A 57,671-nucleotide genomic window follows, 5' to 3' on the forward strand; every position below is an offset into this window, starting at 1 on the left:
TGGCTCTGGCTCTGGCTCTGGCTCTGGCTCTGGCTCTGGCTCTGGCTCTGGCTCTGGCTCTGGCTCTGGCTCTGGCTTAACACTAGCTTGTTTCACTTCTTCTTGCTGATCAAGCTTAGGCTCAAAACTCACACCGTCGACGGTGGGCGTCGATATCTCTTCTGCTGTCTCAGGAGTGATATCTTTCATCTCACTCTCAGGTACATCTTGAGTCGCTTCAGCGCGCTTAGCTGCCTGCTCTTTCTCTGCTTGCGCCGCCTTTTGAGTGCGTCTATAAAGATAAACACCTAATACAATCAGCAATATAATGACGATTTCTTTCATTGTCTTCCACCATGGGTTAGCCACGAACACATTAAATACATGCAATCACACTGCTAAAATGTGCAAAATTTAAACATTATTATTAATGCATTCACTCTCTTAAAATCAACTATTTATATCTCTTTTTTTATCGGGTATCAAAAATAATCGTTTTTTTGAGTGTTATAAAGCATAAATAAACTAAGATATTAATCTTGCAGCGTCATTTTCATTGGACAGCCTCTCGAGCGGTAAAGGCCTTGCCAAATAAAAACCTTGAACCAAATCAACACCACAATTTTCAATAAATTCATATTCCAGCTGTGTTTCAACGCCCTCAGCAACGATTTTGCAATTAGCAATCTCACCTAATTTAGCCACCAATTTATAGATCTCTTTACCCTTGACCGATTGCGCATCTAACAGCAACGATCTGTCTATTTTCACTTTGTTAAATGGATACTGCAGTAGGTGCGGAAATGATGCATAACCCGAGCCAAAATCATCCATTGCAATCGTGATATCCCTCGCCTGTAGTTCTTTCATCACACTGGTTAAGTGAACCTTATCGCTAAGCATCGTTTCTTCGGTGATCTCTATTTCCACCTTTGACGGAGAGATAGAATAGTGTTCGAGTCGCGTAAGCAGATGCTGAACAAAATCAGCGTGCTCGATGGAAGCCACCGACACATTAATAGATACACGCCCTTCGGAAGGTAAATCCATTTTCTGCATATCACTTAATACTAGCTCAATGACCAACTTATCTAGCATAGGCATAGCTTCTAACAGCTGGAAATCTAGAATAAACTCCGGCGAACATAACCTGCCCTTATCATCAACATAGCGAAGTAGCGCTTCATAGTTGTATTGTTCTTTATTCTGGATTGACTGAATCTTTTGATAAAACATGACTAGATTGCCGCGCCTTAGAATCTGCGCCATGCGCTTCTGAGCCGAGGATTGGGTAAAATTATCATTCGTCGAATTTCTCACACTTCGCAGTACATGATTGAAAATTGAACTTTCCGCAGCGGCGTAGCGAGTATTTGGGTCTAGTGATACCAAGTGCTTTCCAACATAAGCAAGATAGAAAGGACGATACATAAACATGCCGACAATAATGACGAGGATTTGCAGAAGCGCGCCATCTAACTGCTCTCCCATTGCGAAGTAACCGCTAAAAATCGGCGGCGTCATCCAGTTCACGATACTCACAACCGGCGATACAAGCCCTAATGCGATGCAGGCATAAACAATCACGAAGCTAGCCAGTGGCACTAAGATAAACGGGATAATCATAATCGGATTAAACAGTATCGGAAGGCCAAACAATAACACCTCATTGATATTGAATATGACCATAGGTATTGCGACGATAGCCAGCGTTCTATGGTTATCATTTCGGCTAAAGATAAGCACGCAGAGCAACAAGCTTATGCAATTCCCTGAGCCACCCATAGACAGAAATGCGTCATAGAAGCCTTGGCTAATAATATTGATAGAAGCTTCTCCGGCGCGCCAAGCTTCAATATTGGTTAGAGTATCGGCATAAATTTGCTGCTTGATTGCAAAAAGCAGGTTGTGACCATTGATACCAACGGCGCCTAAAATCCCAAGCAGCGTCTGATAAATCAGCCCCCCCGAGAAGGTCATAGGATCCAGCCCGACTGTTGAAACCAGAGTTTCCAGATAAGTGCCGGTAAAAATAACAAGCTGTGAAAGTAACAATGCAAAGATTGAAAAGCTGAAGATATGGAAAATATACTTTATTAACCTAGAGGCAAAATCATACGAATTAGGATCTAAAAGGCGAACAGGAAAATACAGATAATATAAGTAGGTCACAATTGCGCTTAATAAGGCCAGCAGTGGATTATTTGGCAATGTATGACTCGTCGAGAAGTCTTGACTTCCAATAGAGAGAATATAAAAAAGCACTAATGCATAGATGATAAAAATGGCACTAGATGCATTAGTTTTTTGTGAAAGATAATAGCTCGCCACAACACAGAATGTCGTTGGGTAGAGGTTAATCAATATATCAGAGACATAAAAGAGTAGCTCTGAAACATGATTTATCTCGATCACTCTAAATGCATGCCCTAGCAACATAGCTAACGAGCTTGCCAATGTTATCGGCAGCAGCAATAGCGCTATCGCAGCAAGGTCTGATAAGTAAAGCTTGGACTCTTTACTCCAATTTAACACTCTCGAAGAGACATAGCGTAATGTCATGATTTAAAACCTTAGAGGCTCCAAAAAAGTTGCGTAGGGTATTTCATTTGAAAGTTATGGAATCATGTTCATAAGTATTGAGCCGAAAATGAAAATAACGGCTTGTTCAACCTCAAAGTTAGCAACAAAAAACCACACCAACACAACTAAAAAAATCTTAAAAAAATCTTAAAAAACAGTATGTAATTTAAATGCTCGTTGCTTTTCCATCAACTGAAATTAAGGGTAAAATATACATAAAACATCGTTGGATATTAAAATCTGACTGTAATACCTAATTTATAGCGCGCCTCTCCCTCTGCGCTGAATACAGGGTAGTTATTCTGCAGCTCAGGCTTCACTTCTGCCGAATCGGCTGCAACCCCCAGCTGTATACTGTCTTCAGCCAATAAATTCACCACCTCGAAAGTAATGGCGAGATGTTCAGTGAAGTTATAGCGACTGCTGAAATCGATTGTTCCGTAGGCTTGATGCTCTCGATTACCATAGTAGCCGGGCAATTCGCGGATCATATATTCGCTGCGCCAGTTGTAAGCAACGCGAGCCGAGAATGCATCCATTTCATAGTAACCCACTAAGTTCACCGTATGTTTAGATGAGTCTGAAAATACGCTAACTTGATCTGGATAATGGCCTGCTGGGGCACTCGAATCGGCAAAGGTATAATTGACAGCGTAACCCAGGCCATTTTCAAAGCCGTTCTGTAGCTGTAGCTCAACACCTTGGATCTGACCACCCGAACCATTTTTCTTGGCAGACACAGTCCAGCTATCCTCACCAGAGTCTGGATCGATAATACCTATACTTTGACCCAATAATTGCTCAGAGGTGATGAATGAGCTGATATCCTTAATAAAATAGGTCGCAGCGAGCAAGCCTTCTGCAGCGAAATACCACTCAATGCCAAGGTCTGCTTGGGTTGCCTTAAACGGAGTCAGTGCGACATTTCCCCTATCAACCACTTCATTGTCTGGCACGCCATCGGCGTAACCTGACAGTGCCGAGGCCGAAAACATATCATCATAATTTGGACGAGAAATAACCTTAGATGCTGAAGCGCGAATAATCACATCCTCAGATAAGTCATATGCAACGTTGATACTGGGTAATAAGTCACGATAACTTGAGCTTTCCGTACTTAGATCATCGGCGTAAGTCCCATCTGAGTTAAGCTGGTAGTAATCAGAAGCAGCATCTGTTGAAATATAGCGCAATCCAACATTACCTCTAATACCTTCAGACGCGAAGTTAGCCATAAGATACAGGGCTAAGTTTTGTTCGTTAATCGTACCGTAACCAGACTTATAGACTTGGCCATCGCTATCAAAGTGAGTAACCGCGGCCTTAGCATCGTTTAACATGGCATCGAGAATAGGCCTTGGCAGCGTAAACCCACCGCCTGAAGAAACCGTCCCAGAGTAATAGGCTGATGCATTCTTAGCGATGATATCGGGGCTCGCAATCCCCTCGAAGGATTCCTGCTTCACATCATGATTTGCCCAGCTAACACCTGTTTTTATCGCCGTAATTAAGCCGTAATCAACTGGAAAAGTGATATCCAACTTAACATATGTCTCTTCATCAGAATTGGGTTGCTTACGCAGCGACCAAGCTTCAGGTGCGAGAGATCCATTAAAGTCCTCAGCTCCAAACACTTTATTAGCAATGTCGATGTTTATCACCTCGCCGCTAGCATCGTATGTACCTGCAAAGTCGCTCGGCTGACCTAACCAGAAACCATAATTAGCGGTCATATTGGTTCCACCTTCAGACTTAGTGTTACCTACAAGGCCCTCTAAGGTGTAGCTATCTGTTTCATATGTAAAATCAAAATCATAGGTATTCGAATCCATACTGGCTTCACGTACCCATGTTTGCGCCCACCCAGGATTAGCATCATTAGCCTCACGGCGGTAAAAAATACAGGTACCAGCCTCATTCCTTTGTTCACAGGCTGCTTCCTTATCATCCGGAAACATAAGAAAAAGCGAAGTATTGGCATTGTTTGCTTGCATATCGAGATGCATCACATTAAAGCCAAACTCTAAATTATCTGTTGGACGATACTGCAAAACGGCGTTAATAGCCGTGCGCTCCCGCTGTTGCTCGAACGTTGTCGGTACGATGTCTCCCCAACCTATGTTTGATTCAATACCATTACGCTGGTAGTGAGTCTTAGCATCGGCGACCGCAAGCAGGACACCGACACTTTCTTCGCTATTTTTCCAGCTGTATAGCCCGGAAAACTCAGGATCGATTTCCTCAGAGACGGTGCCATAATCTTGCTTATGACTGAAAAAGAGTGAGTTTGCATCCAGATCAAAAGGTTTACGGGTATTGATAATCACGGTTCCGCCCACCCCTCCTTCGCTCATATCTGCTTGTGAAGATTTATAGACCTCAATGTCCCCCACCATTTCGGGTGGCAGTAATGAATAGTTAAAGCTACGGTCGGTTGTTTGCTGATCGAACCAACCGGTAGAAGCGACCGAGTGCCCATTTAACAAGGTACTGGTTAACTGATTTGATGCCCCTCGAATGGAAACCTGTTGACCCTGACCAAATTGACGGTTAACCGCAACCCCAGGAATGCGTCCGAGTGACTCACCCACATCACTATCAGGGAACTTACCGATATCTTCAGCCGTAACTGCGTCCACTAACGAATCTGAGAATCGTTTAGTATTAATAGAATCCTTCATCGAGGCACGGATACCACGAACTTCAATTCTTTCAATTGATTGTTCGCTAACCGAGTCATCATTTAGCTGAGCCGTAGCAAAAGCAGATCCCGTCAGACTCAACAGCAAGATATGGGTGGTCAGTAAGCATTTGTTTAAAATAGCTCGGCTTATTCCCATTATCTTCAAAAAGGAGTGCTTATTAATATCCATCATCATTTTACAAGTGGTATCACGTATCTATCTGCTAAAAAGCCTAATAAAGCCCAGCAGTAACCTATGGTATGACCCGCATTATTCCCTGAGTTCAGTGAATTTTTGTGTGTCTTTTGGCTTACAAGCGACTTATGGAAGGTGCATTGGAAGTTAATTTATTATTCGTTAAATAATCGCTGACACTCATTTGTGGGCATGTAGGAGGGGGCAAACACGCTTCCATAGAGCACATATCTAGGCTATACAATTAAGGTATATCGACAGGAAAGTTCTGCCTCGATAATCTTTCAGCATAAAAATCAGCGGCGAATTTTAAGCCAGTTAGAATCAATCTGACAAGTATAATTTTATCTGTTAGCAGTTAATTTCACGTAAAAAAAATACAAATTTCAATCACGTCTGCCGACACTAGGCACCTTAGACTTAAAGCGCTATTTTGTGCACACCTTCAAAGTTTCACGCTTATATTTTGTCAGCCAAAGCCAAGCCTCTTATTATATAAATAACCCAGTAGCTTACTAAGGTATCCCATGGCATTTGAACAACTACTCAGTGGCAAGCTTCTCAGAGAGTTTGAAACAATTTCCGCTATGGTGAAGATCTACTGCAAGGCACATCACAAAGACTTAGAAGCCCACCCATGCGAAGAGTGTGAAAGCTTTATTGAATACGCTCACACACGCTTAGACCGATGCCCCTACGGCCAAGAAAAACCGACTTGTAATAAATGCCCAGTGCATTGCTATAAGCCCCACATGAAAGCCAAGGCACGTGAGATCATGATTTACGCCGGCCCGAGAATGCTACTGCCTCACCCGATTATGGCTATTAGGCACTTGATGTCTGAACGTGAAGCCGCTCCAGGTAAACCACCAGAAGCAAGCTCCAATCGCCACCAGCGAATAAAGGCTGCCACAAAAGATTAGTTAATTTTGCTCAAGATCTTCTTGTCTAAGCGCACCATGACTTAAGCTATGTTTTAGCAAATATTAATGACTTAAATACGATCTCATGAAACAAGAAAACGGCTAAGCCATAGCAAAGTATAGCGTCGCGACTTCTCAGGTTTAGTTCCCCTCCCCATATAGCTGCCCCTTGTCGTATTTAAAATTCACTACTAGACTTTTGAAAAGTAAAAGGACTTATCCCAATCTGAACATATCAATTTGCTCAGTAACAAATACAGCAGGAGGCTGATGGCTTGGGCAGAGAAATCCTACTCGTTGAAGACAACAGAGTCATGCAACTACTGATGAGGAAAAAGCTCTCTTCACGAGGCTACCATGTCATCACAGCCATCGATGGTATCGATGCACTAAAGCAGCTCGAAAATACCCCCTCTATTCAATTAGTCCTCAGTGACTGGATGATGCCAAAGTTAAATGGCATCGAACTCTGCTATTACCTAAAATCCCCCGAGTATGGGCGCTACATCTTCTTTGTTTTACTATCTGGGCGCGATGACAAGGAATCTATTGTCGAAGGCATTAATGCCGGTGCCGATGACTTCGTCGCCAAAGATACCAGTATCGATGAACTCGATGCTCGGCTTAAAGCCGGATTTAGGAGCTTAGAGCTACACAATCAACTTGTTGCCAAAAACATTGAGCTAGACCAGGCTTATGCCACCATCCGCCAAGATCTCGATTCCGCCAACCAACTGCTACAGAGAATGTTGCCCAGCCAAAAAATGTTTCAAGGTGTAGAGCTGCATTACACTCACATCCCCAGCGCTCAAATTGGTGGCGATATGTTAGGTTGTATGCAGCTAGACGAAGATCATATCGCCGCTTATCTATTTGACGTCGCAGGTCACGGAGTCACATCGGCATTGATGTCTTTCTCCATCCAGCAAAGTATCAACTCCAATTCGACCTACGAGTCCAATGTGAAGAGTAGAAAGGAGACTGATCCTTTTTATAGCCTAAGGGAACCTAGCGAAGTACTGACTAGACTCAATCTGAGCTATATCAATCAAGGCGATAACAACCTCTATTTCACTATGATTTACCTAGTATTAAACACCAAAACAGGGCGACTAAACTATGCCTTTGCCGGTCACCCACCGATGGTTTGGCAGCAAAAATCACAACAAGTGTGTCGCTTCGTAAAACAAGAGAGCTTTGTCGCCGGCATGTTCGATTTTGCCCACTACCAAACGGAACAAATTCAGCTCGGTCAAGGCGATCGTATATTTCTATACTCTGATGGCATTACCGAGGCTGAATCGGCAGACAAGCAACAATATTCCGAACAGAGTTTAAAGCAGCGAATTCAAGAATTGGCCGAACAACCAATCAATAAGCAGAGCGACACCTTAGTCGCAACACTGAAGAGCTGGTCGGGTACAACAAAATTTGACGATGACATTAGCTTATTGGCACTTGAGTGGAATGGAAACTAGAACAGGAAGCAGCATGCAATTTAACATCTTAGAGAATGAGCAATACACGATTATCCAAATTCAAGAAGCTAGATTTGACGCCAAACTGACCCCATCCTTTCACACGGAGCTCGGGAAGCTAAAGCACAACCTCAGAGAGCACCTGCTTCTCGATATGAGCGGCGTGCGCTTTATGGACAGCAGCGGACTCGGAGCGGTAATGGGCTGCTATAAGATGCTACGCAATACCAAGATAAGTATCATTAATCCACAAAAGCCGATCTTAGACTTACTCAAGTTGACTCGAGTCGACAAGCTAATATTGAGCTATTCAACAATTGAAGACGCTCTAGCAGCAAGCGCATAACAGAAAGTGGGATGAAAGCAACGATACTCATCCCAGAGAATAGTACTGAAGCGACTTCAATACTGAAGCCCCTGACTGCGGTGACAATAGGGAGATTATCGTGAACACAAGGAAGTTTAACCAACAATACACAAGCAGCTTAGAAGCATCCCGTACCGTAGCCTCCGATATCCTTCCTTTTTGGCACTCCCTCGGGCTAGATGGAGCAGTGATTGGACAGATGGAGCTATGTCTTGTGGAGCTGGTTAATAACGTATTTGAACACGCTTACGCTAACCTTGATGGTGCAAAGTTTGAGATTACTTCTTACCTAAGTGACACTCAGCAATTGATTATTGAGGTCGCTGATTATGGCAATTCAATGCCATCGAATCTTCTTAAAGATCTCGCCATGATGGATTTTGTTGAACCATTAGCCTGTGACCCAAGTACTTGGTTACAAAGTCGTAGGGGACTTAAGATTATTGAGCAACTTTCAGACAAAATTGAATACCATTCAAACGAGAATCGTAACACCTTTAAGCTACAGCGAAAGACGGGCTAAAGCTACGTTCCCCCTCGTATACAACGGGCTGCACAGGCAAAACTGGCAATCACTTGTATGGTTACATTAATAATCAAAGGAGAGCTTGATGATAGAAATAGAAAAGTTAATGGCGCTCTGTGATGGCGATGATTCTATGCTAAACATGGTAGTCACTATCTATATTCAAGAGTACGGTCAGAGTGACCGCATCATTTTACACAGGTATCACACCGAGGATGTCGATGGACTATTCCAACTTGCCCATGAGCTGAAAGGTATGTTCAGTAATTTATGCGCACAAGACGCGGTAAGCTTGGCAAAAATAGTAGAGTCTAGCGCCCAAAGCGGTGTCATCCCCGATGAAACGGCAATCAACAAGCTTTGCAGTGAAATCCAGAAGATTAACCAGCAGATCCAAGCGCTATTACAATAATAGCCTTCCTGAGTAACTCCCCTCTCTCTTCCAGTCCATAATCAAAATACAAAACTCACAGCAAGACTTACGAGATTGACATCTGAATTCTCATTATAGACGAGTGGCGAAGTGACAAATTGAGCTCGATTGTCCTCCCCTTGAGAAAGAATTGCCTGGTATTCAAGGTTCAGAGAAATACTTGAGGTCACATCATATCTGACCCCAACAGTCACCCCTTTTGACTTACGCAACTGATGGCTCTCTGCATAAGTAAGATAAGGCGATAGGTCGTCAAAAGCGTAGATCACTGAGGCATACCAGTTAGCTTGCAACCTATCCAACTCGACCTCCGCCATCCATAGCCAAGACTCATAGCTGTACTCCGCCCCTACCGTGTATATATCTAACGTACTTTTCTCGACGGCAGGAAGTTGTGTGTATTCCACTTGCATAAATCCGCTATGGAGCCGGTAATTAAAGCCGACCAAATCGACATAAATACCCGCCATATACTCGGTATCAAACTGCAATACGCTCCCAGCGATCTCAACCTCATTTAGTCTATCGAAGCCATAATAAGGAGAAATAGTTAATAACAGCTCATCAGAAACATCGTAATTCCATGCCAAAGAAAGACCATCATAAAAAGTAAACCCTAAGAGACTGTCATATACCTCCTGAGGAGGTCTTATCCAAGGATAGGCTTGGCCAACATAATAATATTCAGAAACCAAAAATAGCGGTATACGCAAGCGCCCTGCTCTGACTTCAAAATCATCATATTCATATGACAAATAGGCCCATTCAAGCTCAGGATCACTCCAATCATCTTGAGTGCGCTTTACCACTTGTCCCGATGCACTCAAGCTATCAAACACATCGATATCCAGCTGTAAGCCAAATATCGTGTCACAGTCGTAACAGGTCTCATCGGTAATTTCTCGGCTAATAAATAAGGGGGTGCGATTATCACTCTGACTGATCGCTGTAGATCCAAATCCCCCAAGGGCAATCTTGTCGCTAAGCTCAATACTCGCCTGCACTTCAGGCAAAAATATCAGAGGAGGTAACGCTATAAATAATAGACGGCGAAATAACATGGCTACTCTCCCTCTGGCACGGTTATCAAGATATTGACTTCTTTAGGCACAGATTCGATCGGCGCATAAGCTATGCCATTGGGATTGTCGTTGAGCCACTTTAAAATCTGCTTAATATCATCGCTGTCTAACTCTTCAGGCGGCGAGCCTCTGCCAGAGAATGCACGTCCCGCCCAATAGCCGTTCATTTGCGAAACGGACTTACCGAGTAACATTTTATAAAATTCTTCTCTGTGAATTGACGTTTCTGGAAGGTCTACTAGGATGATTTTTAAGCTACCCGATATTTTCTTCGTCTTACCTCGATAAAGCATTCTTGCCTTGCTTTTACTTAACGCTGGCAAGTCATCATTGAGACTAAAAATGGCAAACTCAACATCGCTGTTTTCATCGACGTAGGCCTCTAACGCTAGGGCGGATGGAGAAGTACAATGGAGCGTCAACATGATGAAAGTCTGAAAACAGACAAGCCGAGCTCGTTCGCTTAATCCCTTAAACATTAAAACCCTCAATCCTAGATAGTTTTTGTACTATGCTGAATATAGTCAAGGGGAAGTTAAACTACAAGAACACAGCTAACTTGTTCAATTCATGGAGTAGAAATGAACATATTGAATCACATTTCTATAAAAATACGCATGTTAGCCCTAGTGCTATTACCGCTGATTTTTGCCTCATTCTTATTAATCTTAGAGGTCAAAAAACAGAGTGATAATGTCCAAGCATTAAATACTCTCAACAGTAAAGTTAGCTTTCTCGAATCTTTCTCCCTGCTCAATAGACATATCAACCAAACCAGAGAGCGACTACTCAAACACAATATTCAGGTGATTGCAGACGCCTTCACTTTCGAGCTCAACAAATTAAGGCTGCTACTACCACAAGCTTTTACAAGCCAAAATACCTTAGAGATGGCGTCTTGGTTAGATACCACCAGTAAAGCAGTCGATGAGATGACGAGTGTTGATGCCGAAAGCTTAGGAGACTGGTCGACTTGGTTCTATGAGCTACAGCTGCAAGCCCTCAACACCCTAGAAAAAGACCATTCTGGGATCAATAACGATATCAATCGACAACTTACCATCCTATACCAACTCCAATGGCTGTCATTATGGTCCGCAGAAGAAAAATGGCTTATCAATCAATTACTACTCACCCCTAATGATGCCGAACTTCTCAGCCAGTTAAACGCTATCACTGAGCGCCAACAGCATTACGTTGAACGCTTTATTGATATCAATGCTAATCCTGTACAGGTCTCACTATTGCTCAGTACTTTTTCAGATCCCGTCTTTGAGCAGAGTTACCAATTAAGAAGCCAGATTTTAAGTCAACAGCGACTAACGAATACTGCCAATATCAGTTTAGAAGCATTCAGCCAGCGCCTCGATTTAATCCAGTATGTAGTGGGAGCATTCTCCACTGAGCTCACTAACAATATTCAGAGTGAGATCGCCAATTCTAAAAAATTAATCTGGCTATTTTGCGCAGCACTGTTCGGCTCCTTAGTCCTCATTATCATCATAGGGGCTAACCTCTATAGGCGGCTCATTAGCTACCTCAGCCATGTTATTAACACCATGTCGAAGATTGAGGAGACACATGACTATTCTAAAAAAATCAACGAAGAGGGCCGCGATGAGCTAAGCCTTTTCTCTGTCACCCTCAACAAGCTTATAAATGAACGTCACCTAAACGAACTAAAAATACTGCAGGCAAAACAAGAGGCAGAAAAAGCCAATCAGGCTAAGAGTTCATTTCTGGCCAACATGTCCCATGAAATTAGAACCCCACTCAATGGGATCATCGGCATGTCAGATATCATGGCTAGCACAGAGTTGACAGCTATTCAGAGTGAGCACTTGCAGACAATTGAGACTTCATCACAGGCTCTGTTAATTTTAATCAACGATATACTCGACCTATCTAAGATTGAATCAGGCAAACTTTCTGTCACCAATACCAATACCGATATTGCCGAAGTGGTTTACGACACGATTTCAATGGTGTTGCCTAAGGTGACGGAGAAAAACCTCACATTAGAGCTCGAAATTGATGATGCGACTCCGTACCTAATCTCCCTAGACGATCATCGTCTGAGGCAAGTGCTGATGAACTTGCTCTCTAACGCAGTTAAATTCACCCAAGAGGGGGGGATCAAACTGGTTGTCTCTTGTCAAAAAATCCAGGACGCTAGCCATATACTTATCAGCGTCCACGATACTGGGATTGGAATTGAAAAAGAGAAACAGCAGCAGATCTTCTCTCCATTTACTCAAGAAGATATCACCACCACTCGTCAATTTGGGGGGACCGGGCTAGGACTCACTATTTGCAAACAGTTAATCGAACTGATGGGAGGAGAGATCTCTGTTAACTCAGTTAAAGGTGAAGGCAGCTGCTTCACTATTTCACTGACGCCAAAAATTATTACCCTAGAGAAATCTGTCACGAGCCAATTTGAACCATTAAAGGCAGCAATCATTTCAAAAAACGCCCAGCTAAATGACGTGCTCAACAAGGAATGCAAACGACATGGGTTCTGTATCAACTACCGCTATCAATCTTGTTTCGATCTGCTTCAAGCTAAACAGACATTCGATCTACTGTTTGTCGATAATCAGTCATCGACAAGAGATGGACTCGCTAGCCTAAATGAGCTACTGAGACAGAAAAATATCTTCACCATTGCTATTAACTCTCTGGATGAAAAGCGCCATTTAGACAATATAGATGCAATCGTGACTCTACCGCTGCTGGGTAACCGTTTTCGCAACGCCATACAGAATGGAGTGCAAAGTCGTAAGCTAAGACAGAAACAGATATTAGATAAACAACTTAGCCATAGCAGTAAGCCTATCAAGGCTGAGAGAATGAATCAGGTGATCCTGATTGTCGAAGACAATCTAGTGAATCAAAAGGTGGCCTCTTTACAGCTCACTCAAGCGGGGTTTGATTTTATTATTGCCAGTAATGGCCAAGAAGCTTTAGATTTCATCAGTACAGGCAATGCTATCCACGCCATTCTAATGGACTGCATGATGCCGGTTATGGATGGCTTTACTGCAACCGAAAAAATCAGAGAGTGGGAACACCAGCATTCTCTTTCGAGACTCCCTATCATAGCTTTGACGGCGAGCGTGCTCGATCAAGATATTCAAAGGTGCTATCAATCGGGCATGGATGATTATCTAGCAAAGCCCTTTAAAAAAGAGGCCTTGCTGCATAAGCTAAAATCTATATCCAAACTAGCAAGTTAACTCATACCCGTATCAGTATTGGACAATAGGGCGCCCACCCTCACTTCAAATTTTACAAAATCGTAAGTTTGTCTGAGCTTATCAACCAAAAGCTAGAAGATATGACGACGAGTCAGTAGCGTTCAAAAAATCAACACTTGCATCTTAGGTTTCAATACGTTGAAATGAGTTTGGCATGAATGAATTTAACGAGTTTTTCTCTGAAAGTTATTGGTGGCTCTCATTGCTTGGCGGTATTCACTGTCTAGGCCTAGGCTTTTATATCCGCTATATCTACAGTGAAAAAAATGGTAACCATAAGATCCTTGGAAATATTTTCTGCCTTATGGCGCTGTATTTCTTTACTGGCTTACTGACCAGAAACAATGCTCCCGCCCCCATTCACCTGTTGTTCACCTTGATCATTCCAGTCTATTTTCTTGTGATGCCACTGCTCTATCTATACTGCGACCGCAGCCTCCATGATATAGAGCGTCCCGTAGGGTTTTCTCACCATTTCTATCCTGCGCTAATACTCGCCGTCTTTGTGGTGCTGACCACTAGTTACCAAATTTTGTTTAACAAAAACGGGGTAAATATTGGATTTATCCAGCAGGCTGACATTACGAATTTAAACTTGTTAGTCATGCTCTTACCCGCACTGCTATTTATCCAAACCGGGCTATATTTTTACTATATCATTAAGATGCTAAGCCGCTATCCAGGGCGCGCCTCTCGATTGCATCAAGATAGCCTAAAAGACATCAAATTCCGTTGGTTGCTAGTACTGACCCTAGCCCTAATGAGCAACTGGCTTATCAGGGCTGTACTTGTCATTTTGCCATTTTATCTAGGCGATCAGGCCGTTATGTTCAATCAGGCTGCAACAAGATTAGCCATGCTATTAACCGTGTACATTTTAGCAATCTACGGCCTCAACCAAATCACTCGAGCCGCCTATTTACGGGGCAAGCTTGCTCAACAGCAACCGCAAAGAAATCCTATGCCAGCCAGTCAGCAGCTACTAAATTCAGAAGAGATTGCCTACTTGCAGCAATTGATGCAGGAAGATCTACTGGAAAAGCAGAAAGGGACTACGCCCAAGCCCTAAGTTCTTAGCATCGAGTTCGTTTGTAATCATTAAATTAGTGATGCTTTTAGCTATATCGCGAGCAGATATATGCTAATTACACCCTGCAGCCCTGTAGGAATATTTTGATCGCCTGAGTTGAGTACAACTTAATCTCTTCATCTGATGGAACGCCCAAGCCCAACACCACATCTTGATAATAATCACCGCGTAATAAGCCGATTAACAGACTCGCGGTCAGCTCTGGATTATCTATAGCTAGCCTTTCCTCTTCCGCTTGCTGCTGCAAAAAGTCGCTCAACTTCTGGTAGAACTTATGTGGTCCTCGGGATAAGAAAAACGTCACCAACTCTTTATCACGGCGTGATTCGGTGACAATGATCCGGTACATATCAATAATCTGCTGCGAACATAAGGCCTTCAGGTATTCATAACCAAACTGACTGAGTTGCGTCTGTAGCTCGGCTTTTTCATCGAACTGAAATGCGTTACCCACTTGCTCAGTACAACGAGTGATAACCTCAATAAGTATGCCGCGCTTACAACCAAAATAGCTATACAGAGTCTGTTTCGAGCCACCGCAGATCTCAATGATTTGATCTAGAGTCGTTTCGGCATAGCCTTGTTCAAAAAATAATTTAGTCGCTACGTCGATGATTTTGTCTTGCTTCTTTAGCGTAGATGGACGCATTTAAGTACCTCTCCTGTATGGGCCTAATTAGAACAGGTCTCCGTTATTCATGCAATTTAAGCCTAATGCCAATCACCATGAGATTGATATAAGCAAGCTCAAGATAAATGTTGATCCCAAGCGATCTTTTTAACATTGGTTAAAATTTAACTTGATCTAGTTATACCAAATAACTTATCGTACCGTCCAGTACAGTACGATAAGTTGTAGAGATATTATGAATTCCAAAATTAAAGCCGTCGTCATAAGCCTCGCCTTAACCACAATGCTTGCTATGACAGCTAAAACCTTTATCACCAATCGTGATACAGAAAAAACCAATAACGCCTATGTTCATGGTGAGATCACTCAGATAAGCGCCGAAGCCTCGGGTCGAATTACAGCGATCTTTGTCACCGATAACCAATTAGTCAAAGCGGGAGATGTACTGGCAATTATCGACCCTAGAGACTACATAGCACGACAAGCTCAAGCTAAAGCCGCCCTAGCAATGGCGACTGCATCGCTAAGCAGCAATCAGAGCCGTACCGATTTGCAACACGTCAATATCGATGAAACGGCTGCCCATTTAGAGATCGCACAGGCAAGTCATGACTTCGAGCAAAAGGAGTTAATTCGATATGCAAAGTTGGTTAAGACTGATGCCGTGAGTAAAACCCTGCATGATTCGCAAATTAACAAGACTCGAATCGCGAATGCCAATCTTGAGGCCGCGAAGTTTAAGTTAGCAGCTACCAAACAGCAGCTTATTAATCTACAGACAGAGCGCGCTCAGCTCCTTGCTCAGCAACAACAGGCACAAGCAAGCTTAGAGCTAGCGGAACTGGCGCTACAAGATACCCAAATTCTGGCACCGATCTCAGGCCGTATCGGTAACCGCGCCCTGCAACTGGGTAAGTTTGTCAAAGCAGGCTCAGGTGTATTGGCCATAGTGCCGACCGATAATCTATGGATAGAAGCCAACTTTAAAGAGACACAGCTCACCCACATTCAACCAGGGCAAACCGTAGAAATTGTATTGGATACGTTTCCAGATTCACCACTTACAGGCACAGTAAGCAGCACTTCACCATCAACGGGAGCCCAGTTCAGCCTACTACCGCCTGATAACGCCACTGGCAACTTCGTTAAAGTGGTGCAACGGGTACCGGTAAAGATCGCCCTAGCGATCCCACAACCACTTAAAGGGCGGATCCTACCCGGACTCTCTGCAAAAGTTACGATCAGCACAGACAGTTAATATCGCCAACAGTTAGTACTAGTTAAACGACTTACATAGAGTAAAATATTATGACCCGCCGCCTCGAACTTATACTGCTTGTTACTCTTGCGATGATCCCGTTTGGTATCGTCTCGGCTATTTATAATGCCAGTGTCAGCGACATTGCTGGTGCGCTAGGGCTATCAGCTGACGATACCTCTTGGTTCAATATTGTTTTCATCTTGACGCAATTACTCACCCTTCCTTTAGCCTCGTGGCTCAGCTACCGCGTAGGCGCAAAAGCGCTGTTAATTCTGGGCACGACGCTTGGTTTTTTCAGCAGCTTAGTACTAGGGTTTAGCGACAATGTCGAGATGCACTTTGTTGCCTGGGCTGTTATCGGTATTGCAGCAAGCGCGATGTTAGTCGCGGTGCAGGTTTTAGTGCTGCGTAACTTGTCGTTAAAGGATATTGCGATTGCAGAAGGCTGCATGATGTTGATGACGACACTACTGCCTATGGGGATCTATCCTTGGCTTATCGCCGAACTTGCCGAGAACGGTTTATGGCAATTCAGCTTCGCTGCGCAATCGACTCTTTATCTACTCATTTTGGCTTGGCTATGGTTACGTCCTCTCGATTATATTGACACAACACAAGCGGTGAAATTTAACCCTCTGCAAGCTATCTCAATGAGCGCGGCGATTACTGCTTTCACTCTAGTCTTGATGCGTGGTCAGTACTATAACTGGTTCGATAGCCCCGAATTTACTCAGTTTACTCTGCTCACAGCGGCATTAATTCTTTTGTGCGTATCAGTCATCGCAAAACAAACTGGTTGTGGCGAATTTATTCGTAGCGATGTACTTAGCTCCTTCAAGAATAAAGTCTCTATGTACAACGCAGCCCTCGCAGGTTTTGCGGTACTGGGTACCTCTATGTTGATCAGCGTCTATCTTGGCAGCGTGCTGCACTATAGCCATAGCGAGCAAGGCTGGCTGCAACTACCCGCCTTTGGCAGTATGTTGGTCGGCTTACTTATTAGCATTTGGATCTGCAACCATCCAAGGCTTAAGCCTGATGCGGTAGTGCCTATTGGTGTACTGATGATCTTACTATCGAGTGTCTCACTGTCTGGCAGTAGTGTCAGCAGTGGCGCAAGCGATATGCTGCCGGCATTAATATTACGTGGGCTTGGAGTCGGTCTACTCAACGTTACAGTTTCGATCTCGATTCTATCGAGCTTTAAAAAAGAGCATATTCCTCAGGGCGTGAGTTACTTCTATTTGTTTAGAACCTTAGGGGGCATAGTCGGTATGGCATTGTTTTCGAGGATGATGAGTGTCGAGTCCAGCAGCACCATGAGTGTGCTCGGCGAAAACTTCAATCAAATGAACGACAGCTTCATCCAGTATCAAGTGGCCATGACTCAAGTCTTGAACCAGGGCATGTTAGAAGCCACGCCAGAGCGAGTCGCGAACTTGCTTTCCAGTCAACTGCAACTGCAAACCGCAGCGATAGCTGGGGGCAATAATTTCATGTGGTTTATCGTCTCATTATTTGTGCTCGCCCCTATCTTGATCATCGGCAAAAAGTTAGCAACGAAGTCGGCTAATCAACAGCCTAAAACTTAATTTAGAGCCGCTTTTGATTTATCACAAATAAACACAATTGATTAAACATTTTTCATAGCCAACTGCGTAAAAGTTGCGCTAGTGTATTAACCCTTATTTCAAAACAATATCAAAACAATAACAAAAAACACCAGTTAACTTATTGAAGGTTAGGAACTAATACATGAATAAAGTACACAGGCTATCAGTGCTTGCTGCCGCGCTAGTCAGCAGCAGCTTTTCCGCCATGGCGGCAGATAGAACTCACGACATCACCATAGATGACTTCTTCGATATCGGTAACATGGGCTCAGTGACTCTTAGTCCAAATGGTAAACAAGCCGTTTGGTTGGAATCTCGCTGGGACAAAGAACTCGATAAAAGCCAACGTGATTTATGGTTGCTCGACACTAAATCTCGTCAATCCAAGCGCATGACCTTCACCAACGAGAGTGAATCTAGTCCTCAATGGAGTCCAGATGGTGCGTATGTCTATTACCTTGGTAAAATAAAGCAAGAAGGTGCAAAGGCGCCTTTCAACGGTAAAACCCAGGTATTCCGTTTATCTGTCAATACTGGCGATAGCCAGCCTATGACTAAAGAAGTTGAAGGCGTCAATGGCTTTGAACTTAGCCAAGACGGCAAAAGCTTATATTTTCTTGCCACTAAAACTACAACTGATAAAGATCAGTGGGCAGCTATGCGTGCCAATCACAGTGCCCCCAAGTATGGCCACGGTGAACAAAAAACCAATCCGCTATATCAACTCGACCTTGAGCATTTCAAACAAAAGCTCATCTTAGACGATGACAAAGTCGTGTGGGAATTTAAGGTCAGCCAAGATGGCAGTAAAATTGCCCGCATCACCACCACAGATAATGAACTGGTGTTTTTAGAAGGTTGGTCAGACGTTGAGATTTTTGATACTAAAACCAAACAAAATAGTGTGCTAGCAGACACTCAGTGGCGAGATAATGCGCCCTCAGCTTATGGCTGGCTACTTGGGCTAGCATGGCAAGACAACACTGAGCTTGCCTTTAGAATCGATTTCGATGGTCACCCAGGTCAACTATTTATCGCTAATGCTAAATCAACCGACAAGCCATCACTAGAGATCACCCGTCCTGGCGATGTCACCCTCACATCAAGCGATTTGACTTGGCGCCCCAATAGCGATGAGATCTGCTACCGCGGCGCCGATCATGGACGCGTCAAACTGTTCTGTACTGAAATCGATGATGGTGAGCAGGGCGATACTCGCACCGTGATCCCGGGGGATATGGTTATCGGCAGCTATAGCTTTAGCCAAAATGGCAAGTCCGTTGCCTTTAGCCACAACGGTTTAGATCATTTCTCCGATATGTTTATCGCCGACGCGAACAGCAGCCGTGCAAAGCCTAAGCGTCTCACCAATATCAACCCACAAGTCGATAGCTGGAAGCTGCCACAAGTCTCTATCGTCAAGTGGACGGCGCCCGATGGCGCTGTGGTTGAAGGCATATTAGATCTACCAGCAGGCTATAATAAGGAAGATGGTCCACTGCCATTAATCGTCCAGATTCATGGCGGCCCAACTTCTGCCACCCCTTATGCGCTTCAGCATAGATCCTATGGTCGCTCAACTTTCACCGCTAAGGGCTGGGCATTACTATCACCCAATTACCGTGGCTCTACTAGCTATGGCGATAAGTTCTTAACCGATCTCGTCGGCCGCGAACACGATATCGAAGTCAAAGATATTATGGCGGGTGTCGATCAACTCATCGCTGACGGTATTGTCGATGGCGACAAGATGGCGGTAATGGGATGGAGTAATGGTGGCTACCTCACCAATGCAATTATTAGTACGAATAATCGCTTTAAAGCCGCCAGTTCTGGCGCAGGTGTATTCGATCAACGCCTACAGTGGATGCTAGAAGATACACCTGGTCATGTGGTCAACTTTATGGAAGGCCTTCCTTGGGAAAAGCCTAAAGCCTATGACCATGGTTCATCGCTAACCTATGCCGATCAGATCAAAACACCGACCTTAATCCACATAGGTGAAGGTGATCAGCGCGTCCCCCTAGGGCATGCACAAGGTTTATATCGCGCGCTACACCACTACCTAAATGTACCTGTAGAGTTAGTGGTTTATCCCGGTGAAGGCCACGGACTAAGCAAGTACCAACATCGTAAAGCCAAGATGGAGTGGGATCAGAAGTGGTTCGAACACTACGTTTTAGGCAAGCCTGTCGAGTAAACACTCGAGCTTAAGTTATGTTTAAAGCGCCCTTGTTGGCGCTTTTATTTTGGACATAGCAACGACTTTAAGTGTATTCACTTTCTATTCAGTAACGCTATGCTAAGGTTTAGCCAGATAACTAGATTAGGAGAGATTAATGACAGGTTTTATTAAGAAAATCACCGCTAGCTTATGTCTACTTGCTAGTGTACTGATAGCACCGCAAGCACTAGCCGAAGACGCTTATGCGCAAGCTAAAAGCACTTTTCAACAAGCTAATGAAACCCAAAAATTCTTCGATACAGCCTATGGCTACGCACTGTTTCCGACGGTAGGAAAAGGTGGCATAGGTATTGGTGCCGCTTACGGAAAAGGTCAAGTCTATCGAGGCGGTAGCTATACTGGCAATACCAGCTTAACCCAGCTTTCTTTTGGTTTTCAGCTAGGCGGACAAGCCTACAGCGAGATCATCTTCTTTAAAGATGAAGCCGCCTATAAAGACTTTACCAGTGGTAGTTTCGAGTTTGGCGCACAAGCTTCAGCCGTAGCCATTACTATAGGTGCCAATGCGCAAGCAGGCACAACTGGTAACTCTGCGGGTGCGGGAAAAGGAGCAGCTAAAGCAGCTTATATCAATGGTATGGCAGTGTTTACTGTTGCCAAAGGCGGACTAATGTTTGAAGCCGCACTGGCAGGACAATCTTTTACTTTTGAAGAGAAGTAAGGAACAAGAAGGTTCTAGGTTCTAGGTTCTAGGTTCTAGGTTCTAGGTTCTAGGTTCTAGGTTCTAGGTTCTAGGTTCTAGGTTCTAGCAATTAAAAACTAGAACCTAGACACATCAAAGCTGAGTCCGCTATTTATGACCCCAAGGTACAGGTGGCAAATCGACAGGCTTAGTCAGATCGAAATCCACTCTAAAATCGCGGTTTTCTCGGGTTAAGCGATAGGTAAACTCTTGCGGCTTAACATACATGTGCCACACATTCGTCACCGACACATCTAAGCCATTTTCTCTAAAATTATTAATCGAGTAGGCATCCACAGGGAAGGACTGCTCGGTATCACTGCCCATATCAGCGGTCATACCGCCATACATAGTCACCTTATCCTCGCTACCGTCTTTATGGCGATGATCGTGTGCGAGATGTAAACCGTAAGGCGTCTTAGTGATCACCCAAGTGCGAGAGTGGTCATCGCCAACATGAAATGGCACTTTTAACACGGTATCGCTGCACTCACGCACATGCATCACCAACTTTTTTCCGCTAAACGCAGAGTCTGCACTATTACCCGCCGTCACCGTACCTTCAAAGGCTTTACCGCAGTGGGCTGATAAGTTGTCAAAAAAAGCAGTTTGCTCCGAAGTCACTGCCAACGCAGGTGTTGCAAAGCTTGCTGCTGCGATTAACGCAAAATGTGAGTATTTTATTGTTTTCATTATTATCTCCGATGATTTGTGACTAACACTATCACAAAGAGATAAATTTTAGCTGAAGTGATTTTAGACTTAACCGAGTAGAAAAGTCCCCTCAGCGAAAACAATGCCGAGGGGAAAGATTGCAGGATGATACGAATTGAGTGTGATCAAGGCGATATTCCTGCAAACGCCACACAGGAGCTACCGCCAGCCCTGACAAACACATAAAAATCTATCGAGCTTGTCAGTTACACCTAACGGTAATACCTCAACAACCCCACTATCGCCTTTCAATGTGGACTGCTGTAAGTTTTGGATATATCTTCGCCTCTTTCATAGCGCGTATCTATAAAAAGGAGGCATTGTAAATACGGCTTTCGCCTTCTCTACGCTTTCTCCACGCGGATAGGGATCCCGTGACGGCAGTTAGCCCCCGTCCAGTAATCGTTTAACATGCTCGCAGTTTGCTTACGGGTAGGATCTGAAGGGATCATTTGATTGATCGCCACCCCCCCCGCTCGCTCTTTGAGAGCCGCTAATTTCTCGCCATTGATGATCCTGTCGTCACCGCCAAAGCCTTGTGAGTGACCAAATCCGTGGGATACACATACTGCGCCCGGTGCAACACCAAAGTCAGTTTGCAATAGACCTGTAGCTGGTTTGCCATTAGCAGTCACTAACCTTACGGTATCGCCGTCTTTTAGGTTTTGCTGCTTGGCAGTTTCTTCATTCATAAACACAAAGTTGGTCGGGCTGATCTCTGCGATGCGCTTATAAGCTACCGCATAATTTGAGCGCACCGTGGCCTTGTAACTTGAAAACAGCAGCGGATACTCAGATGCTGGCCAGTGACTATCCCAGCTATCACCATTCCAGAATCTATGTTCGTGATAGGTAATGTTGCCCGGATAGTGTTCACCTGAATACGCATGACGCAACTGCGCTACCGCCTCATGGTAAAGCTGCAGACACTTTGGCCCCGCGCCTTTAATAAAGTCGCCATCGTAGCGCTCATCGGCAACATAGTAGCCACCACGGGATAATAGTGCTTCAACCTCACGAGCTTCAGTCGCAGTCAATCTTGGCGTAAGCGGCTTCATAGCATAATCCAATCCAGCCCACTGTCTGTCTTCTGCTGTCACTGTCGGCAGGTTTTCACACTGAGATGCCACGTTTGCGAGGTATTTTGCGTGCCAATCTTCGAAGCAAAGCAGATCGGCTTTGCTACCATCAGCATGGGCAATCGCGCCCTTACCAAATCCAGGGAGCTGCATATCCAGCGCAATATCAACGAGTAACTGCTCCATACAAACGTGCTGACCCGCGGCATTCTTCACGGTTCTTGGAGTAACAAGTGGGGCAGCAGCCACCACCCCTAGCATATGTGAGCCCCACATACGGTCGGCTGCATACTCTTCAAGCATTGAGCGATCAGGAATGAAATAGTCGGCGTAGCGATTGGTCTCATTCATATGGCAATCGATACCGATAATCAAAGGCAGACGCTTAGGATCGGCAATACTAGCAACCACCTCTTGGCTAATCGATGCAGCGCTGTAAAGGAAGTTATTACGCCAATTGAACAGCACCTTAGCTTGATAGGGATCGTTATTAGCGTGACTCGTCCATTGCTCTGCCGCATTCATTGCGGGCAACACCTCATGCCAAGGTGTACTCGCAGGGTATGGGTTTTCGCCTTTAGCGACCTTCTGCTTATATTCCGTTGATGACTCATAGGCGCCATCTCGGCAGGCATTCACCACACCATCTAGGCTGACACCATTATCGATATTCGCCAGATCGTAACGGCCTTCCATGCCGCCAATTGGGCCATTACCGTAAATAGCGCCACCTTTAGCATCGTGGCTGCCCACCAAGGTATTTAGGGTTGCCCAGATCCAGCCCATCACAAAACCATCCGATGAGTTAGTACCACCATTGCCTGCCACACAGGCTTTACGGCCATATTGACCTAAATCTTTAGCCACTTGACGCATCGCATCAACACTAATCCCCGACTTAGCCGCGTACTCTTGCATGCTGGTGCGCTGCGCTTCTTGTCGTAATAGATAAAGCGATGACGCTAACTTCACCCTACGACCCGACTTATCTTTTATGGTCTTACTGATAAATAACTCTGCCTTGTTGCCAGACTCTGCCGCCACCAAGGTATCACTTCCGGCTTTAACAATAATGGCTTCATCACCACCTAAACCAAAGTCTTTCGCCTTAGCGAAACGGCGGTAATCAGGATGTTTAGGATCGACAACCACCAAGTGACCAGCATTGGTATAATTAAGCTCGCTCGCAGCTTTGGCCGCTTTCTCACTCGCGCCTTCTAGGTGAACCTTGTTAAACCAACCTTCCTCCAGCATGGTGCGGATAACCCCAAAGGCGAATGCCGCATCTTGGCCCGGCTTTACCGCTAACCAAGTAGCATTGGTATCGGCAGCCACCGTGGTGCGCAGTAACGGATCGACACATACATACTTAAACTTTCTATCAACCCGGCTATCGGCCAAGCCACGGCCAACACGGTTAAGGCTGACACCTGAAGAACCCGGGCTCGTTCCCATAAATAGGCCATATTCGACATTTTCCCAGTCAACATCGTTGAGCCACTCTTCAAAGCCTGCTGCCATGCCTAAGCTATAGCCTGTCGCCTGCGCCGCACCGCAATAGGCGTGCTTAGTACCTAAGTTGCTTGTGCCCCAAGACTGCTGCATAAAGCGCGCATAGAAACTGCCACGCAAAGTATCTTCGGCGCAATAAGTCGCAAATAGATGGTTAGCCGCGCTGCCAAATTCAGGAAAGCCAGGCTTAACTTGCTTATCGAGCTGGCGCAGACTACGCAGCCCTTCAACATGGCCTTCACCAAACAGATCACCGCCTTGTAAAATCTCTTGCAGCGCCTGCTCATAACTAATGGTTACCCAGCGACCTTCACCACGCTTGCCGTCACGTTTAAGTACCTGAGTGACTCGGCGCTCATCATCTACTGAATCGGCGCAACTGGCACCTTTGGCGCAAGTCGTTGCACGATTTTTAAGGCCATTCTCACCCGCTAATGCGATATAACTCTGCTTCACACTGGTGTCGATTGGCAATGGTGAACCAGAGTTATTTTCACAATATGGGTTGCCGCCCACCTTGAGTATTTTGTCATTCTTATCATCAATACGTACGCGTAAGCCGCAAATATTGTAGCAACTAAAACAACGTGAATATGCCGTGCGCACACCCGGTGTTAGCTGCCAATCACCATTAGCATCTTGCTGGCATTCCGCTGGGATCGGGTGGCCAAAGCAGCTTACATCTTGGCTGCGTGCAGGGTGTATTGGCTGCGTTTTTTCACCACAGCCCACTGTGGCAGCCGCAACTGAGACAACGCCCGCTTGGGTTAAAAATTTACGTCTATCCATTATTAGCTCCTAGCGTTGCCATTCGAGGAAATTAAGTGACAAGATCTGTTTATCCTGAGGTTGCTCAGGTAAACCTATGTAGAAAATATTCGGCTTAGTGCCAGCGTCGGCCAACATGGCGTACACCTTATTGTCGCGTACCAATTGAGAAACCTTGCTAGTGGAATCATTAAGGTCGCCAAAGTTGCGCGCTTCACCAATACAGGTTTCTACGCATGCAGGCAGTAATCCTGCCGATGTACGGTGAATACAGAAGTTGCACTTTTCTGGTGGAGAGTTAAGGGTTTCATCTTTACGTCTAGCTCCGTAAGGACAGGCATCGACACAAAGCTGACAATGAATACACTCATCATGATTAATCACCACAATGCCATCTTCCTTGCGCTTATAGGTCGCTTCAACGGGACAAACATACACACAAGCTGGGTTATCACACTGGTTACACTGGTTTGGTAGTGCCAATGTGGCTAAGCCCGTTTCGGTTTCAATCGCAGCCTGATTGACTCGGGTACGACAACGCCCCACATCAGTTTGGTTTTCCATCGCACAGGAAACGGTACAAGATAGACAGCCTGTGCAACGGCGAACATCAAACACCATCGCCAACCGTTTACCTGGAGTTTTAGCTTGAAGTTGAGCACTGGGGATCAATGTTAACATTGCACCACCAGCAGCCATTTTTAAAATGGAACGTCTATCCAACATAATTATTCCTTATTATGAATACAGCAAAGATTACTGGCATCACGTATAAAAACTTTATATTTAAAATACACTCAAAAATATAAAGTTATAAACAAAGGCTTAATTTAAAAAACGAATATCAACGAAAGATCACAATAGGAAAATAATTTAAATTTTTATGAAATAAAATCTAGAGATGGTTTTTCATCCATAAAAAACAATAATCCAAATCTAAAAAACAATGCTGAACATCTAAGTACTACGAATTAAAAATAATACACAAATCACATAACGCAACAAGAAAGAAATCAAAAACAAATAGTTACCAAGACACAGCTCTCTAAACAAACTGTACTATCGTTCCACTTAATAAGTGAAAAACCTTTCACAAAACTGTTTACAGATATATCTATAGCAAATATCACAAACTGCAATTTGCTAAAATTAAAATGTAAAACACGAGAGCCATATCAAATATACAAAAATAAGCTTATTAAAAATGTGACTTACAACACTGCATATAAAAACTCATATATAGATTATATTAACCAATATATTTCAGCCGGAATTCACCGTGAACAAAATAGACCAATTAAATTACAACCAATTAAAAGTATTTATTGCTATATATGAACATGGTCAAAGTCATCAGGCTGCAAATGAATTAGGCATGACAGCATCTGGCGTCAGCCGTACATTAAAAATATTAAGAGACACATTTAAAGATTCACTCTTTATAAGACGCTGCTCCGGTTTTATTGCCACAGAAAAAACTCACCAACTCATTCCGATGGCCAAGAGTCTCGTAGAGCAGTACCAAAAAATAGAGATGCAACACTCGGTATTCACCCCAGCTGAATCGGGAGGGCAATTTGTTATCCACGCCTACGATGAGTTTGTCTATGCGGTGCAAAAAGTGGTGCGCAACGATATCTTAACGGAAGCGCCAAATCTCAGGTTCGATGTCCGAGTTCTCACCCATGATTGCACCACAGAGTTGGCCAATGGTGATATGGATTTTATCGTCGTCTATGAGGGATTTAACGGTAAGAACCTCAACTACGAAATGTTTAGTGAAACCGATAGCCTTTATATTCTCGCTAGACGCAATCATCCAGTCTTAAGCCAAGCAATCACTCTCGAAAACCTCTCCCGTTACTCCTGCTTAGAGATCGATAACTACGATGATCTCAGCTGCCCACTGCTGGTCAACCTATGTCGAGAAAAAGATCTGTGTATGGAAGTTGAAGGCTACACCGACAGTTTAGCTTCGGCCATGCGCCTTCTCAGTGAAAGCGATGCCATTACTCTGAGTTGTAATCAGTTCACCCGTCAATTCGTCAATATGCTACCCGATATCGATTACGTCAAATTGCCCGAAGAGTTAGCGCAAAAGTGTCGAATTCGTCGCCGAGAAAACCGCGAAATTGGTAACTATGTATTGTTTGGTAATACCAACCATTCGGCAGCATTTAACTGGGTTAAATCCAAGCTTATTTGCGGCCTTGAGAGAGAGTGGCGTCTAGCCAGTGAAGACTAGTGTTTAGTTTCAATCAATAGGGAAAGTCGAACCCAGAATGATGGGAGTTCTGAGTTTGCAGTTAGAGGAGTTTTAAAAATAAAAATTGTGTGTAACCCAGTGAGTACCCGCTACGCCTGAAGCAGGCCCACTCGCTGAGCAATATTAATGTCGTCTTTGCTACAAAAATAAATAGTGAACTAACACTATCAAGATGGGGAAAACATATGAAAATTAACAGACGCACCTTCCTGCAGGGAGTTGGAGCTAGTTCTGTTGTCGGCTCCTTGTCTGGCTTAATGCCAGGCATTGCCAATGCAACTGAACGCGGTGGTGCACCGGACAAACTACTAAAACGAGAAGGAAAAATCGTTTATCACACTTGTCAGCGAAACTGTGCCGACCGTTGCCTGTTGAAGTTTACTGTACAAAATGGCCGTATGACTTATGTCGAAGGCGCATCCGAGATGAAAAAAATGGGGACATCTCCTTGCGTTAAGGGCCATGCCTACGTGCAGTATACCTATGCAGCCGATCGCATTTTGCACCCGATGGAACGCGCGGGTGAAAAAGGCGAAGGTAAATGGCGCCGCATTAGTTGGGATGAAGCCTATGCAAAAATTGCGAGCCGTTTACAACAGATCATTAAAGAGCATGGCGCTGACTCCATTTTGCCATACAGCTACTCGGGCCATGAAGGCGTTATCGGTAAATACGGCGGACCTAGCCGTTTCTTTAACGCAGTCGGTGCTCGTAAGCTCGATCGTAAAGTGTGTGTTTTCGCCGCTTATGAAGGTCTAAAGTCTGTTACAGGTACTTACCAAGGACCCGATCCATACGACAACATTTACACCAATTGCTATATCTCTTGGGGTCAAAACGAAACTGCCACTAACGTTCACGGCATCAAGTTTATTAACCAAGCTCGTGACAAAGGCGCTAAGTTGTTAGTGGTTAACCCTATGCGTACGCCTATCGCGTCACAAGCTGACATCTGGTTACAGCCTAAGCCAAGCACCGACACCCATCTCGCAACCGGTATCATGAAATACCTAGTCGATAACGACTTAGCCGATATGAAGTTTATCGAAGCCAACACCCTTGGCTATGAAGATCTGCTCAAGCGTCTCGACGAGATGAGCTATGACGAGATCGAGCAAGTTACCGGTGTTCCAAGAGAGAAAATGTTCGAGTTTGCCAAAGTCTATGGTGAATCAGAGCTTTCTGTCATTCGTTTAGGTTACGGTATGCAGCGTAACTACAACGGTGCACGTATGTCTCGCGCCATCGCCATGATGCACGCAGTCGCGGGTCAATACGGTAAGATTGGTAACGGCTTTATTTATGATAATACCCAAGCCGATGACAGCCTTAACTATTCTAAAGGCCGTGCAGACCATATTCACCCTAACGGCGATACCGTGGGTCACGTGAATATGACTGAGATCGCCAAAGCGATTCATCCAACCAATCCAACGGCTTATGGCAAACCGATCAAGCCAATTAAAGCCGTGATTAACTATAACGGTAACTTTGTCTCGGTTGCACCAGATTCAAATGCTTGTCGCCTAGGGGCAATGCGTGATGATCTATTCCTAGTGGTACATGACTTCTTAATGACAGATACCGCTGAACTTGCCGATATTATCGTGCCATCAACCACGCAGTTTGAATTCCCAGACATGGGTACCGACTACAACTGCTATCACATGCAAACTTCTGAGAAAGTGATCGAGCCTTTAGGTGAATCTAAAGATAACTGGATCTTCTTTAAAGAGTTAGCGGCGCATATGGGGCTAGATTATCACCCAGAGATGCGAGTCGATTACGAGCAGATCCTACGCGACTTCCTCGATACTGACGAACCTGCATTTAGACACAACAACATCACCTACGAGAAGATCATCGAAGACAAATTTGTCACCGTCTACGATCAACGTCCTTACTTTGGCGATGGTAAATATAAAACGGACAGTGGCAAGATCGAGTTCTACTCGCAAATGATGAAAGACGCAGGCTACCACCCCGTTATCGACTTCGGCTTGCCTGAAGACGAGATGATCCCTGAAGAGAAGAAGCTACCATTCCGCATGCTATCTCCTGCAATTCCGCAGCGCGCTAACAGCTCCTTCTACAACGTTAAATACATCCGTAACTTCCCTGCATACTTGGCCAAGATCAATACCGAAGATGCGAAAGAGTTAGGCATTAAAAATAACGACAGAGTTAGACTCAGCAACCACCGAGGTGAGGCGTTCTTCACAGCTCAGGTTTCCGGGCAAGTTGGCCGCGGTACCGTTATGGCACCGAAGAACAACTGGCGCCGCATGGATCCATACGGCAAAGCTAGCTGTACCAACAACTTAACCACCGACAAGTTAACCGATATGGGCGGCTGTTCGGCCTACCACTCGACCAATGTCGCGCTAGAAAAAGCCTAAGGAGTAAATGATGACGATGAACAAAAGAGTAGGCTTTGTCTTCAGACAAGAGAACTGTGTCGGCTGTGGTGCCTGTACTGTGGCTTGCCAAATTCACAATGAATTACCAGAAAACCACCGCTTTCGTAAAGTCGACCGCTATGAAGTAAAGCGTGATGACGGTGCCATCGATGTGTGGCTATCGCACTCTTGCATGCATTGTGAAAACCCAGCTTGTTTAATGGTTTGCCCTGCAAAAGCCTACCACGTACGTGATGATGGCATTGTGGTGTTAGATCGTGAGAAGTGCACCGGTTGTGGTCTATGCGCCAGCGCTTGCCCTTACTCTGCTGTCAGCATTCGTGAAGACGACGGTAAGGCAGATAAGTGCAACATGTGCGTCGAGTTACTCGATCGCGGTATGCAGCCTGCGTGCGTCCACGGTTGCCCAGTGGAGTGTATCCAAGTTGGCAACATTGACGAAGTGCTTAAGAAGCCATCTGCCAGCAAAGAGGGCATTGGTTACGGCGACTGCATCACGAAACCTAACATGGTGATTATTAAGGAACGCGCATAATGACAAACCAATATGGTCCGATGGCAACGGCTTACTTTGCCTTTAAATCGATGATCTTCTTTCCATCAGAAGTAGAAGCACTTAACGGATTAATCGCTTACCTAGAATCGAGCAATCCACAGAGTCCACTATTGACTGAAGCTAAGCGGTTTGTCGAAGACCCATCGGAACTGGAGTTTGACTTCAACCGCATGTGTATCGGCCCATATAAGCTGTTAGTTGCCCCCTACGAGGGCGTATACCGCAGCGGAAACCATGTCATGAACACAGATGAAACTGTCGAGGTGGCTGACTTCTATCAACAGATAGGTTTAGTCATCGACGATAAATTCAATGAACCTGCCGATTTTATTGGTAACGAATTGGAGTTTCTTTACTGTGTGCACGCCCTTGCAAGTGAGCAACGACAAGCAGAGAACCTAGATGCCGCCAACGAACTCGATGCCATGGCAGATGAGTTTGTTAATAAGCACCTAGGGCTATGGATTAATCCATTCTGCGAAGGCATTAAGCAGCATGCCAAGCTGGCATTCTGGCTCGAATTTGCCACTGAGTTGCAACTTTTTATCACTAAACAACTGCATGAATAGACTGACATCAAGCCAATCTATTACACATCAGGATCAGGCTCTCTTGCAGCATCTAATGATGCTATGCACAGGAAAGCCAAAAGAGGCGACCCTAAGTCGCCAAAGGAGTTACCTATGAACAGAGCAATAAAATGGTTAAGTTTTATTGTGATCAGCCTGTTTGTCTCAACGGCCGCCATGGCTGATGAAGCAAGCTTGCAGCCACAACAGTGGCAACCTATTAAGGTCGAAGCTATCGCTGGCGATATTCCAGAGTTACGCGGCATGCCTACTGATCCTCAGTTACAGCTGCCCGCATCACTCCCTGAAGAGGCCAACGAAACCGTTTTAGGTTATTTAGCTGAGACTGACACCATCGCGTTTTTAGTTTACGCCAGCTTATTTGCTGTCATCGCGTTGTTTATCATTTTCATCGTAGTTAATGGTATTTCACGCTTAGATGACGGCTTCTCTGGCAAGTTAATTAAGCGTTGGTCGGGTTTAAGTATCAGTGTGCACTGGCTAGGTGCCATCGCTTGTATCTTCTTAATCCTAACCGGCTTAGTACTAGCAGGTGGCCGCCTGTACCTAGAACCAAGCATGAACCAATCTAGCTGGGCGTCACTGGTGGGGCTATCGAGCGGACTGCACGAGCTGATGGCGTTCCCATTCATCTTAGGTTACATACTGATGATCTTAATGTGGGCACCGAAGCAAATTCCAGCCAGCTATGATCTTAAGTGGTTTGCAGTATTGGGTGGTTACCTCAACACGGGTAAGAAACATCACCCGGATGCAGGCTTTGCCAATGCCGGTGAAAAACTATGGTTCTGGGTCTTTGCCCTATTTGGCGCCCTAATGGTGATCTCTGGACTCACCATGATGTACCCAGAGACTTTCGTTGTCACCAAGAACACAGCCAATACCATGCTGTTAGTGCATATCGTATCAACCATTATCATTACCGCATTTTCTGTCGTACACATCTTTATGGCAACCGTGATGTCAGAAGGTGGCATGTCCAACATGACCTCTGGCTATTGCGATGAAAACTGGGCTAAACAGCACCACAACCTCTGGTTCAAAGAGCTGAAGTAATTCACTCCAGCTAAAACTGTACCACCTGCTCACCAGCCCCAAAGCTGGTGAGCAGTTAACACCATCACATTTATTCGTTCTGCACCAACTCTAGCCTTTAGAGAGGGCAACTTGCTGCAGCCGAAATATAGGGAAATACACTAATGAACACATTCAAATCACTGCTGGCGATTGCCGTTAGCCTCTGCTGCGTCAATGCCTATGCCGCTGACTCTGCCACCAATGCAGAACTTGAGGCACGTATCGCCAAACTCGAAGGCAACGCCGCACCATCACAGTTTAAAAATAGCCAAGTGAGCCTCTATGGCTCTATTCGCCCGACATTGAGTTACCTCGACGATAGCCAAGATAAGACCTGGGATGTGCGTGATGCACTTTCTCGGGTGGGAATTAAAGCCAGCACAGAGTTTGCAGACGGTTGGACTGCTATCGCTCAAGGCGAATGGAGTGTCGATATCGCTAACTCAGGCGACTTTGGTAAGGCACGCCAAGCCTATGCCGCTATCGCCTCACCTTATGGCCAAATCGGTATAGGTAAGCAACGCCCAGCCCAGTACACCTTGGTGGCCGAGTATGTGGATATCTTTAACCATGGCAACAGCCCTTTTGCTTACGATCATGAAAGCCCATTTTTTGTCGATAACTTTGTAACCTACCAACTTGTTACCGGTGACTTCACTTGGATGGCTGGCGCTCAATTTGATGGTGATAACGGTGATGATGCCACCGATATGGTGAACGTCGGTGTCGGCTATGACATCGAGCAACTGCATATTGGTTTAGGTTATGTCACTCAAAACACAACCGATCTGCAAGGGGTCGAAGGTGACGATAAGACCGTAGGTGGCGTCGTGGCGTATACCTTTAGTAACGACCTGTACTTCGCCGCGAGCTATCAAGATAAACAATATAACTATGATGCTGGCAGCATGAATAAAGATCGCAGTGGTAGCACCTTAGATACAGCTTTAGCCTATCCAATCTTTGATGATTACAAAATTAAGTTAGGCTATTTCCAGTTTAAAGACGGTATCGACGATATCACCTCTGCCGACTATGATGGCTTTAATACCACACTGGAATGGAACCCTATCGACAACGTGCGAGTTCACCTCGAGTATCTAGACAAAAGTTATGATAATCATGATGACGACCGCTCGGTCACTATCGGCTTTAGGTACGACTTTAACCTAACTTGGCAAGGCTAGATTAAATTAAAATATCTATCTTATCAGCCGCATATTCACTGCGGCTGAATTATCTAATATAGAAAGAGCTCAATGGTTAAACATCGCGTATAATCGCGCGACATTTTTCAGTATCACTAAAAGCTCAACCCCTCATGAGTAAGTACACAGTCCCAACCTTTTCGCTCGCAATGTTACATCCCAAATATTGGTGTGTGTTATTAATCATTAGCGTTAGCTATCTTTGCAGCCTATTGCCCTACACGATTCAGATTCGCTTAGGCAAACTACTCGGCCGCGTCGTACTTAGCTTTATGAAACGTCGCACGCGCACAATTAAGCGTAACCTTGAGCTATGTTTTCCAGACATGCCTGACGCCGAGCGTGAAAAGTTAACCAAACAGAATATTGAAAATACCGGTTTAGCCCTGCTCGAAACGGGCATGGCTTGGTTTTGGTCCAATGAACGCATTGCTAAACACACCACAGTGGTTGGCATGGAGCATATCGACAAGCTAAAAGCGGAAGGACGTGGCGCACTGCTTATCGCTGTGCACTCACTCAACCTTGAGCTTAGTGGTCGTGCATTTGGCCGATATACGCAAGGCATGGCGGTATATCGCCCTAACAACAACCCATGTTTTGATTACTTTCAACTGAAAGGCCGCTCTCAAGGTGGTCATACGCTAATCCATCGTAAGAACGTTAAGTTTATGCTCGAGTCACTCAATGATGGTGCCTTTATGTGGTACGCACCAGATCATGATTACGGTCGCCGCCGTTCTACATTTGCGCCGCTATTTGCAGTAAAAAACGCCTGTACTACAACGGGAACTAGCCTGTTAGCAGACAATACTAACTGCGCCATAGTGCCAGTGGTATTTGTACGCGATAACGATACAGGCCATTACACCTTAACCATTAAAGAGCCAATGATAGATAAGTTTCCCAAGGGTGATGAACATGCTGGGGCGTGTTTTATCAACAAGATTGTTGAAGAGTCGATTATGGCGCAACCGAGCCAGTATATGTGGTTACATAGACGCTTTAAGAACCGCCCAGAGGGTGAGGCTTCTCTATATTAATGCTAGTCAAACCAAGCTGTGGCCTTCTCTGCGGCTTGGTTTTTGACATTATCATCTACATACATAGATACCATCGCTAGCGCCGCAGCCAAGGCTCCGAGATCATCAGAAAATCCCATTATAGGCGTCAAATCGGGTATCGCATCGATTGGCGAAATGAAATAGGCTAGTGCACCAAAAATCACTGTTTTAGCCCATTTAGGCGTGTCTGGACGCTTGGCCGCATAATAGAGACACAGGGCGTTATCGATCACTTCACGACCCGCTTTCTTGGCAAACAGTTTTACCTTCAGCCAAAAGCTCTCGTCACTATATTCAATATTATCGTTTGTCTGTTGCGTCATTTTCGCACCCATTAAAAAGGGAATATTTATACCTGTCAGTATAAGATATTCCCTTATTTTAGTTTATTTAGCTACCGTAAGCTGCTCACAGCTTAGAGCATTGACGCTTTACCTTTGATGTTTTGGTGTGGTTCCCCAAGCATTCTTCTTAGGTGGGCGCTTACCAGTCGGTTTAGCCGCTGTATTGACCCCCTGACCTGATTTGTTCTGACCCGGCTTGCCTTGAGCAGCTTTATTCTGCCCGGGCTTTTTGCCAGCAGCTTTATTGCCATTCGACGTATTGTGTCCTGACTTACTCTGACCAGATTTACGATCATCAAATTGATCGCCCGAGAAACGAGTAAAGGCTTTTTTGCCTTTGCCGTCATCTTGGGAATTGAGCTTCTTCTTATTACGAATAGCTTCACGCTCTTGGCGAGATTCTGCCGGTACCAAACAGTTAGGGCCATTACCAATCAGCTTCTCTTTGCCCATGGCAATAAGCGCTTCACGGATCAGCGGCCAACCTTCTGCGTCGTGGTAACGCAGCAAGGCTTTATGTAGCTTACGCTGACGACCTTTCTTAGGCACTGAGACTTCTTCACTGGTATGTTTAACGTTTTTCAGCGAGTTCAGCTCAGTGTGATAAATCGTGGTCGCATTAGCCATTGGCGATGGATAGAAGTTTTGCACTTGATCCAGCTTAAACTTCTCGCTTTTTAGCCATAACGCCAAGTTCACCATATCTTCATTAGTGGTGCCTGGGTGCGCCGAAATAAAGTATGGGATCAGATACTGCTTCTTGCCTGCTTCCTGTGAGTACTTATCGAAAAGTTCTTTAAACTTGTCGTAAGTGCCCATACCCGGCTTCATCATCTTATTCAGCGGGCCTTCTTCGGTATGCTCTGGAGCAATCTTCAGATAACCACCCACATGGTGCGTTGCCAACTCTTTCACGTAACGCGGATCTTCGGTAGCCAAGTCATAACGCACACCCGAGGCAATCAATACCTTTTTAATACCCGGTACATCACGCGCCGCGCGGTACAGATCAATTGTCGCTTGATGGTCGGTATCTAAGTGGCCACAAATCGACGGGAATACACAAGACAGACGACGACAGGTACTCTCGGCTTTTACGCTAGTACAGCCTAAGCGATACATGTTGGCTGTAGGGCCGCCCAAGTCAGAAATCACCCCGGTAAAGCCCGGCACCTTCTCTTGAATGTCTTTAATTTCTTTAACGATAGAGTCTTGCGAACGACTCTGAATAATACGCCCTTCGTGTTCTGTAATAGAACAGAACGAGCAGCCGCCAAAACAGCCTCGCATGATGTTGATCGAAGTCTTAATCATGTCGTAGGCAGGGATCTTCTCTTTACCGTACGATGGATGCGGTACACGCTGATAAGCGAGATCAAACACACCATCCATTTCATCGGTATTCAGTGGCCACGCAGGTGGATTCACCCAAATCGCACGCTCAGCATGCTTTTGAAACAGCGCTCGCGCACAACCAGGATTCTGCTCTTGGTGCAAAATACGCGATGCATGGGCATACAAATATTTATCTTCTGAGACCTTCTCATAGCTTGGCAGCAATACGTAGGTCTTCTCCCAAGGCTTAGGCCTAGCAGGCTGAACACTGACCGCCTTTGGCGCGTCATTGTCAAAAATCTTTTCATCCGTTGGGCCCGACAGGTTTTTACAACCTACGTCATCGGCGCCATACGGGTTTGGAATAGGATCGATCTTATGTAGCTGATCGATTTTACGCGAGTCCATGCCTTTCCATTCAGGCAGCGGCTCTTTACGGATCACTGTGGTACCACGAATATCATGCAGCTCAGATATAGGCTCACCAGCTGCCAAGCGGTGCGACAGTTCCACCAAAGGACGCTCGGCGTTGCCGTAAACCAAGATATCGGCTTTAGCGTCTAAAACCACACTGCGGCGCACTTTATCAGACCAGTAATCATAGTGAGCAATACGGCGTAAGCTGGCCTCGATGCCGCCAATCACGACAGGAACTTGCTTAAAGGCTTCTTTACAACGCTGGGTATAAACCGTTACCGCGCGATCGGGACGCTTGCCACCGATATTTCCTGCAGTGTAGGCATCATCATGACGCATACGGCGCTCAGCCGTATAACGGTTAATCATCGAGTCCATGTTACCAGCGGTCACACCAAAGTAGAGGTTAGGTTTACCTAACTTCATAAAGTCTTCTTTGTTTGACCAATCGGGCTGCGAAATAATACCGACTCTAAAACCCTGTGCTTCAAGCATACGGCCAATAACCGCCATACCAAAACTTGGATGATCCACGTATGCATCGCCAGTGACGATGATAATGTCGCAGCTATCCCAGCCGAGCTTTGCCATCTCTTTGCGAGACATAGGCAAAAATGGCGCAGGCCTTGTTAGCTCTGAACGATATTTTGGAAAGGTAAATAACGTGGATTCTACTTGCATGGATTAGGCAGCCTAACTGAAATACAAAAATTACGCGGATATCGCACCCCATACCACTCTCACTATGGGGACGCGGAGTATAACAGGCTACGCCTGCAAGGTGTGACTAAAAAAGCATCAAATTGATGCTTTTTTTAGTATAGCCTCTTATCCCATAATTTGGCTGTGGGTATTACTCTGCCTGACTCTCGGCGCATTGACGTCGATACCACAAGGTATATTGGCTTTAAACTGGTATTACCTTAGCGTTATAAACTTGAGGCAAAAGCCAGTAAATTCACCACCACCAGAGCTATCATCACCGCCCAAGTCAGCAGCATCCCCCAGAAGCGACCCAAATGATAACCACCTTGACCTTGAGTTAAGCCAATAGCATGGAGCAAGCGCGCAATAATCCACACGGTACCAAACAGATGTAATAACAGAGCGCTTGTACCATTCATCTCTGCAACCACTAATAACAACAACACTATGGGTGCGTTTTCAAGCAGGTTGGCATGTACTCGCTGAGCTAAGGTGAGGGCTTCATTGCCCGCACTACCGATACCAATCTTATGAGCGCGACGTAGCTTTATTACTCTATAAGTCAACACAATCACGAGTAATGCAGTAAGGCTTACATACAACCCTGATACGGCAAGTGGCATTTTATATCCTGCTAAATTTTGCACACAAAACCATAGCATTACAATTGCAGAACATAATGTAAATAAATGGCAACTTTTTTAACTCAAATAGGGTAAGATGCGCTCGTCAAATTATGACAAATAAATAGCTGCGACTAACAACTAACGAAAACAGTTTAAACCGCTGTTTAATATAAAAATAATCCTGAAGTCACCTATAGCGAATATCATAGTGGATAATCAAGAGTTCTTAGAAAAGCGCCGTTTTATTATTAGACTCGGTAAAGCACTGCATAAATTTGGCACACCAGCCTACCGTTTAGAAACCCACCTACAGGGTGTTTCTAATGTGCTTGGGATCGAAGGCTATTTTTTAATATCGCCAACGGCAATGACCTTTGTATTGCAACACGACGAAGACCAAGAATATAACCACGTAGCTCGAGTTAACCCAGGTGAACTCGATTTAGGTTCTCTCGCTAGGACTGATGAATTAGTCGAAGAGCTAATGTCAGGTCAGCGCACACTCAGTGAAGCACTTGAACGTCTAGAAGAAATTTCCAATAAGCCTAACCCGTACGGCACTAAATTAACTCTGCTCGCCTTCGGTACGTCAGCCGGAGCGTTTGCAATGCTGATGGGCACCAGTTGGAACGATGTATTTTGGTCTGGCATGTTAGGCCTAATGGTTTATGGCCTCGTCTATCGCGCCGAGCGCTCTAAGCGTATGGCCGAAATGCTTGAACCCCTCGCCGCGATTTTATGTGCCATTACTGCGTACGGAATAGCTAAAGTCGACCCCTCGGTTAATATTCCCGTGGTGATCTTGTCAGGCATTATTATCTTTATCCCTGGTTTAGCACTAACGCTGGGCTTAGCAGAACTGGCCGCACGCGATCTTATCTCTGGTACAGCTAGAGTCATGGACGCCTTTATGCTGCTGTTTAAGCTGTATTTTGGAGTAATTTTGGGTATGGCCATAGGTAAAGCCTTGTTTGGTGAAACCACCTATGTGCCCCCCGGATCATTACCACAATGGGGAATTTGGGCCGCGGTGCCCATATTGTCGACGGCGCTTGTGATTATCTTTAAAGCCAGGTTGAAAGACTCACCTTGGGGAATTATGGCGGGGATTGTGGCATTTTTCTCTGCCATGCTGGGGGGGCTCTATTTTGGCGAATCTATCGGCATTTTCTTTGGTGCATTAGCCGTAGGTATCTATTCGAATTTATTTGCGCGCTGGATGAAAGCCCCCGCATCTATCGCTCTACTGCAGGGTATCGTCATCTTAGTCCCTGGTAGCAAGACCTATATTGGGCTCAACACTCTAATCCTAGGTGAGACTATCTTTAACCAATCTCATTTAGGTATTCAGATCTTCTTAATCTTTATGTCCATTGTCGCAGGCTTGATCTTTGCTAATGTCGCGGTGCCGCCTAGACGCACCTTGTAATAATTAACGGCAATTAATACCGAAAAAGAGCGCTTATAGGCGCTCTTTTTTATTGCATCACATCATTTTCAGCTTTAGTAAATCAACATGTTATTGCTTGAGTAATCTACACTTACCTTGTATTACAAATTTGTTACTTGTTGCAATTAGTGGATCGCGCCAAGGAGTATAACGGATAGAATGAAACGGCTTTTCAGCGTGACATTGGCATTCTTGTTTAGCATCCATGCGGATGCCGCTTCTGCTGAAAATAAAACCACAGCTATCGATAACAAGCATGCTGGTGATTACGAACAAAAAAAACAAACCAAGAATATTGTCATCAAGAGTAATGACATTTTTGACCTATCCGATCCTGAAACTTTTTTTATTCATCGTTGGGCCAATTACCTACATATTAACACTCGAGACTTGGTGGTTCGCGATAAACTCAGCTTTTCAGAAGGTGATAAAATCAGCCAAAAAGACTTAGAAGAAGCACAGCGACTTCTGCGGGCTCAAGCCTATATCCGCGATGCCAGAGTCACATTTTCTCAGCCTGCCGCCGATGCCGACCTTGCCGATGAAGGTGAAAATATTCTGGTTGAAACTTGGGACAACTGGTCACTATTGCCGACCTTTAGTGCTAGTCATAGCGGTGGAGAGAGTAAGTTCTCTATCGGCCTCAAAGAAGATAACTTGCTCGGCTACGGTATTCGAACTCGCGTAAAGTACCAATCAGATGCCGATCGAACCGGTTATAAGTTTGCCATCGAGGCGCCAGTTTATTTCATTAGACACGCTACCATCGCCGCTGACTTTTATGATAATAGCGATGGACAGGCTACATATCTTTATTTTGAAAAGCCTTTTTACAGCTTAGACAGCACTCACATGTACTCTGCCGAGTACTTAGATGATTACCGTGTCGATACCCTCAAACAAAACGGCCAGGACATTAATGAGTTTGAGCATACCGAGACTTACAACAATGGCCGCTTTGGCTGGTTGGTTGACCGCAATAGTGACGAACTGTCTCGAATCATTGCTGGGGTGACTCAAGATCGGCATGAGTTTGCACATATCGATAGTTACCCCACTTCAGAACTGCCACAAGACAGAGACTTTCTTTACCCTTGGCTGGCCTATCAATATCTTCAAGATGATTTCAAAGTGCTCAACAATGTGCATCTTATTAATTACAACGAAGACTTTAATCTGGGCTGGCAACACTACTTCAGGCTGGGCTTAGAAACCCGAGATCTCAATGACAACTCGCCTGTCGGCTACCATGTCGATTGGCGCTCTAGTCGTGGTTATCAAGGCGATGAGCAGCTCATTTTATTAGAGATGGATGCAAAAGGCGTATTTGCTACCAACCAAAAAGACTTTTATCAAATCAATGTCGCTGCAGAATATTTCTTCCATCTCAGCCCTAAATGGACAGCTTACTCTAAGCTTAGACTCAGCACCTCACAAAATAACTACTTAGACAAACCCTTTGCTTTAGGTGACGAAACTGGAGTTCGTGGCTATCCCAATGACTATCAATATGGCGACCATCAGTGGGCCTTTACCGCAGAGATCCGTAACTATCCAAACATCAATCTATATCAACTCGCCGAACTCGGCTGGGCAATCTTCACCGATATTGGTCACGCATTTGGTGGCACTGATGCAAATAACGCAGTGTCTTCGCCTATCGGTAGCTTCGGGATTGGCGCGAGAATTTATTCATCTAAATCCAGCTACGGCAATGTAGCCCATATAGACTTAAGCCTGCCCTATACTAGCGGCGTCGACGTCAACAGTTGGGAGTGGCGCTTTCAGGTGAAAAAACATTTCTAGTCATGCAGCAAATCAGAGAGCCTAGGCAGAAATCAATGTAGCCATCTTTGCAATACACCAATAAATATATAGATAGAAAACAAAGAACATAAAAAAGCCTCTAATAAATTAGAGGCTTAGACATTGAGTAATACGAGCAGTTACTCAGGCCGATGAACCAATATTAGTTTTCGTCGGCGAAGGCTTCAATTTTGGCCTTAATCGCATTCTTCTGCTCTTTATTTTCCAGTTTATAGATCCGCTTTATTTGTGCTTTCATCATGGGGTCTTGCACCGTCGACACTGAATCGAAGCCGACTTCAACTTTGCCTAGAGTAGATGTCACCAATAAGCCTTGGGCAAAGTTAAGATCATTCAAGCCACCACCCAAAATCAGCAAATAACTCTGTCTGGGTCGAGAGGTAAGGATCAGTGAATATCTATCGATACTCTCCCAACCATCCATACGAAAATTATCTATCGAATTAACCTGCTCTAGCTCTGGAAAGGTATATTTAGCTATCCGTTCTTTACTCGCCTCACTGGAGGCGCAACCAGCTAAGACAAGAATAAATAATAAAGACACTAATTTTAGTAAACGCATAAATTCATCTCCTTACAACTTCACTCTACTGTAGCAGTTATTAATGGATGCGCAAAAAACAATCAACCCAAATTCAGTCCCAGCAAAATAACTTAACCTTAGCTGTTAACCCTAATGAGTATGCCCCTGTGAAAAGTTAATCATCATCACACCTACGGCCACCAGCGCCATACCAACCCAAGCCGTCATATCGAGATGTTGGCGATAAAACAGAGCAGATAAAAGCGTTACCGTGACAATGGCTAAGCCAGCCCAAAGTGCATGCACTACACCAACGGGCATACCTTTCATTGCCTGACCTAGAAAGATAAACGCCGTCAGATGCCCTAATAACACAAATGCGGCAGGCAATGGCTTACTAAAACCATCTGTGGCTTTTAGCGCCACATGAGACAAAGCTTCCGCCACCACACCCAGTAAAAGAAAAATCCAGCTCATGTTATTACCTTAATTTTGCTCGGCAAAGCTCTGTTTGCAAAGGCGTTAAAATCATTGTCTGTATTATATTTGCCTGAGAGTTAATGATAATCACCCTGAAATACAAATCACTTTTACCCGAGGGTAATAATCTTCTTAAAGGTAATAAAAAGCCGCCTAATTGGCGGCTTTTTGCATCTATTTTGCAGGTAAAAGTGCTGCTTTACTTAGCCAAGTGCTCAGCATGAAAACGCAGGTGGTTTTCAATAAAGCTAGATATGAAGTAATAACTATGGTCGAAACCTTCTTGCATGTTTAGCGTTAAAGGATAACCACTGATGCTAGCAGCCGCTTCTAACACTTCAGGTTTTAACTGCTCAACAAGAAAATCATCGGCGTCACCCTGATCAACCAGCGCTGGTACAAACTCAGTAGCTTGACGCATCAACAGGCTAGCATCGTATTCAGCCCAAGTTGTGGTATCTCGACCTAAATACGCAGTGAACGCCTTTTTGCCCCAAGGGCAATTAACTGGATTGGCAATCGGGCTAAATGCAGACACAGACTGGTAAGCCTGTGGATTACGCATCGCAATCACTAATGCACCATGTCCCCCCATTGAGTGACCCGCAATTGAGCGTTTGTCACTAACTGGGAACATAGATTCAATCAATTGTGGTAACTCATTCACCACATAATCATACATACGGTAATGGCGGTTCCATGGTGCTTGAGTCGCGTTAACGTAGAAACCAGCGCCCTTACCTAAATCGTAGCCGGCATCGTCGGCAACATCGTCACCACGTGGGCTAGTATCTGGTGCGACTATCGCAATGCCAAGTTCGGCAGCCATACGCTGTGCGCCGGCTTTTTGCATAAAGTTTTCATCGGTACAGGTTAAGCCTGACAACCAATAAAGCACTGGTACTTTTTTACCATTTGACGCTTGAGGCGGTAGATAAACCGCAAATCGCATGGCGCAATTAAGGGTTTTAGACTGGTGGCTATATTGCTTATGCCAGCCGCCAAAGCTCTTATTCACACTGATATTTTCTACGGTCATTTAATACCGACTCCTATAAATTTGTTACATCGAGAGCTATCGACTCCCTTAAAGAAACAAGCGCCCGAAAGCGCTTGTTATTTTGTATGACTTAATTATTTGTCGAAATGAATAACAGTACGAATACTCTTACCTTCGTGCATTAGGTCGAATGCTTCGTTAACTTGTTCAAGACCCATAGTGTGAGTGATGAAGTCGTTTAGCTTGAACTCGCCTGCCATGTAACGCTCAACGTATTCAGGTAGCTCTGAGCGGCCTTTAACACCACCAAATGCACTACCTTTCCATACACGGCCTGTTACTAACTGGAATGGACGAGTCGAAATTTCTTGGCCTGCACCCGCAACACCAATAACCACTGACTCACCCCAACCTTTATGGCAGCACTCTAGTGCGCTACGCATAACGTGTACGTTACCGATACACTCGAATGAGTAATCTACGCCACCGTCAGTTAGCTCAACAATCACGTCTTGGATTGGCTTGTCGTAATCTTTAGGGTTGATGCAATCAGTTGCACCCAACTTACGTGCTAGGTCGAACTTGCTTTCGTTAATGTCGATAGCGATGATGCGTGAAGCTTTAGCCATGGCCGCGCCGATAACCGCAGACAGACCAATACCACCCATACCGAAGATAGCAACTGTTGCGCCTTCTTCTACTTTAGCGGTGTTCATTACCGCACCCATACCTGTTGTTACACCACAACCTAGCAGACACACTTCTTCAAGCGGTGCTTCAGGGTTTACTTTCGCTAAAGAGATCTCAGGTAATACTGTGTACTCAGAGAAAGTTGATGTACCCATATAATGGAAAATTTCAACGCCATCTTTAGAGAAACGCGTGGTGCCATCAGGCATCAAACCTTTACCTTGAGTTTCACGAATTTTCTGACAAAGGTTAGTTTTGCCAGACTTACAGAATTTACATTCGCCACACTCAGGTGTGTAAAGTGGGATAACGTGGTCGCCTACTTGAACGCTAGTTACGCCTTCACCGATTGACTCAACAATACCGCCGCCTTCGTGGCCAAGAATACAAGGGAAAATACCTTCTGGATCATCGCCTGATAATGTAAATGCATCAGTGTGACATACGCCAGTGGCGATCATCTTAACGCGCACTTCACCTTTTTGTGGTGGCATTACATCAACGATTTCCATTGATAGTGGTTGGCCAACTGCCCAAGCTACTGCGGCTTTTGATTTAATTGTTTGTGCTGTCATCTTGTATTCCTACTCTTAATAAACTTTATATACGGCATGTCACCGCAGTGGGTATGGAAAGATTATAACTACCTGTTTGACATTGATAATCCCATCAATAGGTAATTTACCTTTACCATATGGTAATAATCTTTTAAAAATGGCTTCATTTACCACGCAAGTCATTTCAAATGGTTTGCCCTGAGCATCTAGCTAGAAGCAACTTATATCCAGTTAGAAGCTAAGCTTGATCACGTTAGAATCAGGCCTAGCTGTTAACAGTGTTTATTCCTAATATCTGCGAAGCCAACTTATCGTAGCTGACTATCTTTACTCGCTCGGCGATTGAACAGATGTTGCTTCGCCCGGCTGTTATCGATTTCATTTTGACAATGGATACAGAGTCGAACGCCTGGCACTGCCATCCGTCTCGCCTCTGGGATCTCTTCACCACACTCTTCACAATGCAGAAGACTCTTCCCGCCAACAAGTCGACTTCTCGCCGCTGCTACGGCATCGTCGACACTACTGTCAATTTGGTCTTGTACCGCACCATCTCTAGACCATCCGCCCGCCATATTGATACCTCTGCATGACAATTGTGCTACCCAATAAATGATCGACAAATGGCGCATTCAATGAGCTGCCATTAATCTATAGTTGAAGTCAGCTCTTTAGTCGACATTGGCTAAAGATGCATTAGTAATTAAAGCGGATTATCTATATCAATCAGCATCACTCGACTCGATGGATGTATTATATTTATTTCAGAAAAGATGATAATTAGCTAAATATGCAAATATCTTTTACCATACAGTAAAAGTTGTTTATTCAATCCTTATAAGGAAACAGCATGTTTAATTGGGAAGGTGTCAGTGAGTTCGTCGCAGTAGCCGAAGCAGAAAGCTTTACCAAGGCATCGCAACGATTAGGCATATCGACTGCGCAAGTGAGTCGTCAAATTAGCGCACTAGAAACAAGGCTTGCGTCTAAATTGTTTCATCGCACCACTCGCAAAGTATCGGTAACTGAAGTCGGTCGCATCTATTATCAGCATTGTAGACAGGTACTCGACGGTCTCGAAGAAGCCGAGCGGGCTATCACCAATTTGCAAACCAGCCCAAGAGGGCTATTAAAGCTCACAGCCCCAGTGACCTATGGTGAAATGACCATTGCACCACTGATCAATGACTTTGCAGCGCTCTACCCTGAGCTTGAGGTGAAACTCAACCTCACCAATCAAAAGTTAGATTTAGTTGATGAAGGTTACGATTTGGCTATCCGCCTTGGCCATTTAGAAGATTCGAGCATGATGGCCAAAAAGCTTAGCAGTCGTACCCAATATGTTTGTGCATCACCTAGCTATATATCTACTTATGGCATCCCACATTCATTATCTGAACTGGATCAACACAACTGCTTAATTGGCACCATGGATTATTGGCGCTTTCAAGAGAATGGCAAAGCCCGTAATGTTCGGGTCAAAGGCAGCTTGAGCTGTAATAGTGGTCATGCATTAGTGGATGCAGCCATAAAAGGCATAGGCATAGTGCAGCTGCCAGATTATTACGTGCAGCCTTACATTGAAGCAGGAGAGCTCACCGCATTACTTGAACAAAACCGCCAACCCGAAGAAGGCATTTGGGCGCTATACCCACAAAATCGCCACCTTTCACCCAAGGTGCGCATGTTGCTCGACCACCTAACGGCAGGTTTAAAGTAATCCAGCTAAACAACTGACTCATATTCCTGTACTGTCGAAAACAAAAAACGAGCCAAAACTAATAGTTCTGACTCGTTCTTTTTATTATAGCCTTATACTATTTTAATCGAGAATGAATACCCTCGCGATATTAAGTAATACAACAGGCTATCCGGCACTTACTTCAGAACAACAGCACCTTTATTGCTTAGCGGCTTAACTGATAATACTGATTCTTTTTGCTCTATAGCTGCTGGAGCATTTACAGAGAGCAATCCAAGATCAATAGTATTTTGCCACTCTGCTTGCCAATCACTCAAATCGGTAACTTTAATGACGTTGATGCGCGGGTAAAGAAATTGACCAAACTCATCATCTTCAATAACACCATTATTATCGATATCCCAGCCATAAACTGAGTGCTCCAAAACTAAGGCCCGACCTTGGTCATCAACAGAGATAACTTCCCAAGTACGCTGTCTCTCAGCCCAGTCTGATGACTGGTATAAATTGACGTTGCGTCCAGATGTATTCCAAGTCCAGCTATCATCACCCAAGTGAAAATAACCAATGCCATTGCCAAGATCTCCCCAGTCGTATTCAGGAGTGATGCCAGCGACTCCGCGATTCAAGGTGCCATCCGCATTAAATACATAACCCCAGAGGTGCTCAAGCTTAAGTTTGTCTCCGTCCCATTGCTGTTGAATACTGCCATTAATGTACGCCATTTGTGCCTTTGGCAATTCGGTCACCAAATCTTCGATATATTGCTCATAACTACTATCAAACTTAGCTATCTGCCGTGCTAGAACAAGCTCTAACTTGTTGTCTACCCACTTTTCAACCTGAGCTAAGTGGCCTTTGCCTTCTGTTTTTACTGGGGTAAATTTATAAACAACATTACCATTGGTTAGCGATAAAACCCCATCAGTGAGTGAGGCGGTAAATTGCTGCTTGGCATTTCTTGCGGTTGCTGATGAGCCAGAAATCGTAACAAAGTCAGCCATTAGAGCGGTGAAACCCTCTAAATTATGGCTCTGTACTGTAACATCAAGATTCAACACCCAGTCCCCCGCTATATCCGCAAGCGTTTTTCCATCAAAGGCACTTTCTGGCGTGTGTATTAGCGTTTGATTATAATAATACTCACTAGTTACCCGTGGAGTCGGGTTTGTCCAAGTCGTCACTGATGTAGGAAGGATTAACTTGGTATATTCTTCATTTGTAACAACAGCTTGATAACTACTTGGTGTACTTCCTATTAAAGTAGTCCTAGTTCGAGCTGTACCTGACTCAAGCTCAAATACAGCATCAGGGATTAAACCTGCGTCAGCTGCAGCAACCACCTCATCGACTAAAGTTTGCGAAAAACCGTAATTAGTCACTAGCTCATCATACGGGTAAGCGATCATCCAATAAACTTTTGATGAATAATTCTGGTATTCAACATCTAATTTACCGTCTACTACAGACCAGGTAAAGTCGACAGCATCAGAGTCATCATGACTACCAAAGTTTTTATATAACTCACCGGAACCATCGGCATTAAAATTCATTCCTCTGCCTGAGTGTTGATTCCAACCTTGCTTTGCACCGTATAAAGAAAGCATGGTTTTATTTACTATGTCATCAACGCGGAACTGCTCAATCACATTCGCATCTGTTACGGTTTGCTCAATTGCTTCTTCTAAAGCAGCTGAATAGGCTTCTGTTACCTCTCCATTTGCATCAACATGATTATTTGCCACTAAATAAGCTTGAATAGCTGCGCTCGTATCTACTCCGCTGCCTTCTGACACTTCAGCATCTAATAAAGATAATACAGTTTCGCCCTCTGGAATATCGAAATTGGCATTATCAACCAATAACTTGATGAAAGCAGATGTTTGAACCAATTCCTCGGGGGAGACTTCGCTCGCTAACTGGTTAAACTGCTGCTCACTAGTAATTTCACCACTTTCTGCACGGTCCTCTGCTAATAAATAATTAGCGGTAGATACGTGCGTAACATTAGTTAAGTTATTTTCTTCATTGGTTAACTGACGCTCTTCACCCGCTTTGGTTAGCAAAGTACTTGTTTGCCCTGCAACCGTAATTAATTCAACGTTTTCTTGATTCTGATCTGCGCTACCTTTGGCATTAATAAGCACAAGCGCAGACATATCGTTAATAGTGATGGGCAACGAATAATTACCGTTGCTATCGGCCTCAACTTCAAACAAGTCATCGCCAATAGCAATCGAAACCAATGCATTAGCAATAGGTGAATCAGTTACAAGTCCAGATATCGTTAAGGTATGATTGACCGTCACTGCAACTTCTGCACTAGCGGTAAACTCACCATCACTAATTTCATAAGTGAACGAATCGGTCGTTGCTACATTACTCTCAGGAGTGTAGAGGATTTGATTATCGACGATTTCAACAGAGCCACTTTCAGGCTGACTAGTAATTGATGTAATCGTTAATGCATCGCCATCGTTATCACTGTCGTTGGCTAACACATCAAAGGATGTAGCCTCGTTATTTTGAACTAACAAGCTATCTGCAGCTGCTTGTGGAGCACGATTAACAATCGGTTCTGATGTGTCAGAAGATGAGTCGCTGCCACCACAACCAGCAAGAATTGCAGTGGCGAGAAGTGTTAATGAAAAGCGATTTTTCATTTGAAGTCCTTATGATATTTTTAAGATTCCTTTCCTACATTCCCTGCAACATAGGAGCGCGACATCATTCTATTTACAAAAAAACCACAATTCAATGCAAACCCAAAACATCACCACAAAAAAACACAGCCCCAACTTAAACAATAAACTGCTAATATTCAATATACTGCAAATATTAGCCATTACTTAAACAACTGGCATTTTACAGCCAGATATCAGAAACTGAACTCAAAGAGTCTAAATCTCATTTGGCTATTTTTTCTTTTTATAGAAATGATACCAACCACATCATTATTACTTGGCAGTAAAAGTAATTTACCTTTTTAGTCAATTGTTCCAAATACGACGATAACTATAATGAGCGCCATCTAATAGCCCTGCACTCGGTCATACCTTTCGTATCCCCATTCAGTCCCAAGGCTCATTTCAATTTTCAAATTATGTCTGCATCTGTCGATGCATAGAGGAATTATTATGTCTCGTATTGTTATTGTTGGCGGTGGCGCTGCAGGTCTAGAAATCGCCAGTATGCTAGGTCGCAATGTGAATAGCCAAGATGAAGTTATTCTGGTTGAAGGTGAAACTCACCATTACTGGAAGCCACGCTTTCATGAAATCGCTGCCGGCACCTTTGACAGCGATCTCGACACTATCTGCTATTTCAGCCACGGGGCTAAAAATGGTTACATGCATTACCAAGCCTGGATGACAGACGTCAACCGAGCGGCAAAGCAACTCATTGTTCGTAAGCCCAATGGTGAAACGGATACGCTGAATTACGATTACTTAATTATCGCTATCGGTGCCATAAGTAACGACTTTGCCACCCAAGGCGCAAAAGAGCATTGCTTGTTCTTAGATACACCAGAGCAAGCCCGTGATAGCTGGCACCAAATCAGTTCACTGCTACGTTCTGGTCAGAGTCGCACTGTTAATATTGTCGGCGCTGGTGCTACTGGCTTAGAGCTAGCGGCAGAATTGGCAAAAGTCAGCGAAGAGTTAAGCCTTAACCCCTATGCCGCCAAGCTTAATATCAACTTGATTGAAGCGGCTGATAGAGTGCTACCCAACGGCCCTGTGAAGATGTCTGAGCAAGCTTTATTAAGGCTTGAGAAGTATCAAATCAATGTGATGCTTAATACGCGTATTGCCAGTGTTGATGCGGATCGTATGACCACCAGCGACGGCCAAGTGCTTAATGCCGATGTACAGTTTTGGGCTGCAGGCATTAAAGCGCCAGACTGGTTAAAAGAGATTGGCGGATTGCAAAGTAATTCACTTAACCAACTGGTTGTTGAGCAAACGCTGGCGACCACGTTTGATTCATCAATTTTTGCACTCGGTGATTGTGCGGCGATCCCACAAGCCGATGGTAGCCAAGTACCACCAAAAGCGCAGGCCGCTAACCGCGCTGCAGTGCATTTAGCTAAAAATCTTGTGGCCCATTTAAAGGGCAAGCCACTCAAACCATTCGTCTACAACGATGGTGGCATGGTGGTCGCTATCGGCCATAACTTTGCTATTAGCACCATGATGAACGACAGATTGATCTTAAAGGGCCGCTTAGTTCGCCGCCTATACGATACAATTTTCCGGTTACATCAAAAAACCGTTAGTGGTTACTTGGCCATGTCACGTTTGATTATTTTCAAACGACTCAAGTGTTTATTTAAACCCGCTTAACAGCCAAATCACAGCCAAGCACTTTAAGACTAAAAAGCCCGTTTATCTTTCGATAAGCGGGCTTTTTGATATTCATTATACAGACACTTTTACTAGAAACACTAAACCAACCGCCACTGCATTTAATGCCCATAAGCAAATGTTATTAACTGCGTAAGCTTCACCACTTAATTCGACCACTAACCATTTTCGTAAGCAGTTGCACAGAATTGAATCCACCACGCAAAATGACAAAACTGTTAACCAAGTTGCAGCTGTGTTAATTTTAATCACCAGTTAGTTGTTTTGCCTAGCTTTGCACCAAACATCTGCATTCTTGGTGTTAACCATAAGAATCGACGCACAGCCTCTAGTTTGAACTCTAACCATTGTTAGAAGGGCTCGTGCATAAAAGATATCTCATCCTAGAGCACGGAGTGTTTATGAAACATATACTTTTGATTGGTAGCCTACTCCTTAGTAGCTTAACCCATCAAGTGTTTGCCGAAGAGCAGTGCGGCAAGGTCACTATCGCCGATATGAATTGGAGTTCAGCTTCATTAATCGCCAACGTTGACCGCTTTATTTTGGAGCATGGATATGGCTGTGAGGCTGAATTAATTCCAGGCGACACCATGCCTACCAGCACCTCAATGGCTGAAAAAGGTGAACCAGACATCGCACCTGAGATCTGGAGCAACAGCGTTAAGGAGCTTATCGAGCAAGCGGTTAGCGATAAGCGCCTAATTATCGCGGGCAAATCACTCTCTGATGGTGGCGAAGAAGGTTTCTGGGTACCTCAGTATATGGTCGACAAAGACCCTAGCCTGAAAACCATTGCTGGCGTTATCGCTAACGTAAAAGCCTTTAAACATCCTGAAGATCCTGACCGCGGTGCTTTCTATGGTTGTCCTGCGGGCTGGGGCTGCCAACTCTCTGCTGAAAACCTATTTCGGGCACTAAAACTCAGCGATGCAGGCTTTGATCTTATCGATCCGGGTTCCGGCGCGGGTCTGGCTGGGTCAATTGCACGTGCTTACGAACGAGAAAAACCTTGGTTTGGCTACTATTGGGCTCCCACGGCAGTGTTAGGTAAATACCAGATGGTTAAAGTTGATTTCGGTAGCGGCGTCGATGCCGAACATTTTCGTGATTGTACCTCTCAAGCTGAGTGTGCAGAACCTAAAATCACTATGTATCCTGCCGCTCTCGTACAGACAGTTACTACCTCAGAATTCGCTAACCGTTCGGCCTCTGTATTTGAGTATCTTGGTAAACGATCTTTTACCAATGCTCAAATGAATAGCTTGCTCGCTTGGATGGAGGATAACCAGGCTGATGGCACTATCGCCGCCGAACATTTCTTGATCAACAACCAAGATATCTGGCTTGAGTGGGTGCCTGCTGACGTTGCTGCAAAAGTAAACTCAGCAATAGCCGAGTTATAAAGTAACGACTAAAGCGAGGCCAACTAAGCCTCGCTTTTTATTCCCACCTAGATCACCCCTTAACAAACTAGAGAGGTAGCAATGGCTGACTTTTCTTGGCTCAGCGAGTTTCCCAAAATGGATCGCTCTACTTTATTGGCGATCCGTAAATATTTAGACGGTACCTTTCGCGATTTTTCTCGTGAGTATGGCGATGTTATCGAGTCTTTCTTCGATCCACTGCTCGACTTTCTTATCTGGTTTGAAAAGCTACTAGTACAGTCGCCTTGGTGGGCTGTGTTGCTATCAATTACCGCTTTGGTGTTCTTCGCTAGCCGCTCATGGAAATTATCTTTAGGTGTTGTGGTGTCATTTCTGCTGATTGGCTATTTTGGTATGTGGCAAGATACGATGCGCACCCTTAGCATCATTACCGTCTGCACCTTATTAGCCATCGCATTGGGAATACCTATTGGTATCTTAATGTCGCGTAGCAATCGCACCCAAGCTTTTGTCACCCCCATTCTGGATGTGATGCAAACCATGCCAGCCTTCGTCTATTTAATTCCGGTTGTCATGCTACTAGGGATTGGCAAGGTGCCGGGGGTTATCGCCGTCGTGATCTATGCCATTCCACCAGTTATTCGCTTAACCAATTTAGGGATCCGTCTAGTAGATAAAGAGGTGCTAGAGGCTGCGACAGCCTATGGTGCTAATCCGATGCAACGACTGATGGGGGTGCAGTTACCCTTGGCCTCCCCAACCATTATGGCTGGTATTAATCAGACGATTATGATGGCTTTAGGCATGGTGGTTATCGCATCGATGATTGGCGTCAAGGGCTTAGGTCAACCTGTTCTCAAGTCAATCACTAACCAATATTTTACCCTAGGGCTCTTTAACGGTTTAGCCATCGTCGCTCTGGCCATCATTTTTGATCGTGCTTCTCAAGCCTACGCCAAGCGTTCGCAGAAACACATACAGGGTGGACAACATGACTAATGACTCGCAGACACAACCACTGATTCAAATAAGGGATCTGTATAAGGTCTTTGGCAAAAAGCCTGAAAGAGTCATGCCTCTAGTGAGGGACGGTTTATCTAAAGATGAGATCTTAGCCAAAACCGGTCATACCCTTGGTCTTCAAGCCATTAACCTCGACATTAAAAAGGGCGAGATTTTTGTGATTATGGGGTTATCCGGTTCGGGGAAGTCAACTTTGATCCGTCACTTTAATCGACTCATTGACCCAACTGAGGGGAAAATTCTGGTTGAAGGTTTAGATGTGATGAAGCTCAATTCCAAACAACTAGAACAATTTCGCCGCAGCAAAATGGCCATGGTGTTCCAACGCTTTGGATTAATGCCTCACAAAAGCGTACTGGAAAATGTTGCTTATGGCCTGAGCGTGCAGGGCGTTGACAAAGCGACTCGAAATGCCAAAGCGACACAATGGCTAGAAACCGTTGGTTTAGCGGGTTATGAAGCCCAGTACCCTTCTCAGCTTTCAGGCGGTCAGCAACAACGCGTCGGCCTTGCCAGAGCCCTATGCACCGATGCCGAGATCCTATTGATGGATGAGGCCTTTTCCGCGCTCGATCCGCTAATACGCAGCGAGATGCAGGATCAACTGATTGAACTACAAAAAGAACTCCATAAAACCATTATCTTCATTACCCATGATCTCGATGAGGCCCTGCGAATTGGCGACCGAATCGCTATTCTCAAAGACGGCAATCTCGTTCAAGTCGGTGAGCCAGTGGATATCTTACTCAACCCTGCCGACGATTATGTTGAAGCCTTTGTTAAAGACGTCAACCGTCCACGGGCTCTCACCGTAGAAACCGTCATGAAGCCCCCCGCATTTCGCCTCACAGCCGACACGATAGGCGAAGCCTTAAAACAGATGAAGCGCATTCCTGCTAACTATGCCTATTACGTTACCGATGAAGGATTTCAGGGCGTGGTGTGCCAAGAGGCACTTGAAGATGCCGTGAAAGCCGATGAAGCAGCGCTGATGGAGGACTTCAAGGTCGAGGAGCTCACTCCAATATCACAAGATGCCCTACTTGAAAGCATTATTCCTGCAACGATGGGATCGGATTACCCCCTACCCGTTGTCGATGCGGAGGGCGATCTTCAAGGCGAGCTTTCAAGGACTCACTTGGCTGGTGTGCTATCCGATTTTTACAGCGATGACGCCAGCAATACAGATAACGCAGACTTACAAAAATCAAATTTAACGAATAAGGATAAATGATGATTCGCTACACACTGACAGCTTCATGTATCGCCCTTGCACTATCCGCTAATGTATATGCAACTCCAATAGATGAAGAGCTTAAGGCGCTCAAGGCCCGTATCGAGCAACTTGAATCACAACAGCAACAGACCAAAGAACAGCAAGAGAAAGATCTTCAAGAGCAAAAATCGCAAGCCAAAGAGCAAGAGGCAGCGGAAAGCTCATTAAAGTTTGGCGGCGCCGTGCGAGTTAATTACTCCTATGAAGACTTCGATGACGATAATGCAGACCGCGGTGGTGACTTTGATTTCGACCTGTTTCGTATCGATGTATCAGGCAATTACCAAGACCTGATTTTTTCGGCTCAATACCGCTGGTTTGAATATATGAATGTCATTCAACACGCATGGATTGGTTACAACTTTGACGAGCAACAACAAGCTAAGATTGGTGTGACTCAAGTGCCGTTTGGTATCTTAACTTACGCATCAAATAACTACTTCTTCAGCTCAAACTTCTACCTTGGCCTTGAAGACGACCATGATATGGGCCTGAACTACACCTATAAAAGCGCTGACAATCAATTTGATTTCGCCTTCTACAAAAACGATGAGCAAGGCGGCCTAGACGGTTTTGTCTCAGACCGTACCGACCGTTACGCTTATGATGTGGTGGGTATTCGTTTGGACGGGGAGGACGCTTACGATGCACCTAGCGCGGGATACGCCGCAGGTGAAGTGAACACCTTTAATGCCCGTTATGCGCATAATTTTGTATTTAGTGATGTGGAGGTTGAGTTAGGGGCCTCAATCCAGGCGGGTCAATTAGAAATAGAAAATGGTACCAATGGCGATAATGTTGCGGCCGCTATTCATGGCGTTGTTAACTATGACCGCTGGAACGTCAAGCTACAGATGACCGATTACAAGTACGACGTTGACGGCATGGATGTGGATCGCATCGTTGTGGCCGCCTATCATTTCTATGACTCTATTCCAGCAGAAGCCACAACTTACATTGCCAACCTCGCTTATAATCTGCCCGTTGATATCGGCCCTATCTCAAGCCTCACCTTCTATAACGACTACTCGTTAGTCACCGATAAGCCTGCGGCTATGGAAGACACCTTTATGAACGTAACCGGTATGGCAGTTTCTGCCGGTGGACTCTATACCTATTTTGATTTTGTTGTGGCAGAAAACCAACCCTTTATCGGCGGCACTATGGTGGGCGACGGCGGCACCAACACACGTTTTAATATTAACTTTGGCTACTATTTCTAAGCGCCAAACGATATAAGCTGAAGTAAACATCACAGCGAACAAAAGCCTGCCTGTTATAGGACAAGCAGGCTTGTATGTTCCCCCTGTAATATGTAAATACAATAAGTATGAAAATCAACAGTATTAGCTAATTGAGCGACAGCTTCATGATAACTAGTCGCACTTTTATCCAGCATAAGCCAATTCGATTTTTAACGCTCAACGCCACTCTTTACATTTATTTTACATTTGGCATTTACTAAACTCACGCATAAGTTATATTGTATACAGAATATTTTATCTGTTATAGCTCAAGCTGATAATGCTGTTATTCGATTCAAGCTTGCACATCAAGCTGCATTTTGTGCAATAAATTCACAATGAAATCAAATAATAAGAGTAAAAAAATGACTAATATTTTGAAATTAACGGTATGTGCCGCACTGGTAGCCACTTCATCATTTGCTGTAGCAAAGCAACCCGAATTCAGCCAGCATCACTGTAAGGCGGCTGAAACTAATGCCCAGCATTATCGTAACTTCCCAAGTGCTTTGCTCGAAGCTCAGGAGCGCCATGCCAACATAGGCAAAGTTCGTCAATCGAGAGCACAAGCGGGTGACGATACTTCCAATACATCACAATCTCCCTATGCAATGGTTAATGAAGTCACAGCTGACTACATCATTCCAGTGGTGTTTCATGTTTATGGCACAGTCCATAACGGTGATACCGTCAATGATGCGGTGATTATCGACGCATTAAATAAGACTAATGAAGACTTTCAAGGAAGAACCGCTGACTTTGCCGATATAGATCCTGAATTCCAATCAATAAAAGACTCACTAGGTATAGAGTTCCGTTTAGCCAGCATCGACCCTAACGGTAACCCAACCTCAGGGATTATTTATCACCCTGAATCATCGGGTGCGGGTAACTACTCAAGCTCAGATGTTAAGCGAGATCATTGGGATAACTACCGCTATATGAATGTGTACATTCAAAATGATCTCTATGCCGATGGCGTAACCAATAACTCTGGCGTTGCTTGGTACCCTGATACTGGAATGTCTGACGATGGCCTTGCTCGCGTTGCATACAACGGCGCTTATCTTGGAACAAATACAGATGAAAACTTTCGCTCAGTGCTAACCCATGAATTCGGCCACTTTCTCGATCTCATCCATACTTTTGAGGGTGGCTGTAAACGTGGTGCAGAAAGGCGCTGTTCAAGAACAGGAGATGAAACATGCGATACGCCACAACAAAATAGCTGGCAGATGAACCCTGGTGATGGCGGGATCCTTAACTGTATGGGTCAAACGATTAACTGGCAAAACTTTATGGCCTATTCAGATCAGTATGCTAATTACACCCAGCAACAAGTGGATCGCATGATTAATGGCTTAAGCAGCCCTTCAAGAGAGACCTTGTGGTCAGCATCAAACCTAGCTGCTACTGGCGTTGCTAATTAACCGTATTAGCTAACAATTATCGTTAATTTCGTCCGTTTATTAAAAGATAAACGGACGAAATTAAACAGCCTGATGAACGGAATTAGGCTATACGTGCGAAATACAAAAGTAATTTTGTGAGACTTAATGATATTACTGCCGCAAACAATCGATCAGCTTAACGAGCTACTGTAAGCATTGTAATTATTTAAGGTAATTGACGTTTTCATCTGACAAATAACGAAAAACGCATCCCTTTTGATATGCCGGCTTTTGTTAGAATCGGTAACATTGATGCTCGATAGGCCGCTGTGATTTGGTTAAAGCTAAAGTCGGCTGCTTTTCATTTGACAGAAAACAAAAAGCCCCCAACATTTCTGTTGAGGGCTTTTCTTTGATAGGTTGAGTTGGCCGATAAGCCGGGTCCTGTCGTGGACAGTTATTCATCTAGGCCTGCAATCGCTCACAGGCTCAAGCGACCTACCCGGTCCCAACGCGAGCAGCGCCATACGGGACCCTATTTGGTCTTGCTTCGGGTAGAGTTTACCTTGCTACGAACTATTACTAGCCGCACGGTGCGCTCTTACCGCACCCTTTCACCCTTACCAATCCGAAGATTGGCGGTCTCCTCTCTGCTGCACTTGTCGTCGGTTCACACCGCCCAGGCGTTACCTGGTACCCTGCTCTTTGAAGCCCGGACTTTCCTCCCCGTTCTTACGAACGCGGCAACTGTCTAGCCAACTCGGCGCGGATTATAGCTAAGCTCAAGCAACAAACCAAGGACTTTCACTAATCAACTTAACCTAACGCTCAACTATTAGAGAGCTATCTATAAATACAGCCAATAAATACAGAGACGTCATATAGAGACTATTAAATAAAAAGTGCTAAGTCGTACAACTGAAAAACTTACAGTCCGATCGATAAACCATGCTTATAAAGTGCATTCTTTTTAATGTCGTAAATCTGTCCCGCAACCGCCGCCGCTTTCTTCAGTGGCAGCTCCTCACACAGTAATTTAA

The 57,671-nt window shown here is 44.7% G+C and carries 45 protein-coding genes, 1 other RNA gene and 1 pseudogene (1 of these 47 running past the window's edge); 27 read left to right on the forward strand and 20 right to left on the reverse strand.

Going from position 1 to position 57,671, the window contains the following annotated elements; genetic code table 11:
• The 3 genes and pseudogenes from Q1A86_RS16915 to Q1A86_RS16925 all read right to left on the reverse strand — a co-directional run.
• Nucleotides 1-324: pseudogene (locus Q1A86_RS16915) on the reverse strand (hypothetical protein); the annotation flags it as partial.
• A gap of 180 nt (nt 325-504) precedes the next feature.
• Nucleotides 505-2,541, reverse strand: coding sequence for an EAL domain-containing protein (locus Q1A86_RS16920; protein ID WP_299809061.1), 2,037 nt, complete (start codon nt 2,539-2,541; stop codon nt 505-507).
• A 254-nt stretch (nt 2,542-2,795) separates the two neighbouring features.
• Nucleotides 2,796-5,402: a TonB-dependent receptor gene (locus Q1A86_RS16925; RefSeq protein WP_299809064.1), complete on the reverse strand. Its 2,607-nt coding sequence runs from the start codon at nt 5,400-5,402 to the stop codon at nt 2,796-2,798.
• A 566-nt stretch (nt 5,403-5,968) separates the two neighbouring features.
• Between Q1A86_RS16925 and Q1A86_RS16930 the strand changes: the two genes are divergently transcribed.
• From Q1A86_RS16930 to Q1A86_RS16950, 5 genes are all read left to right on the forward strand, one after another.
• A complete protein-coding gene (locus tag Q1A86_RS16930; RefSeq protein WP_299809067.1) occupies nt 5,969-6,364 on the forward strand; it encodes a nitrous oxide-stimulated promoter family protein in 396 nt (131 codons plus the stop codon).
• Between the two features lie 275 nt (nt 6,365-6,639).
• Complete coding sequence (locus Q1A86_RS16935; protein ID WP_299809070.1) at nt 6,640-7,842, forward strand: SpoIIE family protein phosphatase; 1,203 nt, start codon at nt 6,640-6,642, stop codon at nt 7,840-7,842.
• A 13-nt stretch (nt 7,843-7,855) separates the two neighbouring features.
• Nucleotides 7,856-8,188 (forward strand): STAS domain-containing protein, encoded by a 333-nt coding sequence (locus tag Q1A86_RS16940; protein ID WP_299809073.1) that lies wholly within the window; start codon nt 7,856-7,858, stop codon nt 8,186-8,188.
• Nucleotides 8,189-8,288: 100 nt separating this feature from the next.
• Nucleotides 8,289-8,732: an ATP-binding protein gene (locus tag Q1A86_RS16945; protein ID WP_299809076.1), complete on the forward strand. Its 444-nt coding sequence runs from the start codon at nt 8,289-8,291 to the stop codon at nt 8,730-8,732.
• Between the two features lie 88 nt (nt 8,733-8,820).
• Nucleotides 8,821-9,147 carry an Hpt domain-containing protein gene (locus Q1A86_RS16950; protein ID WP_299809078.1) on the forward strand — a complete coding sequence of 109 codons (327 nt, stop codon included), beginning with the start codon at nt 8,821-8,823 and terminating at the stop codon, nt 9,145-9,147.
• Between the two features lie 41 nt (nt 9,148-9,188).
• On the opposite strand, the gene Q1A86_RS16955 is transcribed toward Q1A86_RS16950, so the two are convergent.
• A complete protein-coding gene (locus tag Q1A86_RS16955; RefSeq protein WP_299809080.1) occupies nt 9,189-10,229 on the reverse strand; it encodes a hypothetical protein in 1,041 nt (346 codons plus the stop codon).
• Nucleotides 10,230-10,231: 2 nt separating this feature from the next.
• Nucleotides 10,232-10,675 (reverse strand): hypothetical protein, encoded by a 444-nt coding sequence (locus tag Q1A86_RS16960; protein ID WP_299809082.1) that lies wholly within the window; start codon nt 10,673-10,675, stop codon nt 10,232-10,234.
• 156 nt (nt 10,676-10,831) lie between these two features.
• On the opposite strand from Q1A86_RS16960, the gene Q1A86_RS16965 reads away from it, so the two are divergent.
• Both Q1A86_RS16965 and Q1A86_RS16970 read left to right on the forward strand, forming a co-directional pair.
• Entirely contained in the window at nt 10,832-13,489 is a 2,658-nt protein-coding gene (locus tag Q1A86_RS16965) for an ATP-binding protein (protein WP_299809085.1), read from the forward strand.
• Between the two features lie 175 nt (nt 13,490-13,664).
• A complete protein-coding gene (locus tag Q1A86_RS16970; protein ID WP_299809088.1) occupies nt 13,665-14,579 on the forward strand; it encodes a hypothetical protein in 915 nt (304 codons plus the stop codon).
• 76 nt (nt 14,580-14,655) lie between these two features.
• Here Q1A86_RS16970 and Q1A86_RS16975 read toward each other — a convergent pair whose 3' ends face one another.
• Entirely contained in the window at nt 14,656-15,249 is a 594-nt protein-coding gene (locus Q1A86_RS16975) for a TetR/AcrR family transcriptional regulator (protein ID WP_299809091.1), read from the reverse strand.
• Nucleotides 15,250-15,466: 217 nt separating this feature from the next.
• Between Q1A86_RS16975 and Q1A86_RS16980 the strand changes: the two genes are divergently transcribed.
• From Q1A86_RS16980 to Q1A86_RS16995, 4 genes are all read left to right on the forward strand, one after another.
• Complete coding sequence (locus Q1A86_RS16980) at nt 15,467-16,489, forward strand: HlyD family secretion protein (RefSeq protein WP_299809094.1); 1,023 nt, start codon at nt 15,467-15,469, stop codon at nt 16,487-16,489.
• Nucleotides 16,490-16,539: 50 nt separating this feature from the next.
• Nucleotides 16,540-18,084: an MFS transporter gene (locus Q1A86_RS16985; protein ID WP_299809098.1), complete on the forward strand. Its 1,545-nt coding sequence runs from the start codon at nt 16,540-16,542 to the stop codon at nt 18,082-18,084.
• A 163-nt stretch (nt 18,085-18,247) separates the two neighbouring features.
• On the forward strand, nt 18,248-20,305 hold the full coding sequence (locus Q1A86_RS16990; protein ID WP_299809101.1) for a S9 family peptidase: 2,058 nt from the start codon (nt 18,248-18,250) through the stop codon (nt 20,303-20,305).
• Nucleotides 20,306-20,444: 139 nt separating this feature from the next.
• Nucleotides 20,445-21,011 (forward strand): lipid-binding SYLF domain-containing protein, encoded by a 567-nt coding sequence (locus Q1A86_RS16995; protein WP_299809104.1) that lies wholly within the window; start codon nt 20,445-20,447, stop codon nt 21,009-21,011.
• 129 nt (nt 21,012-21,140) lie between these two features.
• Here Q1A86_RS16995 and Q1A86_RS17000 read toward each other — a convergent pair whose 3' ends face one another.
• From Q1A86_RS17000 to Q1A86_RS17010, 3 genes are all read right to left on the reverse strand, one after another.
• Complete coding sequence (locus Q1A86_RS17000; protein WP_299809107.1) at nt 21,141-21,725, reverse strand: hypothetical protein; 585 nt, start codon at nt 21,723-21,725, stop codon at nt 21,141-21,143.
• 365 nt (nt 21,726-22,090) lie between these two features.
• Nucleotides 22,091-25,126, reverse strand: a complete 3,036-nt coding sequence (locus tag Q1A86_RS17005) for a molybdopterin-dependent oxidoreductase (protein ID WP_299809109.1) — start codon at nt 25,124-25,126, stop codon at nt 22,091-22,093.
• 9 nt (nt 25,127-25,135) lie between these two features.
• Entirely contained in the window at nt 25,136-25,831 is a 696-nt protein-coding gene (locus Q1A86_RS17010; protein WP_299809111.1) for a 4Fe-4S dicluster domain-containing protein, read from the reverse strand.
• Nucleotides 25,832-26,384: 553 nt separating this feature from the next.
• Here Q1A86_RS17010 and Q1A86_RS17015 point away from each other — a divergent pair.
• From Q1A86_RS17015 to lpxL, 7 genes are all read left to right on the forward strand, one after another.
• Nucleotides 26,385-27,350 (forward strand): LysR family transcriptional regulator, encoded by a 966-nt coding sequence (locus tag Q1A86_RS17015; protein ID WP_239892542.1) that lies wholly within the window; start codon nt 26,385-26,387, stop codon nt 27,348-27,350.
• 206 nt (nt 27,351-27,556) lie between these two features.
• Entirely contained in the window at nt 27,557-29,770 is a 2,214-nt protein-coding gene (locus Q1A86_RS17020) for a molybdopterin-dependent oxidoreductase (RefSeq protein ID WP_239892543.1), read from the forward strand.
• A gap of 10 nt (nt 29,771-29,780) precedes the next feature.
• A complete protein-coding gene (locus tag Q1A86_RS17025; protein ID WP_220769183.1) occupies nt 29,781-30,326 on the forward strand; it encodes a 4Fe-4S dicluster domain-containing protein in 546 nt (181 codons plus the stop codon).
• Nucleotides 30,326-30,916, forward strand: coding sequence for a molecular chaperone (locus Q1A86_RS17030; protein ID WP_299809119.1), 591 nt, complete (start codon nt 30,326-30,328; stop codon nt 30,914-30,916). The genes Q1A86_RS17025 and Q1A86_RS17030 overlap by 1 nt, the downstream gene beginning before the upstream one ends.
• Before the next feature lie 114 nt (nt 30,917-31,030).
• Nucleotides 31,031-31,993, forward strand: a complete 963-nt coding sequence (locus tag Q1A86_RS17035; protein ID WP_299809122.1) for a formate dehydrogenase subunit gamma — start codon at nt 31,031-31,033, stop codon at nt 31,991-31,993.
• Between the two features lie 143 nt (nt 31,994-32,136).
• On the forward strand, nt 32,137-33,201 hold the full coding sequence (locus Q1A86_RS17040; protein ID WP_299809125.1) for a porin: 1,065 nt from the start codon (nt 32,137-32,139) through the stop codon (nt 33,199-33,201).
• Between the two features lie 134 nt (nt 33,202-33,335).
• The gene (lpxL, locus tag Q1A86_RS17045) at nt 33,336-34,265 is read left to right on the forward strand and encodes an LpxL/LpxP family Kdo(2)-lipid IV(A) lauroyl/palmitoleoyl acyltransferase (protein ID WP_299809128.1); all 930 of its coding nucleotides are present in this window, start codon (nt 33,336-33,338) and stop codon (nt 34,263-34,265) included.
• Between the two features lie 2 nt (nt 34,266-34,267).
• Here the strand turns inward: lpxL and Q1A86_RS17050 are convergent, their stop codons facing one another.
• From Q1A86_RS17050 to Q1A86_RS17060, 3 genes are all read right to left on the reverse strand, one after another.
• On the reverse strand, nt 34,268-34,609 hold the full coding sequence (locus Q1A86_RS17050; RefSeq protein WP_299809131.1) for a YkvA family protein: 342 nt from the start codon (nt 34,607-34,609) through the stop codon (nt 34,268-34,270).
• Nucleotides 34,610-34,717: 108 nt separating this feature from the next.
• Nucleotides 34,718-37,063 carry a YgiQ family radical SAM protein gene (locus Q1A86_RS17055; RefSeq protein WP_299809134.1) on the reverse strand — a complete coding sequence of 782 codons (2,346 nt, stop codon included), beginning with the start codon at nt 37,061-37,063 and terminating at the stop codon, nt 34,718-34,720.
• Nucleotides 37,064-37,311: 248 nt separating this feature from the next.
• Nucleotides 37,312-37,710: an MAPEG family protein gene (locus Q1A86_RS17060; RefSeq protein ID WP_299809137.1), complete on the reverse strand. Its 399-nt coding sequence runs from the start codon at nt 37,708-37,710 to the stop codon at nt 37,312-37,314.
• 211 nt (nt 37,711-37,921) lie between these two features.
• Between Q1A86_RS17060 and Q1A86_RS17065 the strand changes: the two genes are divergently transcribed.
• Complete coding sequence (locus Q1A86_RS17065) at nt 37,922-39,142, forward strand: threonine/serine exporter family protein (RefSeq protein WP_299809140.1); 1,221 nt, start codon at nt 37,922-37,924, stop codon at nt 39,140-39,142.
• A gap of 180 nt (nt 39,143-39,322) precedes the next feature.
• Nucleotides 39,323-40,969, forward strand: coding sequence for a hypothetical protein (locus Q1A86_RS17070; RefSeq protein ID WP_299809143.1), 1,647 nt, complete (start codon nt 39,323-39,325; stop codon nt 40,967-40,969).
• Nucleotides 40,970-41,132: 163 nt separating this feature from the next.
• Here the strand turns inward: Q1A86_RS17070 and Q1A86_RS17075 are convergent, their stop codons facing one another.
• From Q1A86_RS17075 to Q1A86_RS17095, 5 genes are all read right to left on the reverse strand, one after another.
• A complete protein-coding gene (locus tag Q1A86_RS17075) occupies nt 41,133-41,552 on the reverse strand; it encodes a DUF6491 family protein (RefSeq protein WP_299809146.1) in 420 nt (139 codons plus the stop codon).
• 111 nt (nt 41,553-41,663) lie between these two features.
• Nucleotides 41,664-41,990 (reverse strand): multidrug efflux SMR transporter, encoded by a 327-nt coding sequence (locus Q1A86_RS17080; RefSeq protein WP_299809149.1) that lies wholly within the window; start codon nt 41,988-41,990, stop codon nt 41,664-41,666.
• Nucleotides 41,991-42,192: 202 nt separating this feature from the next.
• A complete protein-coding gene (gene fghA, locus Q1A86_RS17085; RefSeq protein WP_299809152.1) occupies nt 42,193-43,032 on the reverse strand; it encodes an S-formylglutathione hydrolase in 840 nt (279 codons plus the stop codon).
• Nucleotides 43,033-43,127: 95 nt separating this feature from the next.
• Nucleotides 43,128-44,258 carry an S-(hydroxymethyl)glutathione dehydrogenase/class III alcohol dehydrogenase gene (locus Q1A86_RS17090; protein ID WP_259650819.1) on the reverse strand — a complete coding sequence of 377 codons (1,131 nt, stop codon included), beginning with the start codon at nt 44,256-44,258 and terminating at the stop codon, nt 43,128-43,130.
• 290 nt (nt 44,259-44,548) lie between these two features.
• Nucleotides 44,549-44,815: a DksA/TraR family C4-type zinc finger protein gene (locus tag Q1A86_RS17095; RefSeq protein ID WP_299809160.1), complete on the reverse strand. Its 267-nt coding sequence runs from the start codon at nt 44,813-44,815 to the stop codon at nt 44,549-44,551.
• A gap of 275 nt (nt 44,816-45,090) precedes the next feature.
• Here Q1A86_RS17095 and Q1A86_RS17100 point away from each other — a divergent pair, with 275 nt between their 5' ends.
• The gene (locus Q1A86_RS17100; RefSeq protein WP_299809163.1) at nt 45,091-45,960 is read left to right on the forward strand and encodes a LysR substrate-binding domain-containing protein; all 870 of its coding nucleotides are present in this window, start codon (nt 45,091-45,093) and stop codon (nt 45,958-45,960) included.
• Between the two features lie 158 nt (nt 45,961-46,118).
• On the opposite strand, the gene Q1A86_RS17105 is transcribed toward Q1A86_RS17100, so the two are convergent.
• Nucleotides 46,119-48,605: an Ig-like domain-containing protein gene (locus Q1A86_RS17105; RefSeq protein WP_299809166.1), complete on the reverse strand. Its 2,487-nt coding sequence runs from the start codon at nt 48,603-48,605 to the stop codon at nt 46,119-46,121.
• A gap of 474 nt (nt 48,606-49,079) precedes the next feature.
• Here Q1A86_RS17105 and Q1A86_RS17110 point away from each other — a divergent pair, with 474 nt between their 5' ends.
• The 6 genes from Q1A86_RS17110 to Q1A86_RS17135 all read left to right on the forward strand — a co-directional run bounded on the left by Q1A86_RS17110 (nt 49,080) and on the right by Q1A86_RS17135 (nt 56,670).
• Nucleotides 49,080-50,288 carry an NAD(P)/FAD-dependent oxidoreductase gene (locus tag Q1A86_RS17110; protein ID WP_299809169.1) on the forward strand — a complete coding sequence of 403 codons (1,209 nt, stop codon included), beginning with the start codon at nt 49,080-49,082 and terminating at the stop codon, nt 50,286-50,288.
• A gap of 422 nt (nt 50,289-50,710) precedes the next feature.
• Nucleotides 50,711-51,715 (forward strand): ABC transporter substrate-binding protein, encoded by a 1,005-nt coding sequence (locus Q1A86_RS17115; protein WP_299809172.1) that lies wholly within the window; start codon nt 50,711-50,713, stop codon nt 51,713-51,715.
• 81 nt (nt 51,716-51,796) lie between these two features.
• A complete protein-coding gene (locus Q1A86_RS17120) occupies nt 51,797-52,696 on the forward strand; it encodes a proline/glycine betaine ABC transporter permease (protein WP_299809175.1) in 900 nt (299 codons plus the stop codon).
• Complete coding sequence (locus tag Q1A86_RS17125) at nt 52,689-53,954, forward strand: glycine betaine/L-proline ABC transporter ATP-binding protein (RefSeq protein WP_299809178.1); 1,266 nt, start codon at nt 52,689-52,691, stop codon at nt 53,952-53,954. The genes Q1A86_RS17120 and Q1A86_RS17125 overlap by 8 nt, the downstream gene beginning before the upstream one ends.
• On the forward strand, nt 53,954-55,219 hold the full coding sequence (locus tag Q1A86_RS17130) for a carbohydrate porin (RefSeq protein WP_299809322.1): 1,266 nt from the start codon (nt 53,954-53,956) through the stop codon (nt 55,217-55,219). The genes Q1A86_RS17125 and Q1A86_RS17130 overlap by 1 nt, the downstream gene beginning before the upstream one ends.
• Before the next feature lie 386 nt (nt 55,220-55,605).
• Complete coding sequence (locus tag Q1A86_RS17135; protein WP_299809181.1) at nt 55,606-56,670, forward strand: M43 family zinc metalloprotease; 1,065 nt, start codon at nt 55,606-55,608, stop codon at nt 56,668-56,670.
• Between the two features lie 378 nt (nt 56,671-57,048).
• Here the strand turns inward: Q1A86_RS17135 and rnpB are convergent.
• Nucleotides 57,049-57,394: RNase P RNA component class A (gene rnpB / locus Q1A86_RS17140), an RNA gene on the reverse strand.
• A 164-nt stretch (nt 57,395-57,558) separates the two neighbouring features.
• Nucleotides 57,559-57,671, reverse strand: the final stretch of a protein-coding gene (rsmI, locus tag Q1A86_RS17145; RefSeq protein WP_299809183.1) for a 16S rRNA (cytidine(1402)-2'-O)-methyltransferase. Its footprint extends 730 nt past the window's final position; the window shows 113 of its 843 coding nt (coding positions 731-843); the start codon falls outside the window, past its right edge — the gene reads right to left on this strand; it ends in the stop codon at nt 57,559-57,561.

Origin of the sequence: uncultured Shewanella sp. (assembly GCF_947497935.1) — a bacterium.
Lineage (GTDB): Bacteria > Pseudomonadota > Gammaproteobacteria > Enterobacterales > Shewanellaceae > Shewanella.

Bases quoted from the DNA above. Each gene is read 5' to 3' on its own strand.
- Q1A86_RS16920 (WP_299809061.1), bottom strand. From the start codon at position 2,541: ATGACATTACGCTATGTCTCTTCGAGAGTGTTAAATTGGAGTAAAGAG.
- Q1A86_RS16925 (WP_299809064.1), bottom strand. From the start codon at position 5,402: ATGGGAATAAGCCGAGCTATTTTAAACAAATGCTTACTGACCACCCAT.
- Q1A86_RS16930 (WP_299809067.1), top strand. From the start codon at position 5,969: ATGGCATTTGAACAACTACTCAGTGGCAAGCTTCTCAGAGAGTTTGAA.
- Q1A86_RS16940 (WP_299809073.1), top strand. From the start codon at position 7,856: ATGCAATTTAACATCTTAGAGAATGAGCAATACACGATTATCCAAATT.
- Q1A86_RS16950 (WP_299809078.1), top strand. From the start codon at position 8,821: ATGATAGAAATAGAAAAGTTAATGGCGCTCTGTGATGGCGATGATTCT.
- Q1A86_RS16955 (WP_299809080.1), bottom strand. From the start codon at position 10,229: ATGTTATTTCGCCGTCTATTATTTATAGCGTTACCTCCTCTGATATTT.
- Q1A86_RS16960 (WP_299809082.1), bottom strand. From the start codon at position 10,675: ATGTTGACGCTCCATTGTACTTCTCCATCCGCCCTAGCGTTAGAGGCC.
- Q1A86_RS16965 (WP_299809085.1), top strand. From the start codon at position 10,832: ATGAACATATTGAATCACATTTCTATAAAAATACGCATGTTAGCCCTA.
- Q1A86_RS16970 (WP_299809088.1), top strand. From the start codon at position 13,665: ATGAATGAATTTAACGAGTTTTTCTCTGAAAGTTATTGGTGGCTCTCA.
- Q1A86_RS16975 (WP_299809091.1), bottom strand. From the start codon at position 15,249: ATGCGTCCATCTACGCTAAAGAAGCAAGACAAAATCATCGACGTAGCG.
- Q1A86_RS16980 (WP_299809094.1), top strand. From the start codon at position 15,467: ATGAATTCCAAAATTAAAGCCGTCGTCATAAGCCTCGCCTTAACCACA.
- Q1A86_RS16985 (WP_299809098.1), top strand. From the start codon at position 16,540: ATGACCCGCCGCCTCGAACTTATACTGCTTGTTACTCTTGCGATGATC.
- Q1A86_RS16990 (WP_299809101.1), top strand. From the start codon at position 18,248: ATGAATAAAGTACACAGGCTATCAGTGCTTGCTGCCGCGCTAGTCAGC.
- Q1A86_RS16995 (WP_299809104.1), top strand. From the start codon at position 20,445: ATGACAGGTTTTATTAAGAAAATCACCGCTAGCTTATGTCTACTTGCT.
- Q1A86_RS17000 (WP_299809107.1), bottom strand. From the start codon at position 21,725: ATGAAAACAATAAAATACTCACATTTTGCGTTAATCGCAGCAGCAAGC.
- Q1A86_RS17005 (WP_299809109.1), bottom strand. From the start codon at position 25,126: ATGGATAGACGTAAATTTTTAACCCAAGCGGGCGTTGTCTCAGTTGCG.
- Q1A86_RS17010 (WP_299809111.1), bottom strand. From the start codon at position 25,831: ATGTTGGATAGACGTTCCATTTTAAAAATGGCTGCTGGTGGTGCAATG.
- Q1A86_RS17020 (WP_239892543.1), top strand. From the start codon at position 27,557: ATGAAAATTAACAGACGCACCTTCCTGCAGGGAGTTGGAGCTAGTTCT.
- Q1A86_RS17025 (WP_220769183.1), top strand. From the start codon at position 29,781: ATGACGATGAACAAAAGAGTAGGCTTTGTCTTCAGACAAGAGAACTGT.
- Q1A86_RS17030 (WP_299809119.1), top strand. From the start codon at position 30,326: ATGACAAACCAATATGGTCCGATGGCAACGGCTTACTTTGCCTTTAAA.
- Q1A86_RS17035 (WP_299809122.1), top strand. From the start codon at position 31,031: ATGAACAGAGCAATAAAATGGTTAAGTTTTATTGTGATCAGCCTGTTT.
- Q1A86_RS17040 (WP_299809125.1), top strand. From the start codon at position 32,137: ATGAACACATTCAAATCACTGCTGGCGATTGCCGTTAGCCTCTGCTGC.
- lpxL (WP_299809128.1), top strand. From the start codon at position 33,336: ATGAGTAAGTACACAGTCCCAACCTTTTCGCTCGCAATGTTACATCCC.
- Q1A86_RS17050 (WP_299809131.1), bottom strand. From the start codon at position 34,609: ATGACGCAACAGACAAACGATAATATTGAATATAGTGACGAGAGCTTT.
- Q1A86_RS17055 (WP_299809134.1), bottom strand. From the start codon at position 37,063: ATGCAAGTAGAATCCACGTTATTTACCTTTCCAAAATATCGTTCAGAG.
- Q1A86_RS17060 (WP_299809137.1), bottom strand. From the start codon at position 37,710: ATGCCACTTGCCGTATCAGGGTTGTATGTAAGCCTTACTGCATTACTC.
- Q1A86_RS17070 (WP_299809143.1), top strand. From the start codon at position 39,323: ATGAAACGGCTTTTCAGCGTGACATTGGCATTCTTGTTTAGCATCCAT.
- Q1A86_RS17075 (WP_299809146.1), bottom strand. From the start codon at position 41,552: ATGCGTTTACTAAAATTAGTGTCTTTATTATTTATTCTTGTCTTAGCT.
- Q1A86_RS17080 (WP_299809149.1), bottom strand. From the start codon at position 41,990: ATGAGCTGGATTTTTCTTTTACTGGGTGTGGTGGCGGAAGCTTTGTCT.
- fghA (WP_299809152.1), bottom strand. From the start codon at position 43,032: ATGACCGTAGAAAATATCAGTGTGAATAAGAGCTTTGGCGGCTGGCAT.
- Q1A86_RS17090 (WP_259650819.1), bottom strand. From the start codon at position 44,258: ATGACAGCACAAACAATTAAATCAAAAGCCGCAGTAGCTTGGGCAGTT.
- Q1A86_RS17095 (WP_299809160.1), bottom strand. From the start codon at position 44,815: ATGGCGGGCGGATGGTCTAGAGATGGTGCGGTACAAGACCAAATTGAC.
- Q1A86_RS17100 (WP_299809163.1), top strand. From the start codon at position 45,091: ATGTTTAATTGGGAAGGTGTCAGTGAGTTCGTCGCAGTAGCCGAAGCA.
- Q1A86_RS17105 (WP_299809166.1), bottom strand. From the start codon at position 48,605: ATGAAAAATCGCTTTTCATTAACACTTCTCGCCACTGCAATTCTTGCT.
- Q1A86_RS17110 (WP_299809169.1), top strand. From the start codon at position 49,080: ATGTCTCGTATTGTTATTGTTGGCGGTGGCGCTGCAGGTCTAGAAATC.
- Q1A86_RS17115 (WP_299809172.1), top strand. From the start codon at position 50,711: ATGAAACATATACTTTTGATTGGTAGCCTACTCCTTAGTAGCTTAACC.
- Q1A86_RS17120 (WP_299809175.1), top strand. From the start codon at position 51,797: ATGGCTGACTTTTCTTGGCTCAGCGAGTTTCCCAAAATGGATCGCTCT.
- Q1A86_RS17125 (WP_299809178.1), top strand. From the start codon at position 52,689: ATGACTAATGACTCGCAGACACAACCACTGATTCAAATAAGGGATCTG.
- Q1A86_RS17130 (WP_299809322.1), top strand. From the start codon at position 53,954: ATGATTCGCTACACACTGACAGCTTCATGTATCGCCCTTGCACTATCC.
- Q1A86_RS17135 (WP_299809181.1), top strand. From the start codon at position 55,606: ATGACTAATATTTTGAAATTAACGGTATGTGCCGCACTGGTAGCCACT.